The organism is Peribacillus sp. NPDC076916 (assembly GCF_050269675.1).
GTDB classification, from domain to species: domain Bacteria; phylum Bacillota; class Bacilli; order Bacillales; family DSM-1321; genus Peribacillus; species Peribacillus aracenensis.
Map to the genome: position 1 here is coordinate 388958 of NZ_JBNNIU010000003.1, position 57671 is coordinate 446628.

The 57671-nt window shown below is 41.5% G+C and carries 52 protein-coding genes, 1 pseudogene and 1 riboswitch (2 of these 54 running past the window's edge); of the genes and pseudogenes, 39 read left to right on the plus strand and 14 right to left on the minus strand.

The window, feature by feature from the left end; all coding sequences use genetic code 11:
• The 5 genes from ACQKFG_RS11445 to ACQKFG_RS11465 all read left to right on the plus strand — a co-directional run.
• Nucleotides 1-804 carry the 3' portion of an MATE family efflux transporter gene (locus ACQKFG_RS11445; RefSeq protein WP_427558983.1) on the plus strand. The gene continues 534 nt to the left of window position 1, outside the view, so the window shows 804 of its 1338 coding nt (coding positions 535-1338); its start codon lies off the left edge, out of view; its stop codon occupies nucleotides 802-804.
• The gene (locus ACQKFG_RS11450; RefSeq protein ID WP_228467497.1) at nucleotides 782-1600 is read left to right on the plus strand and encodes a nicotianamine synthase family protein; all 819 of its coding nucleotides are present in this window, start codon (nucleotides 782-784) and stop codon (nucleotides 1598-1600) included. The genes ACQKFG_RS11445 and ACQKFG_RS11450 overlap by 23 nt, the downstream gene beginning before the upstream one ends.
• Before the next feature lie 136 nt (nucleotides 1601-1736).
• A complete protein-coding gene (locus ACQKFG_RS11455; RefSeq protein WP_349727728.1) occupies nucleotides 1737-2141 on the plus strand; it encodes a DoxX family protein in 405 nt (134 codons plus the stop codon).
• A 4-nt stretch (nucleotides 2142-2145) separates the two neighbouring features.
• Nucleotides 2146-2994 (plus strand): VOC family protein, encoded by an 849-nt coding sequence (locus tag ACQKFG_RS11460; RefSeq protein ID WP_427558987.1) that lies wholly within the window; start codon nucleotides 2146-2148, stop codon nucleotides 2992-2994.
• A gap of 29 nt (nucleotides 2995-3023) precedes the next feature.
• On the plus strand, nucleotides 3024-3710 hold the full coding sequence (locus ACQKFG_RS11465) for an FMN-dependent NADH-azoreductase (RefSeq protein ID WP_192206216.1): 687 nt from the start codon (nucleotides 3024-3026) through the stop codon (nucleotides 3708-3710).
• A 73-nt stretch (nucleotides 3711-3783) separates the two neighbouring features.
• On the opposite strand, the gene ACQKFG_RS11470 is transcribed toward ACQKFG_RS11465, so the two are convergent.
• Nucleotides 3784-5196 (minus strand): sigma-54 interaction domain-containing protein, encoded by a 1413-nt coding sequence (locus ACQKFG_RS11470; protein WP_427558990.1) that lies wholly within the window; start codon nucleotides 5194-5196, stop codon nucleotides 3784-3786.
• Nucleotides 5197-5578: 382 nt separating this feature from the next.
• Here ACQKFG_RS11470 and pruA point away from each other — a divergent pair, with 382 nt between their 5' ends.
• The 9 genes and pseudogenes from pruA (at nucleotide 5579) to ACQKFG_RS11515 (ending at nucleotide 16866) form a co-directional block, all read left to right on the plus strand.
• Entirely contained in the window at nucleotides 5579-7126 is a 1548-nt protein-coding gene (gene pruA / locus ACQKFG_RS11475) for an L-glutamate gamma-semialdehyde dehydrogenase (protein WP_427558993.1), read from the plus strand.
• An 18-nt stretch (nucleotides 7127-7144) separates the two neighbouring features.
• Nucleotides 7145-8338, plus strand: a complete 1194-nt coding sequence (locus ACQKFG_RS11480) for an ornithine--oxo-acid transaminase (protein WP_192206213.1) — start codon at nucleotides 7145-7147, stop codon at nucleotides 8336-8338.
• A 22-nt stretch (nucleotides 8339-8360) separates the two neighbouring features.
• Nucleotides 8361-9626, plus strand: a complete 1266-nt coding sequence (locus ACQKFG_RS11485; RefSeq protein WP_427558997.1) for a Glu/Leu/Phe/Val family dehydrogenase — start codon at nucleotides 8361-8363, stop codon at nucleotides 9624-9626.
• 37 nt (nucleotides 9627-9663) lie between these two features.
• A complete protein-coding gene (locus ACQKFG_RS11490) occupies nucleotides 9664-9918 on the plus strand; it encodes a hypothetical protein (RefSeq protein ID WP_076364404.1) in 255 nt (84 codons plus the stop codon).
• Nucleotides 9919-10154: 236 nt separating this feature from the next.
• A complete protein-coding gene (locus tag ACQKFG_RS11495; protein ID WP_349728541.1) occupies nucleotides 10155-11519 on the plus strand; it encodes a sigma-54 interaction domain-containing protein in 1365 nt (454 codons plus the stop codon).
• 240 nt (nucleotides 11520-11759) lie between these two features.
• A complete protein-coding gene (brnQ, locus tag ACQKFG_RS11500; protein WP_427559000.1) occupies nucleotides 11760-13091 on the plus strand; it encodes a branched-chain amino acid transport system II carrier protein in 1332 nt (443 codons plus the stop codon).
• A gap of 77 nt (nucleotides 13092-13168) precedes the next feature.
• On the plus strand, nucleotides 13169-14794 hold the full coding sequence (locus ACQKFG_RS11505) for an amidohydrolase (RefSeq protein WP_427559003.1): 1626 nt from the start codon (nucleotides 13169-13171) through the stop codon (nucleotides 14792-14794).
• A gap of 287 nt (nucleotides 14795-15081) precedes the next feature.
• A pseudogene (locus tag ACQKFG_RS11510) lies at nucleotides 15082-15753 on the plus strand (M20 metallopeptidase family protein).
• Nucleotides 15754-16185: 432 nt separating this feature from the next.
• Entirely contained in the window at nucleotides 16186-16866 is a 681-nt protein-coding gene (locus ACQKFG_RS11515; protein WP_342614358.1) for a DUF975 family protein, read from the plus strand.
• Nucleotides 16867-17290: 424 nt separating this feature from the next.
• Here the strand turns inward: ACQKFG_RS11515 and ACQKFG_RS11520 are convergent, their stop codons facing one another.
• Nucleotides 17291-18850: a PucR family transcriptional regulator gene (locus ACQKFG_RS11520; protein WP_427559006.1), complete on the minus strand. Its 1560-nt coding sequence runs from the start codon at nucleotides 18848-18850 to the stop codon at nucleotides 17291-17293.
• Nucleotides 18851-19009: 159 nt separating this feature from the next.
• On the opposite strand from ACQKFG_RS11520, the gene ACQKFG_RS11525 reads away from it, so the two are divergent.
• The 18 genes from ACQKFG_RS11525 to ACQKFG_RS11610 all read left to right on the plus strand — a co-directional run bounded on the left by ACQKFG_RS11525 (nucleotide 19010) and on the right by ACQKFG_RS11610 (nucleotide 39710).
• Nucleotides 19010-20377, plus strand: a complete 1368-nt coding sequence (locus ACQKFG_RS11525) for an aspartate aminotransferase family protein (protein ID WP_353872354.1) — start codon at nucleotides 19010-19012, stop codon at nucleotides 20375-20377.
• Nucleotides 20358-21056: a CoA transferase subunit A gene (locus tag ACQKFG_RS11530; RefSeq protein ID WP_192206209.1), complete on the plus strand. Its 699-nt coding sequence runs from the start codon at nucleotides 20358-20360 to the stop codon at nucleotides 21054-21056. Before ACQKFG_RS11525 ends, ACQKFG_RS11530 begins: the two co-directional genes overlap by 20 nt.
• Entirely contained in the window at nucleotides 21041-21706 is a 666-nt protein-coding gene (locus ACQKFG_RS11535) for a 3-oxoacid CoA-transferase subunit B (RefSeq protein ID WP_427559009.1), read from the plus strand. The genes ACQKFG_RS11530 and ACQKFG_RS11535 overlap by 16 nt, the downstream gene beginning before the upstream one ends.
• Before the next feature lie 5 nt (nucleotides 21707-21711).
• Complete coding sequence (locus tag ACQKFG_RS11540; protein WP_427559012.1) at nucleotides 21712-22890, plus strand: thiolase family protein; 1179 nt, start codon at nucleotides 21712-21714, stop codon at nucleotides 22888-22890.
• A 28-nt stretch (nucleotides 22891-22918) separates the two neighbouring features.
• The gene (locus tag ACQKFG_RS11545; RefSeq protein WP_349727739.1) at nucleotides 22919-24193 is read left to right on the plus strand and encodes a peptidase; all 1275 of its coding nucleotides are present in this window, start codon (nucleotides 22919-22921) and stop codon (nucleotides 24191-24193) included.
• A gap of 62 nt (nucleotides 24194-24255) precedes the next feature.
• Nucleotides 24256-25695: an amino acid permease gene (locus ACQKFG_RS11550; RefSeq protein WP_427559015.1), complete on the plus strand. Its 1440-nt coding sequence runs from the start codon at nucleotides 24256-24258 to the stop codon at nucleotides 25693-25695.
• 291 nt (nucleotides 25696-25986) lie between these two features.
• On the plus strand, nucleotides 25987-26169 hold the full coding sequence (locus tag ACQKFG_RS11555) for a hypothetical protein (protein ID WP_427559018.1): 183 nt from the start codon (nucleotides 25987-25989) through the stop codon (nucleotides 26167-26169).
• Nucleotides 26166-26315, plus strand: a complete 150-nt coding sequence (locus tag ACQKFG_RS11560) for a hypothetical protein (RefSeq protein WP_427559021.1) — start codon at nucleotides 26166-26168, stop codon at nucleotides 26313-26315. Before ACQKFG_RS11555 ends, ACQKFG_RS11560 begins: the two co-directional genes overlap by 4 nt.
• A gap of 476 nt (nucleotides 26316-26791) precedes the next feature.
• Nucleotides 26792-28030: a cytochrome P450 gene (locus ACQKFG_RS11565; RefSeq protein ID WP_427559707.1), complete on the plus strand. Its 1239-nt coding sequence runs from the start codon at nucleotides 26792-26794 to the stop codon at nucleotides 28028-28030.
• A gap of 502 nt (nucleotides 28031-28532) precedes the next feature.
• Entirely contained in the window at nucleotides 28533-29183 is a 651-nt protein-coding gene (locus tag ACQKFG_RS11570; RefSeq protein WP_342614352.1) for a phosphatase PAP2 family protein, read from the plus strand.
• Nucleotides 29184-29266: 83 nt separating this feature from the next.
• Nucleotides 29267-29878, plus strand: coding sequence for a DedA family protein (locus tag ACQKFG_RS11575; protein ID WP_342614351.1), 612 nt, complete (start codon nucleotides 29267-29269; stop codon nucleotides 29876-29878).
• A gap of 180 nt (nucleotides 29879-30058) precedes the next feature.
• The gene (locus tag ACQKFG_RS11580; RefSeq protein ID WP_427559025.1) at nucleotides 30059-31696 is read left to right on the plus strand and encodes a spore germination protein; all 1638 of its coding nucleotides are present in this window, start codon (nucleotides 30059-30061) and stop codon (nucleotides 31694-31696) included.
• Nucleotides 31686-32909, plus strand: a complete 1224-nt coding sequence (locus ACQKFG_RS11585) for a Ger(x)C family spore germination protein (RefSeq protein WP_427559028.1) — start codon at nucleotides 31686-31688, stop codon at nucleotides 32907-32909. The genes ACQKFG_RS11580 and ACQKFG_RS11585 overlap by 11 nt, the downstream gene beginning before the upstream one ends.
• 21 nt (nucleotides 32910-32930) lie before the next feature.
• Nucleotides 32931-34040 carry a GerAB/ArcD/ProY family transporter gene (locus tag ACQKFG_RS11590; RefSeq protein WP_427559031.1) on the plus strand — a complete coding sequence of 370 codons (1110 nt, stop codon included), beginning with the start codon at nucleotides 32931-32933 and terminating at the stop codon, nucleotides 34038-34040.
• A gap of 427 nt (nucleotides 34041-34467) precedes the next feature.
• Nucleotides 34468-37677: an SNF2 helicase associated domain-containing protein gene (locus ACQKFG_RS11595; protein ID WP_427559034.1), complete on the plus strand. Its 3210-nt coding sequence runs from the start codon at nucleotides 34468-34470 to the stop codon at nucleotides 37675-37677.
• A 454-nt stretch (nucleotides 37678-38131) separates the two neighbouring features.
• Nucleotides 38132-38614 carry a DUF2975 domain-containing protein gene (locus ACQKFG_RS11600; RefSeq protein ID WP_427559037.1) on the plus strand — a complete coding sequence of 161 codons (483 nt, stop codon included), beginning with the start codon at nucleotides 38132-38134 and terminating at the stop codon, nucleotides 38612-38614.
• A 10-nt stretch (nucleotides 38615-38624) separates the two neighbouring features.
• The gene (locus tag ACQKFG_RS11605; protein ID WP_063232556.1) at nucleotides 38625-38846 is read left to right on the plus strand and encodes a helix-turn-helix domain-containing protein; all 222 of its coding nucleotides are present in this window, start codon (nucleotides 38625-38627) and stop codon (nucleotides 38844-38846) included.
• Between the two features lie 72 nt (nucleotides 38847-38918).
• A complete protein-coding gene (locus tag ACQKFG_RS11610; protein ID WP_427559040.1) occupies nucleotides 38919-39710 on the plus strand; it encodes a DUF817 domain-containing protein in 792 nt (263 codons plus the stop codon).
• Between the two features lie 162 nt (nucleotides 39711-39872).
• Here the strand turns inward: ACQKFG_RS11610 and ACQKFG_RS11615 are convergent, their stop codons facing one another.
• The 3 genes from ACQKFG_RS11615 to ACQKFG_RS11625 all read right to left on the minus strand — a co-directional run bounded on the left by ACQKFG_RS11615 (nucleotide 39873) and on the right by ACQKFG_RS11625 (nucleotide 41816).
• On the minus strand, nucleotides 39873-40187 hold the full coding sequence (locus ACQKFG_RS11615) for a DMT family transporter (protein ID WP_192206196.1): 315 nt from the start codon (nucleotides 40185-40187) through the stop codon (nucleotides 39873-39875).
• On the minus strand, nucleotides 40187-40528 hold the full coding sequence (locus ACQKFG_RS11620; protein ID WP_063232562.1) for a DMT family transporter: 342 nt from the start codon (nucleotides 40526-40528) through the stop codon (nucleotides 40187-40189). The genes ACQKFG_RS11615 and ACQKFG_RS11620 overlap by 1 nt, the downstream gene beginning before the upstream one ends.
• Before the next feature lie 72 nt (nucleotides 40529-40600).
• A riboswitch (guanidine-I (ykkC/yxkD leader) is annotated at nucleotides 40601-40700 on the minus strand.
• A gap of 144 nt (nucleotides 40701-40844) precedes the next feature.
• Nucleotides 40845-41816, minus strand: a complete 972-nt coding sequence (locus ACQKFG_RS11625; RefSeq protein WP_427559044.1) for a DMT family transporter — start codon at nucleotides 41814-41816, stop codon at nucleotides 40845-40847.
• A 501-nt stretch (nucleotides 41817-42317) separates the two neighbouring features.
• On the opposite strand from ACQKFG_RS11625, the gene ACQKFG_RS11630 reads away from it, so the two are divergent.
• Nucleotides 42318-42602: an AbrB/MazE/SpoVT family DNA-binding domain-containing protein gene (locus tag ACQKFG_RS11630; RefSeq protein ID WP_053536026.1), complete on the plus strand. Its 285-nt coding sequence runs from the start codon at nucleotides 42318-42320 to the stop codon at nucleotides 42600-42602.
• Between the two features lie 60 nt (nucleotides 42603-42662).
• Here ACQKFG_RS11630 and ACQKFG_RS11635 read toward each other — a convergent pair whose 3' ends face one another.
• The 4 genes from ACQKFG_RS11635 to ACQKFG_RS11650 all read right to left on the minus strand — a co-directional run bounded on the left by ACQKFG_RS11635 (nucleotide 42663) and on the right by ACQKFG_RS11650 (nucleotide 47152).
• A complete protein-coding gene (locus ACQKFG_RS11635; protein ID WP_427559047.1) occupies nucleotides 42663-43100 on the minus strand; it encodes a GNAT family N-acetyltransferase in 438 nt (145 codons plus the stop codon).
• 246 nt (nucleotides 43101-43346) lie between these two features.
• Nucleotides 43347-44492 carry a Ger(x)C family spore germination protein gene (locus ACQKFG_RS11640; protein ID WP_349727748.1) on the minus strand — a complete coding sequence of 382 codons (1146 nt, stop codon included), beginning with the start codon at nucleotides 44490-44492 and terminating at the stop codon, nucleotides 43347-43349.
• A gap of 4 nt (nucleotides 44493-44496) precedes the next feature.
• Complete coding sequence (locus tag ACQKFG_RS11645) at nucleotides 44497-45981, minus strand: spore germination protein (RefSeq protein ID WP_349727749.1); 1485 nt, start codon at nucleotides 45979-45981, stop codon at nucleotides 44497-44499.
• Nucleotides 45956-47152, minus strand: coding sequence for an endospore germination permease (locus tag ACQKFG_RS11650; RefSeq protein WP_427559051.1), 1197 nt, complete (start codon nucleotides 47150-47152; stop codon nucleotides 45956-45958). The genes ACQKFG_RS11645 and ACQKFG_RS11650 overlap by 26 nt, the downstream gene beginning before the upstream one ends.
• Nucleotides 47153-47304: 152 nt before the next feature.
• Here ACQKFG_RS11650 and ACQKFG_RS11655 point away from each other — a divergent pair, with 152 nt between their 5' ends.
• Genes ACQKFG_RS11655 through ACQKFG_RS11665 form a run of 3 tightly spaced genes read left to right on the plus strand, consistent with a single transcriptional unit; the run spans nucleotide 47305 to nucleotide 48866 of the window.
• The gene (locus ACQKFG_RS11655) at nucleotides 47305-47823 is read left to right on the plus strand and encodes a YfiT family bacillithiol transferase (RefSeq protein WP_353872344.1); all 519 of its coding nucleotides are present in this window, start codon (nucleotides 47305-47307) and stop codon (nucleotides 47821-47823) included.
• A gap of 33 nt (nucleotides 47824-47856) precedes the next feature.
• A complete protein-coding gene (locus ACQKFG_RS11660; RefSeq protein ID WP_427559055.1) occupies nucleotides 47857-48366 on the plus strand; it encodes a GNAT family N-acetyltransferase in 510 nt (169 codons plus the stop codon).
• Nucleotides 48367-48380: 14 nt separating this feature from the next.
• Nucleotides 48381-48866 (plus strand): SRPBCC family protein, encoded by a 486-nt coding sequence (locus tag ACQKFG_RS11665; protein ID WP_349727753.1) that lies wholly within the window; start codon nucleotides 48381-48383, stop codon nucleotides 48864-48866.
• Nucleotides 48867-49653: 787 nt separating this feature from the next.
• On the opposite strand, the gene ACQKFG_RS11670 is transcribed toward ACQKFG_RS11665, so the two are convergent.
• Entirely contained in the window at nucleotides 49654-50049 is a 396-nt protein-coding gene (locus tag ACQKFG_RS11670; RefSeq protein WP_192206190.1) for a winged helix-turn-helix transcriptional regulator, read from the minus strand.
• Between the two features lie 136 nt (nucleotides 50050-50185).
• Here ACQKFG_RS11670 and ACQKFG_RS11675 point away from each other — a divergent pair, with 136 nt between their 5' ends.
• Both ACQKFG_RS11675 and ACQKFG_RS11680 read left to right on the plus strand, forming a co-directional pair.
• Nucleotides 50186-50704, plus strand: coding sequence for a DJ-1/PfpI family protein (locus ACQKFG_RS11675; protein WP_342614341.1), 519 nt, complete (start codon nucleotides 50186-50188; stop codon nucleotides 50702-50704).
• A 333-nt stretch (nucleotides 50705-51037) separates the two neighbouring features.
• Complete coding sequence (locus tag ACQKFG_RS11680) at nucleotides 51038-53119, plus strand: methyl-accepting chemotaxis protein (RefSeq protein ID WP_427559060.1); 2082 nt, start codon at nucleotides 51038-51040, stop codon at nucleotides 53117-53119.
• 391 nt (nucleotides 53120-53510) lie between these two features.
• Here ACQKFG_RS11680 and ACQKFG_RS11685 read toward each other — a convergent pair whose 3' ends face one another.
• Nucleotides 53511-53792, minus strand: a complete 282-nt coding sequence (locus ACQKFG_RS11685; protein ID WP_228467622.1) for an iron-sulfur cluster biosynthesis family protein — start codon at nucleotides 53790-53792, stop codon at nucleotides 53511-53513.
• 390 nt (nucleotides 53793-54182) lie between these two features.
• On the opposite strand from ACQKFG_RS11685, the gene ACQKFG_RS11690 reads away from it, so the two are divergent.
• Entirely contained in the window at nucleotides 54183-55385 is a 1203-nt protein-coding gene (locus ACQKFG_RS11690; RefSeq protein ID WP_427559063.1) for an NlpC/P60 family protein, read from the plus strand.
• Between the two features lie 5 nt (nucleotides 55386-55390).
• On the opposite strand, the gene ACQKFG_RS11695 is transcribed toward ACQKFG_RS11690, so the two are convergent.
• The 3 genes from ACQKFG_RS11695 to ACQKFG_RS11705 all read right to left on the minus strand — a co-directional run.
• On the minus strand, nucleotides 55391-56020 hold the full coding sequence (locus ACQKFG_RS11695) for a poly-gamma-glutamate hydrolase family protein (RefSeq protein ID WP_192206185.1): 630 nt from the start codon (nucleotides 56018-56020) through the stop codon (nucleotides 55391-55393).
• Between the two features lie 85 nt (nucleotides 56021-56105).
• Nucleotides 56106-56255, minus strand: coding sequence for a CapE family protein (locus tag ACQKFG_RS11700; protein ID WP_192208356.1), 150 nt, complete (start codon nucleotides 56253-56255; stop codon nucleotides 56106-56108).
• Between the two features lie 69 nt (nucleotides 56256-56324).
• A protein-coding gene (locus ACQKFG_RS11705; RefSeq protein ID WP_427559067.1) for a gamma-glutamyltransferase family protein crosses the window boundary here: on the minus strand, nucleotides 56325-57671 show its 3' portion. It continues 237 nt past the right edge of the window; the window shows 1347 of its 1584 coding nt (coding positions 238-1584); its start codon lies off the right edge, out of view; its stop codon occupies nucleotides 56325-56327.

Here is a 57671-nt window from a genome sequence, read left to right on the forward strand (position 1 = left end):
GCATGGGGTGTGCAAGGGGTAGCGATAGCGACTCTTTTTTCGGAAGTGACGGCCTTCTTCATTGGACTGATCATTATTGTGAAAGCGTCGCTGCATCGAATGGAAATGCCACCTTTGAAAGAGATGTTCGATCCTTCATCCATTAAGAAAATGATGTCGGTGAATCGGGATTTATTCATCAGGACGCTTTGCCTGTTGGCCGTTTTTAATATTTTCACGGCAATGGGTGCCTCATATGGAACGGAGATATTGGCGGCGAATGCAGTACTCATCCAAATTCACTATCTGATGGCTTACTTCTTTGACGGGCTCGCAAATGCTTCAAGCATTCTTGTGGGAAAAGCGATTGGTGCGGGAGATAAGCCCTTATATAAGAAGACCCTGATCCTTTCGTTGCAGTGGGGTGTTCTGTTCTCCCTGATGATTGCTGTCAGTTATTATTTATGCGGTGATACCATCCTATCACTTTTCACACGGATGCCAAGTGTCATTGATCTGGCTAACATTTATGAGATCTGGCTTATTTTATTCCCTCTATCTGCTAGTGTAGGCATCGTTTTCTACGGTGTTTTTACTGGGGCAACAGAAGCTGCCCCTATTCGTAACTCGATGATCTATTCCTTGATTGCCTTCTTGATAACACTTTATATTTTTGTACCGGCATATCAAAACCATGCATTATGGCTGGCCTTTACTGTATTCAGCCTAGGACGCTCGGTATTTTTGGCTTTTTATATACCACGGTTAAGCAAAAAATTATTTCCTAATAGGAGTGTGCGCCTTGAAAACGATCAAATGGTCTAGAAACCAGGAAAAAATCATTCATACATATATGGATACTTATAAAATTTTACTAAAAGAAGATGATTTATCACCAAATAACGAAATCATCAATCGCGTTTTAACCGAACTGGTTTCGATGATTTCGATACCGTTGGATCAGCATGTGGCAGAAGAAATTCTCAACCATGATGAAATCCGGTCGATTCGGGATACGATGCTTGAAAAGCTGACGATTGCTGAAACATTGATGGAGAATCATTATGCAAAATTATTTGTTGGCAGTGTGAACACCCTGGATGACTTCCGTTCTTTCATTTATTGGGATAACTACAAAGAACTGATTCAAACGGAGATCAGTGAATTGAAAAAGGTGAAAAATGGTATTCAATCATTCGCATTTGTAGGGACGGGTCCTCTGCCATTAAGTCCATTGCTGCTTCAACGGGAGTTGGGTGCGAAAATGACATGTCTCGATATAGATGAACAAGCCCATTCACTTGGCAGGCGCATCGTCCACGAACTGGATGTCGAAGGGAATTCAGACTATATCTTGATTGATGGCGCCCTTCATGACTACACGGAGTTCGATCTTGTATGGATTGCCAGCCTGGTTCCCAATAAAGAAGAAATACTGGAACGAATATTTCGGACGAACCCTGGCGCAACCGTCGCAATAAGGTCGGTTGACGGCATTCATCGATTATTATATGAGCCAGTTGATGCGACAAAGTTCAGTAAAGTGGCATGTGAGGAAGTCGGAAGAACGATTGCGGATTCTTTCATCATCAATTCAACCATTTATTACACATTTAAATAGTGACATCATGGAACGAGTTGCTCCGGCAATTCGTTTTCTTTTGGGAAAAAGATATTCCTATAAACTTACTTGACATTACAAACTTATTAAAATATAATAACTTACATAAAGTAACTAACAAAAGGAGAATTCATACATGAATAAAAATGATGCAGGTCAATTTTTTTTAAGGGTGATTTTAGGTCTTACTTTTTTCATTCACGGTGTTTCAAAGTTTCAAGGGGGCATAGGGAATACGGCTGGATTTTTCGATAGTCTTGGCATTCCTGGCTTCATGGCATACATCGTTGCAATAATCGAATTGATTGGTGGAATTGCGGTTATACTGGGTTTGGGAACACGAATCGTTTCCGTCCTATTTGCGGTCATTATGGCGGGGGCGATCTTCACGGCAAAATTACCTGCCGGCTTTCTTGGAAACGGGCAAGCGGCAGGCTATGAACTGGACTTGGCGCTGCTGGCCATGTCTGTCTATCTAGTGTGTGCAAACCGTACGGTTCTTTCTTTGGATCATGTGATTTTCAATAAAAAAGGGAAGTGATAATATGGATAAAAATTTTCATCAAAAACCAATTACTTTTGTTGGCGAAGTCAGTATAAATGTATTGGATTTGAATAAGGCCATTGTGTTTTATCAAGAAATCATCGGTCTTCAAGTATTGAAGAAATCCAACCGGCTAGCTGTTTTAACGACAGACGGAAAAACCCCGTTGCTGACACTTGAGCAGCCTGTGGATGTGATTCCGAAAGAAGGGCGGACTACGGGCTTATATCACTTTGCCCTTTTACTGCCAAGCCGTGCCGACTTATCGATTTTTTTACGCCATTTACTTCAAACGAAATATCCATTTGGAGCGGCGGATCATGAAGTGAGTGAAGCGCTGTACATTACCGATCCGGATGGCAATGGCATTGAAGTATACTCTGACAGGCCATCCACTGATTGGAGATGGGCCAGTGGGGAAGTCGCTATGGGCACGGATCCGTTGGATGGGAATGACCTTCTGGAAGAAGGCGATGGTGAGTGGAGCAAACTTCCTGCGGGTACTTTAATGGGGCATATACATCTGCATGTAGCGGATTTACGTAAAACGGAGGAGTTTTACATGCAGGGTCTTGGGTTTACCGTTGTGAATCGATATGGAGGAGCGCTCTTTACTTCAACCGGCGGATATCATCATCATATCGGGCTGAACACTTGGAATGGCGTGGGCGCTCCTGCTCCAAAGGAAAATAGTGTGGGACTGAACTGGTATACTCTTGTTTTTGCAGATGAAGATGCGAGAAACAAAGTAACGGAGCAATTACAAGGAATTGGGGCTGTCGTAACGGAAAAAGAAGGGTTTTTCGCTGTAACAGATCCATCTGGCAATGAGATTCATTTAGTCGTCTAATTTAAAAGCAGAAAGCAAGGGTGAGGATAATGGGATTCTTAAGTAAATTATTTGGAAATAAAGAAACCGCGGCAGGGGAGAATGGAGAAATGACAAAAGTATTATTCGTTAAAGTGAATGATCGTCCAGCAGATCAGGCAATCAGCTCGAAAATGTATGATACATTCTTAAAAGCATATAAAGAGACACACCTTACAGATGAAGTGACCGAGCTGGATTTATTTAAAGAAGAACTTCCGTACTATGGAAATACGGCGATAACCGGGTTGTATAAACGCAACCAAGGTCTTGAACTGACATCCGAAGAGGAAAAGGCGGCAGAACTGGTTGACCAATATTTAAATCAATTCCTGTCCATGGATAAAGTGGTATTCGCTTTCCCTCTATGGAACTCAACGGTTCCTGCACCGCTAATCACATACCTTTCCTATTTGGCACAAGCCGGTAAAATGTTCAATTATACGGCGGAAGGTCCTGTCGGGTATGCTGGTGATAAAAAAGTCATGCTATTGAATGCCCGCGGTTCTGATTATGCATTGGAAGGAATGGCTTCTGCTGAAATGGCCGTGAATTTAGTGAAAAATATCATTGGTCTATGGGGAATCAACAATCCGGAGGTCGTGGTCATTGAAGGCCATAATCAGTATCCGGACCGGACACAAGAAATCATCGCGGATGGTTTGGAAAACGTTACAAAAGCGGCTGAAACATTCTGATTACAAGTCGAATGAATAGCAGGCAAAGAAGGCCCTCCATCTTAATGGGGGCCTTTTTTGTGCGGGAATGATGTTATTTGACCTGATACTTTTTCAAGCGGTATTGAAGGCTTTGGCGGCTTATATTCAATGCCTTGGCAGCTTGGGAGATATTCATGCTATGTTCTTTCAAGATTTTCTCCAAATATTGCTTTTCAGTATTGGCAATATAATCATCAAGAGATAAGGTCGACTCCTGTAAATCTCCATTTGCATGATTCTCTTTTCTTTCGGGATGAATGTCTTCCAAATGGGCTTTCTTCCTAAATAGCGTCGGAAGGTGGGTGATGGCAATCTTTGTATCGCCAGGTTCCATTAAATTCATGGCCCCCTCAATGATATGTTCAAGTTCCCTTACGTTCCCGGGCCAGTCGTAATCATAAAAAAGCGAGTAGACCTCTTCACTGATCCCTTCAATATTCAATTCGAACAGCGCATTGAATTTCTCGATGAAGGATTGCGCCAGCAAGGGAATATCCTCTTTTCGTTCACGAAGAGGCGGGATGAATAACGAAACGACACTTAATCGATAATATAAATCCTTTCGTAAATGATCATTTGCAATGGCATCTATTGGATCTTCATTTATCGTTGCTATGACCCGTACGTCAATTTTTTTATCTTTTGTATCCCCAACGCGGCGAATCGTCCTTTCTTGAAGGGCCCTTAATAATTTCGCCTGCATATTCGGATTTAAGGAATTGATTTCATCAAGAAGGATGGTCCCGCCTTGTGCCTGTTCGAATAAACCTGGCCTTTCAATCGATCCGGTGAAGGCCCCTTTCTTGGTACCAAAAAGAATTCCTTCAATAAGACTATCTGGCAGGGCAGCACAGTTTTGGCTGATGAAAGGATGTGTCGAACGGCTGCTGCCATTATGGATGCTTTGGGCAAAGAGTTCTTTTCCCGTTCCCGTCTCCCCGACAATGAGGATGGAGGATGCCGTCCTGGTCGAACGCTTGCTTTTTTCAATGACTTCCAAGAAATTCTCACTCGTTCCGATGATGCTGTCAAACGTATATTTCGTATCGCCTTTATTCAGGATATTATCTTTAATGATTCTTTCAAGATTCGTTATATCCTTTGCCACTTCAATGGCTCCGATGATATTTTGATTCTGGTCCAAAATCGGAAATGTATTATTGATTGTTGTAATTTCCTGTCCGAGATTATTGAAGTAGGTCTGCTTCGAGTTTTCGGTTTTCCTTCCAGAATGAAGCGCCCGTATTAATGTGCTCTCCGTTTCTTCCTTGAATTTAAAGATCTCGTGAATCTTTTTCCCTAATACCTCTTCCGAATCCATGCCTTCTATTTCAGCCATTTTCTTGTTATATATAATGGTCCGCCCTTTTATATCGATTATATGTAACCCGATATCGATTACGTCCACTAGTGAGTGGAGGATGGTTTGGAAACCTTCTATTTTAATGATTTGATCTAAATGCATGAATGCCTCCCGTTTTTCTTCTTTTCTTAGAGCTATTGTAGAGGAATTGTAGCAAAGGCGCAAATAAAATTTGCACAGCAAGAATATTTTGCATTGAAGTGCAAAAATATTTTGCGGAAAAAGTGAAAAAACGCTGTTTTTTATGGTTTTTCTAGTTGGCATGAATTTTGCATTAATAAAAAGTGTAAGGTTTAAGCGACAAAAAAAGGGATTAGAGCAAAAAATAATGGCATACTATGTCAGTTTTGCCCCAAAAGTGCTGAATTTCATTGCATTTTAAAAGTAAATACATTATTTTTTCAAAAAAATGAAAAGTTGGCACGGAACTTGCTTTATTAATAAGCGAGAAGTAAAAACATAAACTTTAGGGAGATGAGCCATAATGGTCCAACCATATAAACACGAACCATTTACTAATTTTAAAATCGAAGAAAACAAAAAAGCTTTTCAAGCGGCATTGAATGATGTAGCTAATGATTTAGGGAAGAAATATCCGCTGATCATTAATGGTGAAAAAGTGTTTACTGATGAAGTCATTACCTCTGTAAACCCAGCAAATAAAGAAGAAGTTATCGGAACCGTATCCAAAGCGAATAAGGATCTTGCTGAGCAAGCGATGCAAGCGGCAGATAAGACATTCCAAACTTGGAGAAAAACGAACGCGGAAGTGCGTGCGAATATTTTATTCAGGGCTGCAGCCACCGTTCGGAGAAGAAAACATTATTTCTCGGCACTATTGGTTAAAGAAGCAGGGAAGCCTTGGAATGAGGCGGATGCAGATACAGCGGAAGCGATCGACTTCATGGAATACTATGCACGTCAAATGCTGAAGCTTAAAGACGGCATGCCAGTGGAAAGCCGTCCGATTGAACATAATGGTTTCAATTATATCCCACTTGGTGTCGGAGTCATCATCTCACCTTGGAACTTCCCGTTTGCGATCATGGCAGGCATGACGACGGCTGCTCTTGTTTCAGGAAATACAGTCTTATTGAAACCGGCCAGTACAACACCGGTCATTGCAGCTAAATTCATCGAAGTGTTGGAAGAAGCGGGCTTGCCTGCCGGAGTCGTGAACTTCATTCCAGGAAGCGGTGCCGAAGTGGGCGATTATTTGGTAGATCATCCTCGTACACGTTTCATCAGCTTTACTGGATCTCGTGATGTTGGAATCCGCATTTATGAGCGTGCTGCAAAAGTTCAGGAAGGCCAAATTTGGTTAAAACGTGTCATCGCTGAAATGGGCGGTAAAGATACGATCGTTGTTGATAAAGAAGCAGATCTGGAATTGGCGGCACAATCAATCGTCGCTTCTGCATTCGGATTCTCCGGTCAAAAATGTTCTGCTTGTTCACGTGCCGTCATAGTGGAAGATGTATATGACCAAGTCTTGAATCGTGCCATTGAATTAACGAAAGAAAAAACAATCGGGGAACCAACGGATGTAAGCAACTTCATGGGTCCGGTCATCGATCAAGCCGCTTACGACAAAGTCATGAGCTACGTTGAAATCGGTAAAGAAGAAGGGAAAATTGTTGCAGGGGGAGAAGGAGACAATTCAAAAGGTTTCTTCATCCAGCCAACTATCATTGCCGATGTGGATGAGAACGCACGCGTCATGAAAGAAGAGATTTTCGGACCAGTGGTTGCATTCTGTAAGGCTAAAGATTTCAATCATGCAATCGAGATTGCCAATAACACGGATTATGGATTAACGGGTGCAGTCATCTCGAACAATATCGAACATATCGAACAAGCGCGTGAGGATTTCCACGTAGGTAACTTGTATTTCAATCGCGGCTGTACTGGTGCCATTGTAGGATACCAGCCATTTGGCGGATTCAATATGTCAGGTACAGATTCAAAAGCGGGCGGTCCTGATTATTTAGTTCTTCATCTTCAAGGAAAAACAACATCTGAAACGCTATAAATTTTAGGGGGAATCAACATGACAACAGTAACGGAAAAATTAATCGAGCAAACAGAACAATATGGTGCAAACAATTATAATCCACTTCCAATCGTCATCGCGAAGGCAGAAGGAGTTTGGGTGGAAGATCCTGAAGGCAACAAATATATGGATATGCTAAGTGCCTATTCAGCAGTGAACCAAGGCCACAGGCATCCGAAAATCATCGACGAATTAAAAAAACAAGCTGATCGCGTAACATTAACGTCCCGTGCATTCCATAGTGATAAATTGGGACCATGGTATGAAATGGTTTCCCGCATTACGCAAAAAGACATGGCACTGCCTATGAATACGGGTGCTGAAGCCGTTGAAACGGCAATCAAGGCTGTTAGACGCTGGGGTTATGATGTTAAGGGAATCGCAGAAAACCAAGCTGAAATCATTGCTTGTGTCGGTAACTTCCATGGCCGTACAATGGCAGCGGTGTCCTTATCATCCGATGAGGAATATAGAAGGGGCTTCGGACCGATGCTGCCAGGGATCAAGCTTATCCCTTACGGCGATCTTGAAGCATTGAAAGAAGCGATTACACCGCAAACGGCTGGATTCTTAATCGAACCGATTCAAGGTGAAGCGGGAATCATCATACCGCCACAAGGATTCTTAAAAGAAGCTTACGACTTATGTAAAGAAAATAATGTCCTATTCGTTTCTGATGAAATTCAGTCAGGACTTGGACGTTCAGGAAAAATGTTCGCCTCTGACTGGGATGGAGTAGTTCCGGACATGTACATTTTAGGTAAAGCGCTGGGCGGCGGGGTTTTCCCAATCTCTTGCGTAGCTGCAAACCGTGAAATCCTTGGCGTATTCAATCCTGGTTCACATGGTTCTACATTCGGCGGCAATCCATTGGCATGTGCGGTTTCCATCGCTTCATTGGAAGTTCTTGAAGAAGAGAAGCTTGCGGAACGTTCATTGGAGCTTGGACAATACTTTATGGATAGTTTAAAAGAAATCAAGAATCCAATGATTAAAGATATCCGCGGCAGAGGCTTATTCATCGGAGTCGAATTAACGGAAGCCGCAAGACCTTATTGTGAGCAGCTTAAAGAAGAAAAACTGCTATGTAAAGAAACACATGATACAGTTATCCGTTTTGCTCCGCCATTAGTGATTACAAAAGAAGACTTGGATTGGGCAATCGAACGCATTAAAAGAGTTTTATCCTAATATACCTATGAGGTGAATTCCATTGAGTACAACTGTCAAAGAAGAAAAAGAAACTGCCAGCTTGCTTGATTCAACACAGGTCGTAATCAAGGAGGCGCTTGATAAGCTTGGCTATTCTGAAGAAGTGTTCGAGCTATTGAAGGAACCTCTCCGGATGCTGACCGTCCGGATTCCGATTAAGATGGATGACAATACGACGAAGATTTTCACTGGATACCGTGCCCAGCACAACGATGCTGTCGGTCCGACGAAAGGCGGAATCCGTTTTCATCCCGAAGTCGATGAGGAAGAAGTCAAGGCACTTTCAATGTGGATGAGTTTGAAATGCGGAATCGTGAATCTGCCATATGGCGGAGGAAAAGGCGGCATCATCTGTGATCCGCGCCAAATGTCCATCGGTGAATTGGAAAGGCTTAGCCGTGGATACGTTCGGGCAATCAGCCAAATAGTGGGGCCGACAAAAGATATTCCGGCCCCGGATGTTTATACGAATTCACAAATCATGGCATGGATGATGGACGAGTACAGTAGAATAAGAGAACACGATTCTCCTGGTTTCATTACAGGTAAGCCACTGGTACTGGGCGGTTCACACGGTAGGGAAAAGGCGACTGCACAAGGTGTCACAATCTGTATCGAGGAAGCGGCAAAGCGTAAGGGCATAGAGTTGAAAGGTGCACGCATCATCGTCCAAGGGTTTGGGAATGCAGGAAGCTTTTTGGCCAAATTCATGCATGATGCAGGTGCGAAAGTGATTGGTATATCGGACGCATATGGTGCCATTTATAACCAGGATGGTCTGGATATCGATTACTTACTTGATAAAAGGGATAGCTTTGGAACGGTAACGACACTATTCGATAATACAATCACCAATCAGGAACTTCTGGAACAAGATTGTGATATTTTAGTGCCTGCTGCCATCTCCAATCAAATCACCAAAGAAAATGCACATCTTATCAAAGCCCCAATTGTCGTGGAAGCAGCGAATGGACCTACCACTTTGGAGGCAACCAAGATCTTGACGGAACGCAATGTGCTTCTCGTACCTGATGTATTGGCAAGTTCGGGCGGTGTGACAGTTTCTTACTTTGAATGGGTTCAAAATAATCAAGGTTATTATTGGGAAGATGCTGAAGTCCAAACCAAATTAAAAGAGTTATTGGTCAATTCATTTAATCAAGTTTATGAAATGTCCGCGACAAGAAAAGTGGATATGAGGCTGGCAGCGTATATGGTGGGTGTCAGAAAAATGGCAGAAGCCTCCATATTCCGTGGCTGGGTATAAGCTTTAGTCAAATAATGGAGAGTGGAGGAGTGATTCCGTGTTAAAACCGATTCATACCATCGAGTGTGCTCAGGATGGGACCGTCGAACAAGTTTACGTTCAAAAGAATTCCTATGTTTATGAATGGGAGAGGCTCTTTTTAGTGAAAACGGAGGATGGGAAATTGATTGATGTTTCAATAGGTGCCAGTGGTCACATTACTGAAATTAATGTTTCGGCAGGGGATCCTATTAATAGAAAGCTTCCTTTAGCTTTGCTCCAAGACGATTTTGTTATAACTGGCTCTGATTGATCATAGGAAAAGAGGGTGTTCCAAAGGCGGAAGCGATTTCTGCTTTGGGATGCTCTTTTTTGTTGTGATCATTTAAATGGTAATCATAAAGCCAGGAAAAAGTTTGAAAAGAAAAAACGCCCTGTTTCATGATAAAATATCAGAATGATTGGAAAATGCACGAAGCAGGCTACAACCGATCTGCGGTATTGTCAGGGTTGAATATGTAAAGTTGAGAGGAGGCGGGAAGGGTGAATATGGATGTGGATATATTCAGGCGATTATCCGATTTTGATAATGTTTTGGTCGTAGATGATAAAGGGATGATCATTTTTTATGATATGGCAGATTTAAATGTCCTTAAAGAGCTTGGGATAAGGCCGGAAGAATTCATGGGGAAGAGTGTCACTTCCTTTTATAAAAACATCACGAACGAAAACAGTACGCTCATGAATGTGTTAAGGACGGGAAAACCGTTATGTAATATAAAACAAGAGATGATCACGAAAACGGGAGAGGTCATCGAAACGATCAATTCCACATTTCCGATAGCCGAAAACGGTAAAATCATTGGGGCCGTGGAATTCTCTAAGCGTTTCTTTTCCAAGGATGCCATCCAACATTTGGACAAATATTCGAGCCATAAAATTTTCAGGAGAAATAATACCGTTTATACGATCGATGATATCATCACGGTTAACCCTAAAATGGAAAGCATTAAAGATAAACTTGGAAGAATTGCGCTAACGACCTCAAATGTGTTGATCGTTGGGGAAACGGGCACAGGAAAAGAACTTATCGCCCAGGCGATCCATAATTTAAGCGATCGATTTGGAAAGCCCTTCATTTCACTTAACTGCAGTGCAGTTCCTGCTAGTTTATGGGAAAGCACTTTGTTTGGTACGAATAAAGGGAGCTTCACCGGGTCGGAAGATATGCCGGGTCTATTCGAACAGGCCGAAGGGGGAACTTTATTTCTGGATGAAATCAATTCCTTGGATATTGATCTTCAGGTGAAGCTTCTGAAAGCGATTGAAGAGAAAACGATCAGGAGACTGGGCGGAAAGAAAAATATCCGCTTGGACATTAGGGTGATTTCAGCAACGAATGAGGTACCGGATATTTTACTGGCGGAGAAACGGCTGCGGGAAGATTTATTCTATAGAATAGGTGTCGTACAGATTGACTTGCCAAGCTTAATGGAAAGAAAAGAGGATATAGAAGTCCTTGTTGACCATTATCTGAATTTTTACAACAATACCATGAATATTTATATAGACGGTGTTCAGGATGAAGTGCTCCAATGCTTCAAAAGATATCCATGGCCAGGGAATATCAGGGAATTGAAAAATGCGGTCGAGACGGCATATAATCATGTCCAGTCAAGTAGAATCACCCTTGATGATATTCCTGGAAGAATCAGAGATTATACGGAGACTCCAATGGCTGAAGACAACAATCTTAATGTGGATTCCTTAAAGGATGCGGTTCAGCAATATGAAAAAGAGATCATTGTTCGTCAATTGAAAAACACGAATGGGAAAATTGCGGAATCTGCCAGACAGCTTGGCATCTCCAAACAATTATTGAAATATAAAATGGAGAAACATAAATTGCGGTAAAATTTTTTTTACGCTAGGGGGAAAAATTTCACCACTTCATAATGGATTTTGATAATCGAAGGGTCACCATTCTATACGCTAAATAGAATCGTGGCCCTTTTTGCCTTGTATGTAGCGTCATAGGTCAGTATGGATAAAAACTATTAAAATATTATTAAGATTGGCACGGTATTTGCTTATTACTAGGATAGGCGTATGAAAAGAGGCTTCATTGAGTGATAAAAAAATAGAGGTGAATGGATGAATACAAACAAGATAGTACGTGACAGCCTTATTTTTGGTTTTGCTTTATTTGCCGTATTTTTTGGGGCTGGCAACCTGATTTTTCCTCCGTCGATCGGACTTGCATCAGGTTCGGATTGGCTTGTGGCGCTGGTTGGCTTCATTCTTACGGGAATCGTACTCCCTATACTGGGAGTTGTGGCGGTCCTGAATTCAAAAGGGAAATTTGAAGAACTGACAAGGCCGATAAGCCCCTGGTTTTATAAGGTATTCAATCTGGTCGTCATGATAGGGATTGCGATGCTCGTCACTGTACCCCGGACGGCCGCTACGACTCATGAGATGGGGGTTCATACATTATTCCCGAATGTACCATCTTTCGTGACGATGATCATTTTCTTTGGATTGAATTTTTATTTTGCCAGCGATCGATCCAATCTCATTGATAAAGTCGGACAAGTGCTAACGCCTGCACTGTTCACGATTCTTCTTTTTATCGTCATCAAAGGAACATTCGATCCATTGGGGGCGCCTGTAAATACGGAAATTCAAAATCCGTTCGGTCACTCTTTTTTTAGTGCTTATCAGACGGGTGACGTATTCACGGGCCTTCTTTGTGCCTCGGTTTTCATTGGTTCGATTGCGGCAAAAGGCTATGCCGAACCTTCCAAAATGAAGAAAGTTGTCATGAATGGAACCATAGTGGCTGGTTTGGGATTGTTCATCATATACGGGGGGCTTCTGTATATCGGTGCTACAGGAAGCGGTTTATTCCCTGCTGATATGGAGAGTGCGCATCTGGTGACGGGCCTGGTTTATAATCTGCTTGGAGATTACGGCACGATTGCATTGGCCATAGCGGTCTCATTAGCGTGCCTTACCACCTCGATTGGAATAACCGCTTCGATAGCGGACTTCCTTAGCGGGTTGACGAAGCAAAAAGTGATTTACCGTAATTGGGTGATCGTCGTTTGCGCCACTGGAGTGTTGATGGGTCTAATGGGTGTCGAAAAGATCATCGACTATTCCGTACCATTATTCATGGGAATTTACCCAGTTTCGATTGTGGTTGTCTTACTTGGCGTTTTCCGCAAATACATACCAAACGCGGGAGCCTATAAGGGGGCGGTCCTGGCAACTTTCATCATCAGTTTATTAGAAACATTGGAAAGCATCGGCCTCCATATGGGATTCATGAATGATTTCATTTCCATCATTCCATTCAGTTCGTATGGGTTTGCATGGCTCATTCCGGCGGTACTTGGATTCGTGGCAGGAACGTTCATCCACGGAAAACAGGCTCAGGAAATTCCTTCTAGCCCCATGAATGGCGAAAACCATTCATCTTAAATGCTGAGAAAGGGCATAAGTTTAAAAATAGTAATAAATGGGTGAAATTGATTTTACTTATTAAGGAGAGGGAAAGTATGAATGCGAATAAACGAAATATGAATTTTATTTATATAAACGGAAAAATATTTACAGCGAACCCGAAACAACTTTATGCGAGTGCCATGGTTGTTCGTAATGGGCGCATCGAGTGGGTTGGAGAACAGTCAGAGACAGATGGAATGAATGGGGAACGGATCGATCTTCTAGGGCGGCGGGTACTTCCCGGACTAATTGATGCACATCTGCATCCGCTATTTTTAGCTAAGGCAGCCAAGCAAATTCCATGTATGCCCCCTGTCGTTGAATCGATTGAGGATTTGATCAAGGCCGTTCGTGAACAGTGTGAATCCCATAATTCAGGGGATTGGATTGAAAGCTGGGGATATGATGAAGGGAAATTGACGGAAGGAAGGTCCCCTTCACGCTACGATTTGGATAGGGCGACAACGGACATTCCTGTTGTCATAACCCGGACCTGCGGCCATATTATCGTCGTCAACAGCAAGGCATTGGAATTGGCCGGGATCACGAAGGACACGCCAAATCCAGCAGGGGGGGAGATTGACAGGGATTCAGAAGGGGAGCCGACAGGGATATTACGGGAAAATGCAAAAGAATTGGTCAATAAAGTGATGCCGGTTCAAACATTTGAAGAAGAAACAGATACTCTGGCCGAACTGAGCCCCAAATTATTATCACACGGGATCACGGCAATCACTGAACTCCTGGCAAGGACCAAGCCGATCGATTACTTGGATATGTATAGGGCAGCAAGCGAAAAGGGCCTAAAGCAACGCACAGTTTTATACTATATTTGGGAAGATATGAAGAACGATATGATCCTGGATAAAGGTAAAACAAACAGAGAAAGCCAGAATCATATAGGTGGGGTTAAGTTATTCTCGGATGGCAGCGTGTCGGGTCAAACGGCGTGGGTCGATCCGCCGTTTTTAGGAGAAGAAAAGAACCATGGCATACAGATGACATCAGAGGCAGAGTTGTTAAGTGCAGCTGAGGCAGCCAGGAAAAACAATATTCAATTGGTCATACATGCAATGGGGGAGCAAGCGATCGATTTGATCGTGAATACCTTTTACGGAAAAACGGGATGGATCACGGATGGTCCATCGATAAGGATCGAACATGCAGCCATGCCTACAAAGCAAGCACTTCAGCGGGCAGCTGAAACGGGTATCGCTTTTGTTCCCCAACCAATCTTCTTATATGCCGAAATCGAAAGCTACCTTAATAATCTGGGTGCAGATCGCACAAGGCGAACCTACCCCATCCAATCCATGTTAGAAGCAGGCATTAAACTGGCATTCTCTTCCGATGCACCTGCAACGGCATGGGTCGATCCGGTCAATCCGTTCGTTGGAATCAAGGCAGCCGTAACTCGCGTTGCCTATGACGGTACTGACACAGGTAAGGATCAGCGTGTAGATGTGCCTACCGCGATTACACTATATACAAGGGCCGCCCAGGAGATAACGAGAATCCCGGATGTCGGGCAGCTCACTCCGGGCTATCATGCAGATTTCATTGTGCTCGACCAAGATATTTTGGCGATCAGACCGGAGGAAATCGATAGGATTACAGTGGAAGAAACCTATATGGGCGGTTCTTTGGTTTATCAAAAAGAAACGACGATAACTAAATAGGAAAATAGGGACGAAAAGGGGCAGGTTTCCTTTTCGTCCCTTTCCCTTTCTTGGTACGGATGTTCAATAGTAGTAAAAAAAATTTTACGCTAGAGGGTGAAAATTTTTACACTTTCATGCGAGGAAGCCTTGGAAGCGATGTTGCCGTTTGAGTGTCTAAGGCGCAAAGGGTTTGCTGAAATCCAATTTTTCAAGAAGCCGGATGGTTAATTGCAGAAGATCAATTATTGGTACACAACTTGCTGATTTACTGGATGGATAGATTCATATTTGAGGAGGAAATGGTCATGCAAAGTTTGAAGTTATATCCGGAATTAAAAAGTGTAAGAGAAGATGTGATTGCTTGGCGACGTCATCTTCACCAGCATCCGGAATTATCCTATCAAGAAGAGAAGACATCGCAATTCGTATATGAGACACCCTGTTGTCATTTGGAAACCTGGAAGTTACACGTCCGACAAAATACAGTGTAATGGCCCGCTTGCTTGGTACACAGCCTGGAAAAACATTAGGCATCCGTGCAGATATGGATGCACTGCCGATCGAGGAAGAGAACTCTTTCGATTTTAAATCCAAAACACCAGGTGTCATGCATGCTTGCGGTCATGATGGTCATACGGCGATGCTTCTTGGACGAAAATCCTTTCCGGAATGAATTCAACTATGTAACAGGATATCGGCCAGTCATAAATGACAATGAAGTCACCAAGCTCATTGAAGAAACTGTCCGTGAAGTTTATGGGGAACATTCTGTCGACCATCAAAAACCGACGATGGGGGCTGAGGACTTTTCGGCTTTCCAACAGAAAGCACCTAGCAATTATTTCTTGATAGGAGCTGGGAATAAGGAAAAGGGAATCACCAATCCCCACCATCATCCGCGTTTTACTTTTGACGAAGATGCCATGGAGTACGGTGTTAACATTTTTATCCATGCTGTTCGAAAAATCTTACGATAGAATTAAATGAGCGCCCGGCCTATCTGGGAGAAGGAAAAAAGAACTAGATTAACGAAAGGACGTTTTACCAATATAAATACAAGCGCCTTCGCGAAACCATACCCTCTTAACAGGGTATGGTTTCGCGAAGGTATTTTAATTTAGAAGCGCATAATGCCTTATTCCCCTTCATAAACTGTTATGGAACAAACAAGCCAGTAGACCAAGGGTATGAAAGGAGTTGATCATGGCTGCCCGAAATCGGTTCAACCGTTTGACTCTATCCATGTGTGCTTTCTAGGAATTTAAGCCCACGACCAGAAATATTATGTTAAAATACAACAGGAGATTTATACATCAAATAAATAGTGGTTTTTCTGAATCCATCCTTATTTACAATAAAAAGGAATATTCAGAATTCCGCCATTTAAAAAAGGGGAGTTAAAACAGAGTATGAGAATCTCAGAATTAAAGAAGAAAGCCCTTCAGTCGTTGGGAGGTAAATGGGGAGTAACTATTTCGCTTATGTTGCTCTTGTTCTTGATCAACCTTATTTTACCTTTAATTGTCGAAGTGATTGGAAGCGGTGGGTTTTCACAATGGTTCATGCAGGAAGAAACACCATTATGGACGGATATCTTCAGCATGGTCTTTTCCATTGCCCTAATCCCGCTTACCATTTCGACCACTTGGTTCTACCTGAATTTGGTTAGGGAAGGAAACCCTGATATTCCAGAAGTATTCGCCATCTATAAAGATGGAAAAACTTCTTTCAAGCTTATTGGGGCATCCATCTTACAAGCAATTTTCATTTTTTTATGGTCATTATTATTAATCATTCCAGGTATCATCAAAGCTATCGCCTATTCGCAGCAGTTTTTCTTATTGAAGGATCATCCTGAATACACGGTGCTTGAAGCCATTACAGAGAGCAGAAAAAGAATGAAGGGCTTGAAATGGAAGTATTTCCTTATGCACCTAAGCTTCATCGGGTGGGGCATCCTTTGCATGTTCACGGTGGGAATTGGTTTACTATGGTTGATTCCTTATGCAGGAACAACAATGGCTGCATTCTATAACGAATTAATCGTGCCTCAAGGAGATATTGACGACGATCAACAAATAGAGGGATAAAAGATCAACCGATAGCCAATGGCTATCGGTTTGAATTTGTAGTCAAAAGGGGCATTACCTAAAACTTCAAAGCAATGTTGATTGGAACGTAAGGCACCGAGGTGGCTCCCGGATCGCCCGCGGAAAGCGAGTGCCTGGAGTGGCTATCGCCGACAGCTTGGAACATCATACTCTTTATGGGCTTAAAGATCCTTACCGTTTTTTAAAGGGCTGGATCAGGCCAAAAGAGGCTAGATGCTAAGCATCAATCCATTCATTTCCGGCAACCGATCACTCCCGTTTTTAAAAACGGTGAGTGTGTACATAAGAATTACTATTTGATTTGCAGACAATTATAGAAGGGTTTTAGTGAGTTAATAGGTAAACTATTTGAATCAAATGTATATTCCCCAAGAAGGTGAAAGGTTGTTAAATCCGTTTCACCTTACTTAATTTGAAGGTATTTTAATAACTTATATGCCAAAATAGCTAAGTATAACTTTATGCCATTATCATAATTGTTTAGGTCTAATCCAGTTTTTTTCTGTATCTGTTCTAACCTGTATTTCAGTGTATGGCGATGAATATATAGCTCGCTTGCTGTTTCTTTAATACTTTGATTGAAAAAAAGATAAGCTTCAAGTGTAGTAATGAGGTCTATACCTTTTGAATCAAGTAGATTTCCAATGTATTTTTGGTAAAACTCTTCTAAATCTACCCCTGATTCTTTCATTTCAATGAGTAATTGATATACGCCAAAATCGTTATAATGGACTATGGATTTTGGTTTAAATAGAATTTGGGAAAATCGTGCTGCTTGCTCAGATTCAGCAGCACTTTTGTGTAATTGATAAACGTCGGCAGTTGTTTTACCAATACCTATAGCTATTTGTTCATTTGATAATGTCGAATTCCAATTATTTAAGAGGTTCTCAGCTAACTCTAAAATATTTAATCCAGGTTTTGCTTCCGCCAAAATAATGACACTATCGGATTTTGTCCTCATGAGGAAGGGGATTTTTGACTTTCCCATGGTGTATTGAATAATTTCGGTTAACTCATTGTATTTTTCCTTTATTTTCTCCTCTTTCAATAATGGAAAATAAATGTATATGATACTTTGTGGATTTGTAAGGTCTACTCCCAGTTTACGTCCTCTCTCGATCATATCTTTATTATTTGGGATTATAGGATTTAATACTTCTTCGAGGAAGTCACTAGTTAACCTCAATTGTGTTTCCTCTACTGCTTTCCTCCGCAAAAATTCAATCGCAAATACAGTAGTGGCATGCTCAATTGCAATTGAATCCAATTCATCCGATAACCTTTTTTCCTTTATAATGAGTAGACTTCCATAGGTATTTTTATTAGCTATAATAGGTTGACTATTAATTTTGTAGTTATCCATTTGTTTTTCATATAGATTTTTTAAATTGTTAATATCAATGAAGTCATGTTTTATGTAGGAACTTATTATTTCATCTTTTGCTATAAGGATTACACTTGCATCAATTATTTCATGAAGGGTTTTTGTAATGGGGTCAAATCCGTGTTGTTCTAATACAAGCCGTGTAAAATCCTGATGGATTCGTAGTGAATATTCAAATGTTTGGCTTTGTTTGTTAACAATTTGTACCAGTAGTTCTTTTGTAATCATAGAAAAGTTTATGTTTGCTGGAATTTCAATTAAAGGTAAGGCATATTCATCTGCGATGGTAATAAATGATTTTGGAATTTCCTTTAAATAAAATCCTGTATATATAGCTATTCCAGAAAGTTTTCCGATGGATAAAAGCTTTTCGAATTCCTTACGTTTCTTCGTATTTTCTCCTAATCCGAATCCTGTTGTGATCAAAAACTCTCCATCCTGTAAACGATAGATATCTTCAATTACCTCCACAATAGTTACCCATTTGATCCAATTTTGTAACCCCTTTTTTCCAGCCTTTAATTTTGTTTGTTTCATGATAGGCAGTTGCAAAGCTTCAGAAATCCGAATAGCCATAGATAGCCCCCTAATGATTTAACTTCGTTTATCCTATCATCCATTATACGCGGTGTATAATGGAACATCTATTTTTTCATACGTTTGTCAAATTGTTATCTGTCAGAAATTTTAATAAAGTTTTAATATACTCTTATAATTCCGAGGGAGATGTAATGGATGAAGGAACGAGATTATTTAATTAAACCGGTATTAGGACAGCAATATCCAATAGCTGCATCTGCAAAAGGCATATATATATATGATCAGGGCGGTAAGAAATATATTGATGGGTCGTCTGGAGCTGTAACGGTAAGTATTGGACACGGTGTACAGGAGATTATTAAAGAAACCCTTGCACAGGCAGAAAAAATTTCATTCTCTTATAGATCACAATTTACCAATGAACCGGCTGAAAAACTAGCAGAAAAATTGAGTCAATTGGCTCCAGGAGATCTTAATTGGTCATTCTTTGTAAATAGTGGTTCAGAAGCGACCGAGACAGCGATGAAGATTGCTATACAATATTGGCAAGAAAAAGGGCAACCGCAAAAGGATCGCATTATATCTAGGTGGACTAGTTATCATGGCATTACAATGGGAGCATTATCCATGTCAGGACATATATTAAGAAGACAGAGGTTTGCAGCGATGTTAGCTGATTATCCTTCAGTATCTGCCCCTTACACTTATCGTCGACCTGATCATTTAACTGAAGAAGAATTTGGTCTTCTTTGTGCTCAAGAACTTGAAATGGAGATTAGTCGTATTGGGGAAGAACGTGTTGCTGCATTTATTGCCGAGCCAATTATAGGTGCATCTGGGGGGGCTATCACTCCACCAGCTAATTACTATCAAAAAATCAAGGAGATTTGTGAGCGTTGTAACGTCCTATTTATTGCAGATGAGGTAATGACCGGAATTGGCCGTACTGGGAAGATGTTTGCAATAGAACATTGGAATGTTACTCCAGACCTTATTACTCTAGGAAAGGGAATGAGTTCAGGGTATACCCCAATGGCAGCTACTCTAGTCAGTGATAAAGTCATGGAACCTATATTAAATGGATCTAAGTCCATTATAGGAGGTCATACTTATAGTGCCAATCCTCAATCTGCAGCAGTTGCACTAAAGGTTATTAAATACGTTGAGGAACATCAATTGGTAGAAAAGGCAGAAGAACAAGGGATATATCTTATGAGTAAATTGAAAGCGCTTTTAAAGTCTTGCGAAATGATTGGGGACGTAAGGGGAAAGGGCCTTTTAATTGGAATGGAGTTTGTAGCCGACCGTGAAAAGAAAAACCCGTATCCACCTGAATTAAATGTAACAAATAGGGTAATTAAACAAGCCTTTGAAAAAGGGTTACTTGTTTACCCAGCGTCAGGAGCCATTAATGGAATGGGGGATGCTATTATCATTTCGCCACCTTTGGTTATTACAAAAGATGAAATTGATAGTTTAGTAGATATTTTAGAAGAAGCAATTATTGAAGTGCAATGTGAACTCAACATGGAGGGCAAGATCAATGCTACTATCCAAGTCTAAACAAGGAAAGGTAAGTACTTTAGAGGCTGCCCTTCAAAGAATTTCCGACGGATGCTCCTTAATGTACGGAGGATTTGGTGGCATTGGTACTCCCCCTACCATTGTAGAAGGGATATTGAATAAAGGATGTAAACATTTAAGTTTAATAGGTAATGACGCAGGTTTCCCGGACGTTGGGGTTGGGAGGTTGATTAGTTCAGGAAGAGTGAAGAAACTAATTACTTCTCATATTGGCTCCAACCCAATAGCCGGTCAATTAATGAACAAGGGGGAAATGGACGTAACATTTTCTCCACAAGGAACGTTGATTGAACGTATTCGAGCCGGTGGTATGGGATTAGGCGGTATTTTATCCGATGTGGGATTAGCCACGGTTGTTGAGGAAGGGAAGACACATATTACTGTAAATGGACAGGAATATTTGATTGAAACAGCATTAACTGCTGATGTATCTATAATTCATGCTTCAAAGGCTGATTATCTTGGAAATCTCGTATTTGATAAAAGCGCACGTAATTTTAACCCTTTAGTTGCCATGGCGGGGGATTTTACGATAGTTGAAGCAGATGAGATTGTTCAAGTTGGTGAACTTGATCCAGAATCGATTATAACCCCTGGAATCTTTGTGGATATGGTAATTCCAAGTGAAGGAGTGAATTGGAAATGGGTTTGGGAGTAGAAGATCGCCATCGTATCGCTAAACGTGCTGCCAAAGAAATAGAAAATGGAATGATTGTTAATCTAGGAATAGGCATTCCTACATTAATTGCTGATTATATCCCATCGGATATTTCTGTCCAATTCCATGCCGAAAATGGAGTGTTGGGCACTGGTCCGACACCAAACAGGAGTGATATTAATCCTAATTTATGTAATGCCGGTGGTCATCCCTGTTCTGTGGTTCAAGGAGCCTCCTTTTTTGACAGTGCTACTGCATTTGGCATGATCCGGCGAGGCCGTTTAGATGTTACCATTTTAGGAGCCCTTGAAGTAAGCGAAGAAGGCGACCTGGCAAATTGGATAGTTCCTGGAAAACTTGTCCCTGGTATGGGTGGGGCGATGGAGTTGGCTCAAAAGTCTAAAAAGGTAATTGTATTGATGAACCATACAAACAAACAAGGTAAATCGAAAATACTGAAGGAATGTAAACTACCACTTACCGCCAAAGGTTGTGTTAGTTTGATCATCACTGAAATGGCTGTGATCGAGGTAACGCCACAAGGATTAGAGTTAAAAGAAGTTATGGAGCCTTACACGGTGGAAGATGTAATTAAACATACAGATGCACAATTGAAAGTACTTAAAACTACAGGAAAAGTTGAGGAGTGAATGAAATGGAAGATGCCGTCATCGTATCAGGAGTTCGTACTGGAGTAGGTGCATTTGGAAAGTCCCTTAAAAGTGTTTCCGCAACTGAAATGGGAAGACAAATATTGGAGGGATTAATGGGGAAGACCACTCTTACCAAAGCGGATGTAAATGAAGTAATATTTGGACATGGTTATGTACATGGGGGAGGATTGAATTCAGCTAGAATATCATCGCAATTAGCTGGATTCCCAACGAGTGTTCCAGGTCATGTAGTAATCAAGGCATGTGGTTCAAGTTTGAAAGCAATTACTAACGCGGCCTTAACGATTAAGGCCGGTCAAGAAGAAGTGGTAATTGCAGGTGGGGTAGAGAATATGAGTCAGGTCCCATATTTAGTTAAAAACAGATGGGGGACAAAGTTTGGGAATGTAGAAATGGAAGATGCCCTATTAACTGATGGTTTAATTTGTTCATTGGAAAATGAACATATGGGAATGACGGCAGAACGCTTAACGCAAATTTACGGTATCTCCCGAGAGGAACAAGATAAATTTGCCTTTGATAGCCATAAAAAGGCAGTTCAGGCTATTGAAAATCAGTATCTTAAAGATGAAATTCTCCCTATTCAGGTCACCGGTACGAAAGGAGCTTTCCTATTCAGGACAGATGAGTCTGTACGCTCGGATATTCAGCTAGAAAAATTAATCAATCTTCCACCTGTTTTTAAATCGGATGGGTCAATCACTGCTGGGAATGCGTGCCCTATGAACGATGGAGCAGCAGCAGTTTTAATGATGTCAAAAAAGAAAGCTATACAAAAAGGTATTAAACCTTTGTTAAAAGTGAAAGCATTTTCCAGTGCTGGTGTTGAACCAGGCATTATGGGGATTGGACCTGTTCCAGCAACAAAAAAAGCACTGGAATTGGCCGGGTTAACTTTAGATGATATTGGTTTGATTGAGCTTAATGAAGCCTTTGCTGCACAGGCATTAGCTGTTATTAAAGAACTAGAGTTAGACTATTCAAAAGTAAATGTTAATGGTGGAGCTATTGCATTGGGGCATCCAGTTGGAGCAACTGGTGCTAAGCTAACTGTTAGTCTAATGAATGAAATGTTACGTACCAAAACAAAGTATGGAATGGTGACGCTATGTATGGCCGGAGGAATGGGGCTTACCGTCATATATGAAAACCTAACATAATAACCACATTAAAGCGAGGTGAACTGTATTGCAATTAATCAAGGAACAAATTCAAACATGGTTAAAAGAGCATTATGAAGAAGGTACAGAATTATTACAACGACTTGTACAATCTCCTAGTATTTCTAAAAATGAGGCAAAAGCGCAATCAATAATCACTGAAGTATTATCGAATATGGGGTTAAAGGTGGATGCCTGGGAGCCATGTGGAAAAGAATTAACCGAAAGTCCCTACTTTTGCTCGTCAAGGGATGATTTTACAGGAAGTCCTAATGTTGTAGGTGTTCTACCCGGAACAGGCGGTGGCCGTTCCATAATCTTAAACGGACATATTGATGTTGTCCCTGAGGGTGATCATGAACAATGGACAGATGATCCATATAGTGGAGCGATTAAGGAAGGAAAAATGTACGGTCGTGGTGTTACGGATATGAAAGGTGGGCTAGTTTCATTTATTTTAGCCTTACAAGCCATTCTGCAACTCGATATTAAGCTTAGAGGCGACGTTATTTTTCAAAGTGTTATAGAAGAAGAGAGTGGTGGAACAGGGACTTTATCTACTATTCTAAAAGGCTATAAAGCTGATGCTGCACTAATCACTGAACCCACTAATATGAGAGTTTTCCCTAAACAGCAAGGATCCATGTGGTTTAGGATCTTTGTCAAAGGACGGTCAGCCCACGGGGGAACACGATATGAGGGAGTAAGCGCTTTTGATAAAGCAATGGTACTAGCGGAGCAAATCAGGGCTTTGGAGTTTAACCGGAATCAACGTATTAATGATCCATTATACGAGCAGACCCCTATCCCCATTCCTATTAATATCGGAGTTGTTTCAGGAGGAAACTGGCCATCTTCAGTACCTGATTTGCTGAAAATAGAGGGAAGAATGGGTATAGCACCTAACGAGAAGATAGAAGATGCACAACGTGAAATGAAGGAATGTCTACAACAACTATCAGTCCTGGACCCATGGTTTAAGGAAAATCCGCCTGTCTTAGAATGGTTTGGTGCTCGATGGCTACCAGGGGAAATCGATCTTGAACATGATTTGATGAATACGTTAGTTCATCAATATAGAGAAACTACTGGTGAAGAACCCGTGATAGAGGCCTCTCCTTGGGGAACTGACGGGGGATTACTTACAGAAGTAGGGAAAATTCCAACGGTGGTTTTTGGACCAGGGACAACGGAAATGGCACACTTCCCAGATGAGTATATTGAATTGGATAAAGTTTTTAAATCTGCAGAAATTATTGCATTAACTATAATTCAGTGGTGTAGTATCAAGGGAAATATCTGAATTAAAAGAAAATGAAAAAATTAGTTCAGCATAAAACGGCTGATTTAATTTAGGAGGGTATTATGGCTGAATTAGATAATGAACAAGGCCTCAAAAGGGTAATGAAAAGTCGCCATTTATTCATGATTGCTTTAGGTGGTGTAATCGGTGCAGGTTTTTTCAACGCTTCAGGTTTTACGATTAGTCAGGCAGGCCCTATAGGCGCAGTTTTAGCCTATATGATGGGCGGACTTATTATGTATTTAGTTATGCTGTGCTTAGGGGAATTGACAGTGGAAATGCCAGTATCCGGATCTTTCCAAGCTTATGCGACTAAATACATACATCCATCGACAGGCTTTACAGTTGGGTGGATTTATTGGATTGGTTGGTCTTCTACCGTAGCCTATGAAATTATCATTATAGGTTCGCTGATGCAAAGGTGGTTCCCTGATATTTCTCCATGGATCTGGTCGTTAATTGCAGGAATTGTACTATTTTCTGTAAATGCCCTTTCTGCACGCAGTTTTGCTGAAACAGAATTCTGGTTTGCGAGTATCAAGGTAATCGCTATAATCTCTTTTATCTTTATTGGGTTAGCCGTCATTTTTGGTATTGTACCAATTGAGGGTGAACCAGCTGATCCTTATTTTACACACTTAACAGAATTTGGCTTCTTTCCTAATGGAATATTTGCAGTAGTTATTGCTATGATGGCTGTTAATTATTCATTAGGCGGTACGGAACTTATAGGAATTGCTTCTGGTGAAAGTGAAAATCCCGAGATGACGATCCCTAAGGCCATAAATCAAACTGCTTACCGAATAATATTATTCTTTGTTTTGTCAATAATTATCGTTGTTTCTATAGTTCCATGGCAACAAATCCAGCCAGATGCCAGCCCGTTTGTTACAGCACTAGATAACATCGGTATACCATATGCAGCCGATATTATGAATTTTGTCATTATTACCTCATTACTATCTGTTGCTAACTCTGGTCTTTATACTACAACTAGGATGTTATACTCTCTTTCTAGTTCTAAGATGGCACCAAGATCCTTTCAAAAGTTAACCAAAAAAGGTGTGCCTTTACTTGCTTTAACGGCTAGTATGGGAATCTCATGTGTGTCCATTCTTGTTTCAAAAGTAGCGGCTGAAACTATTTATACCTGGATCCTTTCTGTAGCAGGAATGGCATCCATGTTGGCTTGGATGAGTATTGCGGCATCTCAGTATTTTTTCCGCAGACGATATGTAGCTGAAGGAGGAAAAGTTAGTGATCTGAAATTTCGGACCCCACTTTACCCTTTAGTTCCTATCTTGGCATTTGTCTTTAATCTAGTTGTATTAATAAGTTTAGTATTTGACGAAGGAACTAAATTGACTATTTATATTGGTGTTCCAGTAGCCATTGCCTTTCATTTGATATATATTTTATTTTTGCAAAAACGCGGAAAGAAAGATGTGGGTTCATCGGTTCAAGAAGATTATGAAAAGGTGCGTTTAATTAATAAAAGTTAAAAGTGAACGATAAATAACAGTTAATATAGCTCAAGTTCAAACAAGTTTCTTCTATATATAAACGGCAAAATTGAAGATCATTGAACCGTACTGCTCAAGAACTGTTGGGTTTGTTTGGCATAAAAGCTGGTCATGAAATGATATTAAAAAGAGCTACATTCAATATACGAATGAATTTTTGGAACATAAAAAAGTGACAGTTAATTCTCTATTCCCCTTAAAAAGGTTAAATTGATCATTTTTCCTGGTGTATAATAGAATATTGAGAATGCCATTTAGGGGGATTACATAGTGAGTAGTGGTTTTAATATTGCGGATATGATATACCAATTGTTTTGCCTTGTATTTCTAATCCTGGTCATCGTTGGGACCGTATCTCTTTTCCGTTCCATGAAGCAACGTAAAACCAGACTGGATATCATGGAAAAGAAAATGGATGATTTACAGGAACTGATTAAAAGGGGTAAAAATTGACGGCAGCATCGTTCATACTGCAGGCAAACTCGAAGAAAAGCGGGTTTGCCTGCAGTTTTTTTTATTCGAAAAAAGTTCCAGTTGAATTCGGAAATCCGCTCGCTTTCCGCTACTGCCTGCCAAGCCTCAGCAAAGCAAGCATCTAGCAGGTCTCGGCTAGCCAGTTATTCGGCCAGTAAGGGTTTAACAAACTGGACAGCTGTATGCGCGGCCGTTCTCTATGCAGTGGAGGCATTCCGGTTCAAACTCCGGCAATTATAAAAATAATCTATATTGAAATAACTTAGTGAAAAGCACTGTCTCCGAATTTGAAAAAGAGGATTGGATTTTGAGCATCAATGGAGAGACATAAAAAAATAGAAAAAGAAAGTGAATTGTAAAAAATAAGCAGTTTTACATATAGGTGTTGGGATAGTGGTGCAAATTTCATGTACGGCTGTTGGTATGGAAGATGCATGGTTTGTTGCGGTGTTTTACCCTATAATGGAATAGATGTGTATTTAAGGATTCCATGAAAAAGTCTATCAGGAATGCTCGACCCTATAACAAATCGGCGGAGATGGAGAAAGCTGAACATCCGATCCTTTTGTTAGGTAACTTTTGAGAAGTGGGAGGAGTCGGTATCATGAAAGAAGTTATTGCAGTAAAAGAAATTACTAGGTTTAAAACACGGACGGAGGAATTTAGTCCGTACGCTTGGTGTAAACAGATGCTAGAAAATGACCCCGTAAGTTATCACGAAGGAACGGATACGTGGAATGTTTTTAAATATGAAGATGTGAAGCGGGTTCTCAGTGATTATAAACATTTTTCAAGTGTTCGGAAACGGACTACCATTTCGGTTGGAACGGATAGTGATGAAGGTTCTGTGCCTGAAAAGATCCAAATCACTGAAGCTGATCCACCTGAGCATAGAAAACGCCGTTCACTGCTTGCCGCAGCATTCACACCTAGAAGTCTTCAAAACTGGGAACCTCGCATTCAGGAGATTGCTGATGAACTGATCGGAGAAATGGATGAGGACACGGAAATCGATATTGTGCAATCATTGGCGAGTCCGCTTCCGATCATTGTCATGTCGGATTTGATGGGCGTTCCCTCGAAAGATCGTTTATTGTTTAAGAAATGGGTGGATATCTTATTCCTTCCGTTTGATAAAGAAAAAGAAGAAGAAGTAAATGAATTGAAGCAAGTGGCAGCAAAAGAATACTATCAGTATTTGTATCCGATTGTTGTGCAAAAACGATTGAACCCGGCGGATGATATCATTTCAGATCTATTGAAGTCTGAAGTGGATGGGGAAATGTTTACGGATGATGAGGTTGTCCGGACGACCATGCTGATTTTAGGAGCGGGGGTCGAGACAACAAGTCATTTACTGGCCAATAGCTTTTATTCGCTGCTATACGATGACAAAGAGGTTTATCGAGAGTTACATGAAAACCTGGATCTGGTTCAGCAGGCGGTCGAAGAAATGCTCCGTTTCCGATTCAATCTTATTAAATTGGATCGCACCGTAAAGGAAGATAACAATCTATTGGGAGTGGAATTGAAAGAAGGGAATAACGTTGTTGTTTGGATGAGTGCAGCCAATTTGGACGAAGAGATGTTTGAAGATCCCTTCACCCTTAATATCCACCGCCCTAATAATAAGAAACATCTTACCTTCGGAAATGGCCCTCATTTCTGCCTGGGAGCGCCGTTGGCCAGACTGGAAGCAAAGATTGCGCTAACTGCATTCCTGAAGAAATTCAAGCATATTGAAGCGGTGCCATCATTTCAGCTAGAAGAGAATCTTACCGATTCAGCGACCGGGCAAACTTTGACATCACTGCCGCTTAGGGCGTTCCCTACAGTTTAAGAAACGAAAAAACCTTGTGCACTAGCCTGCATAAGGTTTTTTTCTTTGGCTCTTTTCGTAAAGATTGTTGTTTTTAAAAAACTAAACGATTTAAGGTTGGTTGGAGCGCAAGTGAGAGACTCCTGCGGGAGCAGCGGGACAGGTGAAACCCCACAGGCGTTTACGCCGAGGAGGCTCACCGCCAGCCCCGCGGAAAGCGAGCATCTGGTGGGGAATTCAACCAACCGCTTTACTTGGTAAATAGCAACAAAGTATGCGAAAACAGCCTTTTCTTTTTAGCAGGGACGCATGGCATACATGTTCCTGCCACTTCCTGAAACGGTCGACAGGAAATGTTATAGTAACCTGAAGTTGAGGTGACAATGACGAATAGAGTAGTATGATAAAGTAACGAATTAGGTTGACTGGCGATCAAGCATTTACGTTAACCTTTCAATGAAGAAGATATGGTAAAATGGAAATTTCCAAATGAAACGGTTTTAAAAAGTGAAAGGATGTTATTATGAAATTAAAGCAGCAATTAACCATTGCCTTTATAATAAGTGTACTTTCTTTGATCGGGTTCAGTTTCATGGCATTTACCATAAGTGCAAATGAATACCTGAAATTTGATCAAGATGTGATTTCCTTGGTGCAAGGAATGGAATCTCCCCCGCTGACGGACATCATGAAGTTCTTTACCTACATAGGTTCAACCCGTTCCATAATCATCCTTTCCTTGGTCATTTTGTTTTTCTTATATAGGGTTTTGAAGCATCGTTTGGAACTAGTCCTATTCACTGCAGTCATGATTGGTTCACCTCTTCTCAATTTGATGGTTAAGCTATTCTTTCAACGCGCCCGGCCCGATCTACATCGGCTCATCGAAATAGGGGGGTACAGTTTCCCCAGTGGACATGCCATGAATGCATTCTCTTTATACGGTATTCTCACGTTTCTGCTATGGCGTCACATTACCGCTAGGTGGGCGAGGATTCTATTGATTCTATTCAGCATGATGATGATCCTCTCGATCGGTATAAGCCGAATATATTTAGGGGTCCATTATCCTAGTGATATCATTGCCGGATATTTGGCAGGTGGTTGTTGGATTGCGATTTCCATTTGGTTTTTCCAAAGGTATCAAGACCGGCGGAAGAACAAAGGTCGTTAATAAAGGGAGCAAGGTTATAGCAGGATAAGCAGACGGCAGGTAACAGGTCAGCTGTTGATTCAAGAAAGTTAGGAGCGTATTAAATGGAAAACTGGATTACGGAATTCATGAATGATTTTGGGTATATGGGAATCTTTCTATTGATAGCATTGGAAAATATTTTCCCGCCGATCCCGTCTGAGGTCATTCTTACTTTTGGCGGTTTCATGACGACTACAGCGAACATGACGATCATGGGCGTCGTGATCGCATCGACTATAGGGTCAGTGGCAGGGGCAGTAGTCCTTTATGGAATTGGTTTACTTCTAGATGTGAAGGTCATTGAAAAGTTCGTGGAAAGGTGGGGCCATATTCTTAGATTAACAGTACCGGACGTCCATAAGGCGAATTCATGGTTTGACAAGTACGGGGCATGGACCGTGTTTTTCTGCAGATTGGTTCCGCTGATCAGAAGCCTGATTTCGATTCCGGCAGGCATGTCCCATATGAGCTTTTGGCTCTTTCTGCTTTACACAACAGCCGGAACACTGATTTGGAACATCATTTTAGTGAATATCGGGGCAGCTGTTGGATCTTCGTGGGAAGATATTGTAGGGTATATGGACATTTATTCTAACATCGTTTATGCGATATTGGCCTTGCTATTCATTATTTTCGTTGTTTTGATTTTAAGAAGGAATAAAGGCAAAGTATAATTTCAGTTTAGTTGATTGGGCCGTTAGAGTCGGCACCTTCATTACATAACCGAAAATGAACACCAAAGGCTGTCATTGCGACAGCCTTTTTCTTATGGAAGGAAGGCGGCTGAACTCAGAATAAAGGGGAAGTGCTTTGGACAAAATGAGTGAAACGAAAAAGGAATGAGGTTCGGTGCTATGGCTTCTTTTTTCAAACAAAAGAGACAAGTGAAGCAACGTGAAAAGAAAAAGGAAGATGACAATCAATCCAAAAGCCAAACGCCTGATTATATTGAAAGTTCCATTTCTGCCAATCTGGAAATCGTGAAGAAAAAGACGGGAAACAGTCCGGACATCATTATCCGAACGTTGAAAATCGGTCAAAATCCGGAGATGAAAACAACGATCTTGTATGTGCAAGGTCTGGTTGATAATCCAAGCGTTACGGACTTTTTAATTGATTCAATCATGAAAAATCCTCATCTATCAGAAAAAATGCTTCCACAACAAGCATTGGATATAATTTCTGAAGACGTGGTTTCCCTCGGTGGTGTAGAAACCGTCAAGGATTGGGAAAAATTGTTTTTGTCCTTATTATCAGGGGACAGCATCATTTTGGTTGATGGAATAAACATCGCCCTGGTTGCCAGTACAAGAGGGGGAGAAAAGCGCTCGATTCAGGAGCCAAGCACGCATTTGACTGTCCGGGGATCAAGAGAAGGGTTTACGGAATCGAATGGAACGAACATCGCCATGTTACGCCGGATCATCAATACCCCGGATTTATGGATAGAGTCGATGAAAATTGGCACGGTGACAAAAACGGACGTTTCCATCATGTATATAAACGGAATTGTCAAAGAAGGGATCGTCGAGGAGGTCAAGAAGCGCTTAAATCGAATTAACATCGATAGCATTCTTGAATCAGGATATATTGAACAATTGATAGAAGACCAGGTCATGACCCCATTCCCAACCCTTAACCATACAGAAAGACCGGATATGGTCGCAGGAAATCTTCTGGAAGGAAGAGTGGCGATATTCGTTAATGGAACGCCTTTCGTCTTGGTGGCCCCAGCAATATTTGTACAGTTTTTTCAATCGGTCGAAGACTACTATAATCGCTTCGACATTGCTTCTGCCACACGTTTTTTACGGATCATCGTTTTCATTATTTCTATAGTCGGGCCAGCTGTCTATGTTGCAGCCACGACTTTTCATCAGGAAATGATCCCAACGAAGTTGCTGGTCATTGTAGCGGCCCAAAGGGAAACGGTTCCTTTGCCTGCCGTCATTGAAGCGCTTCTCATGGAAATGACCTTTGAAATATTACGGGAAGCAAGTCTTCGGATGCCAAAGGCTGTTGGTTCGACCATGTCCATTGTCGGAGCATTGGTCATCGGGCAGGCGGCTGTCCAGGCTGGTATCGTATCGCCGGCAATGGTCATCATCGTATCGATCACGGCGATTGCCAGTTTTGCAACCCCTTCTTACTCCATAGCGATTTCTGCCCGAATTGTGCGGTTCGGATTCATCATTTGTGCCGGCACTTTAGGCTTTTATGGGATGATTTTAGCCTTTATCGCCCTTATTGTTCATTTATGCAGCTTGCGTTCACTTGGAGTTCCTTATATGACACCGCTCGCCCCTCTGAATCCGGAAGGGTTGGGCGACACATTCTTCAGAAGACCTATGTGGGCATTCAAGGAAAGGCCAAAATTATTATCCAACGAAAATAACCTGATACGGGAAGGCGATAATCAAAGACCCCTGCCTCCTGAATCACGTGGAATGAAAACGTCTGACGAGAAAAAAGGTGAAGGCAATGAATCGTAAAAAGCTAATTCTGTTCTTGATGGTGATTTGTACTACATTCACCTCAGGCTGTTGGGATAAAAAAGAGTTAAACGAAATGGCCATCGTCTCGGCAGTTGGACTCGATAGAAATAAGGAAGGAAAGTTAGTGGGAACGTTCCAAATCATTAATCCAAGCAATGTAGCGGGAGCTCTACAGGGCGGCGGCGGAACAAATCCACCGATATCCATTTATAGGGCCACCGGAGATACTGTGCTTGAACTGGATAGTTTCGCTTCAACTAAAATCTCGCGGGATATGTATTTTGCCCATGCCAACCTCGTTGTCATCGGTGAGGAACTAGCAAAAGAGGAGGGCCTCAACGATATTTTCGACGCATTTGAGCGCTCACCGGAATTCCGGGCAACTACGAGGATTGTGATTGCCCGGGGTGTGAAAGCAAGAGATATTGTCGAAACGTTAACCGCAATCGATAAGGTATCTGCTGAGAAAATCATTAGGACGATTGAAATCACTGAAAAAATTCAGGGGGGAAATATTAGCATCAATCTCCAAGAAGTGATCAAAAATCTGCTTAGTACCGGGAAAGAACCGTTAATAAGTGGCTTTACCGTGAAAGGAAACACAGGTAAAGAAGATAAAATGGAGAATACCATGTCCTCGGATATTGAGGCAAACCCTAATGCAGCAGGGATAGGTGTTTTTAAAGATGGAAAATTGATTGACTGGCTGGATGGCAATAAGGCAATAGGGTCAATGTGGGTATTGGATAGGATCAAAAGTACCCAGTTAAATATTGATTGGGAGGGTAAAAAAGACGCAGTCACCTATCAGGTGATTCGTCAAAAAACCAACGTTTCGGTGAAAATGGAAAATGGAAAACCTAAGGTATTTATAAAGGTCCGTGCAGAAGGAGATATCCGGGAGGTGAATGTTCCTTTGAATCTAACAGATACGCATGTTCTGATAGATATTGAAAAGAAGTTAGCCAAGAAATTAAAGAAGGAGATGGAAGATGCGGTCGTTCGGGCACAAAAAAATAAAGCCGATATTTTTGGATTTGGTGAAATCATGCACGAATCCCACCCTAAAGAATGGAAGAAAATCGAAAAAAACTGGGACGATGTTTCTTTTCCTGAACTGGAAGTAGATGTGCAGGCAGAAACTTTCATTCGCCGTACCGGATTACGTAATAAGCCGTATCTTTCGAATTTAAAAAAGAGTGATCAATGATGGAAAGGAAGTGGCATCCTCTTGGAAAAGGCAAAAATCAGCGCTTACCAGCTGTTCGTCCTTATTTTCCTGTTTGAACTGGGCAGTGCACTTTTGGTTCCGCTTGCAGGTGAAGCCAAGCAGGCTGCTTGGCTAGTGATCCTTATTGCGATGATAGGCGGATTTTTATTATTTTTCGTTTATTATGGCCTTTTTCAATACTACCCTGAGCAGCTGTTAACAGAGTTTGTAAAACATATATTGGGAAATTTTCTAGGCAGGATCGTAGCTTTTCTATACATCCTTTATTTGATCTATCTTGCTGCAAGGTGTCTGAGGGATTTCGGAGATACACTGCTTACTTTTGCCTATCCTCATATTCCGTTATTTTTTGCGAACGCTGTATTCATTTCAGTCGTGGTGTATACGGTCCGTAAAGGGATAGAAGTATTGGCGAGGACGGGGGAACTATTCTTTGTCTTGGAGAATTTACTTTTAATGACCTTCATATTTCTGATTATTGCTTCAGGCATGATCCATTTAAACAACTTAAAACCCATTTTTGAAATCAGCGGGACAGAGATGATGAAAATGGGTTTGACTAAAACCGTATTCTTTCCATTTGGCGAGGTCATTGTCTTTTTAATGATCTTTCCTTATATGAAAGAACCTCAGCGACTGAAAAAAATCGGGATAGGAAGCTTGGCGGCAAGCGGTATTTTTCTCGCGATAATAATGGCTGTGAATATTGCTGTACTTGGTGTGGACCTTACAACACGTTCACAATACCCTCTTCTTACCCTCATTCAGTCCATAGAGGTCGCTGGCTTTCTTGAACGTCTCGATGTGTACTTCTTGTTTTTGTTGATGATTGGCGGGTTCATCAAGGTAAGTGTATTAACTTATGTAGCGGTAACGGGTACGGCGAATGTTTTCAATGTTAAACAGCCCTCCAGACTTGCATACCCTGTTGGCATGGTCATTTTATTGATTTCGATTATTATGGCAAGCAGCTATACGGAACATATCTATGAAGGGCTAGATGTCGTACCAAATTACATCCATCTGCCATTTCAGGTGATCATCCCGTTGCTTCTCTTGATCATTGCCTTTTTTAAGAATCGAAAAAAAGGAAGACAAGCACCAAAATAAGTTCCTAAAAGGTGGAATTGATGAGAAATGAAACTCTTTGGTATTACAGTTTTGATCCTAGCCCCTTTAGTGATCATAACCTTAGGTATGGATATATTAATGGGATTTGATTTGGATAATTCAATGAAGCATGCCTTTAACCCATTTTTGGTAAAGGACCCTGCAGAATTTATCCTTTTTCTCATTCTTCTTGTATTCCTTTTGTTCAGCTTCTTTTATCGAAAAAAAAAGAAAGGCAACACGAAAGGACAACAATGACTGCAAATTCCCGGTGCTGAAATAGAGATGAACTCTGAATGTGGGAGTTTGTCTTTTTGCTTTTTTACAACCTCGTAAACCCATTTCATAGTATGATGATAAAATGAGCTTATTTTTCAGCGGAATGTAAAATCACTAAAACAAAAAACCTCGGAAGGAGGGCGGCAATTTGGATATCAAATTGAATCAAAAAATCATAAAAGACATGTGCGGGGCCGTCTCCTTCAAAAGAGGGGAAGCTTTTCATCGTGCCAATAAAGTGACATTTGAAAGTTATCTGCCTGATGGTTGTGAAGCAACGGTTAAAGGAAAGGAAAACTTCCATGTCACGATTGAAGTGGATGCTGTCGGGGGCCTCCGGACGAAATGCAGCTGTCCTACGCTAGCTTCCTTCCAAAGGGATTGCCAGCATATTGCAGCCGTCCTGCTGTCGGTTTACGACCATCAGCGAGATGGGACGATTCCTGAGGGCCTAAATGCAGACAGCTCTGATGCTTCAGCCAATAAGAAGTTGTCAGAAGGCTTGCTGACCCTTTTCAATAATCAGCCTGTACGCAAAAGCGGTCATCAGCGCCACTTTGAAAAAAGAAAGATGCTTGAAGCGGAATTTACATGTAAACCGGTATGGATGGGAACGGATCAATATATGTTAGGACTGGAAATGAAAATCGGTTCTTTCAATGTGGCGAATGTCCGGGATTTCCTGAAGCGAGTTAAAGAAGGAAAGCCTGCCCAAGTGTCCCTTTCATTTATATATGACCCGGTGCTGCATTGTTTTCAGAATGAAAATGATTCTGTGCTTCAGGAGCTCATTACAGTGTTATCGGATGAAAAAGTCTATGTTGACGCCCTGACGGATAAATCTGAATACACATTGGACAATCACTTATTACTTTTGCCTCCATCTTCTTTTCGAAGGCTTGTCCCCATCCTTGAAGTGGCTCCATCGGTGAAGCTTGCCTATGGCGGCCTTACATTCAATGGCTTTCGTGTATCAAGCGGACCGCTTCCTTTACAGTTTGACTTTACCGAAAGCGAGGCCAAAGGTTATCAACTGATTATTAAAAGGCTGCACGAGATGATCGTCATGAATGCATACACATTGGTTCTATTTGAAGGGAAATTGGTTCAGCTCGAAAATGAGGATTTCCAACGCCTTTTAGAGTTAAAGCAAATGATGGAGGATTCGGGGATGAATCAAATTCCAATCCATCATGACCAGCTGGAATTATTCATGGACAAAGTGGTACCAGGTTTGAAAAGACTCGGTAAAGTCCATGTAGCAAGATCCATCACTGAATTGTTCTTGAAGATACCGCTGGTTGCGAAGCTATACTTGGATCGTGTGAAAAACAGGCTGCTTGCGGGACTGGAATTCCAATATGGGAATATCGTGATCAACCCTTTGGAAAAACAGGAATCCAAGGTGATAAGGGATGTAGAGAAGGAGGCGGAGATACTAAAGCTGATGGAGGATAGCCAGTTTGCCAAGACGGACGGCGGCTATTTCTTGCATAACGAAGAGTTGGAGTATGAGTTTTTGTACCACATCGTTCCGAAACTCCAGAAGCTGGTGCAAATCTATGCCACGACCGCTGTAAGAAACCGAATTTCCCGTGGGAATGCTGCACCGCGCATTACGGTGAAAATTAAAAAGGAACGTACTAATTGGCTCGAATTCAAATTTGAAATGGATGATATCCCAGATAAACAAATACGTGAGGTATTAGCAGCGCTTGAAGAAAAAAGGAAATACTATCGTTTAAGGAATGGGTCGCTGCTTTCCCTTGAAACAAGGGAATACGAGGAAATCAATCGGTTTCTTCATGCACTGCCCGTACAGGAGGAAGACTGGGAAAGCAGGCTGAACATGCCAATCGTAAAAGGGCTGCAGCTCCTTGATTCCGTTAATGACAGCCAGACATTCACAATGGAAGAATCCTTCCGGAAGTTTTTGGATAACATCAGGAATCCGGGCGCCTTGGAGTTCGAGGTGCCAAATAGTCTGGACCCGATTTTGCGCGAGTATCAAAAAAACGGCTACAAATGGATGAAAATACTTGCCCAATACGGTTTTGGCGGGATTCTTGCTGATGATATGGGTTTGGGAAAAACATTGCAAAGCATCACGTTCATTTTATCCGAGCTTCCTGACATCCGTAAGAACAGGGTTCCGGCGCTTATTGTCTGCCCATCATCATTGACCTACAATTGGCTGAGTGAATTCACAAAATTCGCTCCTGATATCCAAGCCGTCGTCGTGGATGGCGACAAGACGGAAAGGACGAAGCAGCTGAAGGAAGTGGGTGACGTGGATGTAGTGATCACCTCTTATCCATTGCTCCGGAAAGACATCGCGTCGTTTGAAAAAGAGGACTTCCATACAGTGTTCTTTGATGAAGCACAGGCCTTTAAGAACCCAGTGACACAAACGGCACGAGCGGCCAAGAAGATAAAGGCGGCACATCGCTTCGCATTGACTGGTACGCCCATCGAGAATTCACTAGAAGAGCTCTGGTCGCTTTTCCACGTCGTATTCCCTGAACTATTCATGGGATTAAAGGAGTACAGCAACCTCTCAAGGAAGCAGATATCCCGCAGGATCCGCCCATTTTTACTGCGGAGAATGAAAGAGGACGTACTTGCGGAACTACCGGAAAAAATCGAGTCCCTGGAATCGATGGAACTGCTCCCTGATCAGAAGAAACTGTACGGCGCCTATTTGGCGAAGCTGCGGCATGATACGCTGAAACACCTGGACAAGGACACCCTCAGGAAAAATCGGATCAGGATCCTCGCAGGCTTGACCCGGCTTCGGCAAATATGCTGTCACCCCGCCTTGTTTGTGGACGGATATAAAGGCAGTTCAGCAAAATATGAGCAACTGATGCAAATTGTCGAGGAATCGAAGCATTCTGGAAGACGGGTGCTGATTTTCTCGCAATTTACAAAAATGCTTCAAATTATCGGCAGGGATCTGGCCATGAAAGGACAACCCTTTTTCTACCTGGATGGGCAAACTCCATCAAAGGAACGTGTGGAAATCTGCAATCGGTTTAATGCGGGAGAACGGGATATATTCCTCATTTCATTGAAAGCGGGCGGTACGGGTCTCAATCTGACGGGTGCCGATACAGTCATTCTATATGACCTTTGGTGGAATCCGGCAGTTGAAGAACAAGCTGCGGACCGTGCCCATCGAATGGGGCAGAAGAATGAGGTTCAGGTCATCAAACTTATTGCCCGCGGCACAATCGAAGAAAAAATGAATGAACTTCAAGAGAAAAAGAGACACCTAATTGAAGAAATCATCGACCCTGGGGACAAGTCGCCGCCTGCCCTTACAGAAGAGGATATCAGGGAAATCCTGATGATATAAGGAGGGGAATGCGGTTACGCAGCTTATTAACAGACAGGAACAATTTATGAATTGAATAGTCTAGTCATGAGCATTTCTTTATATTGAGGAATGCTTTTTTTCTTTGGCTCTTTTCGTAAAGATTGTTGTTTTTAAAACAAAACGATTTAAGGTTGATTGGAGCGCAAGTGCGAGACTCCTGCGGGAGCAGCGGGACAGGTGAGACCCCACAGGCGTTTACGCCGAGGAGGCTCACCGCCCGCCCCGCGGAAAGCGAGCATCTGGAAGGGGAAATCAACCACACCGCTTTACTTGGTAAATAGCAACAACGTATGCTAAAACAGCCTTTTCTTTTTTAAAAAGAAAAGGATATTTAGGTAACAATAATAATATAATATAAAACAACAATATTTTATTGTAAATCGATAAATCATATGATAAATTAAATGGACAATAAATAAGTGGGGTGCTTTTTATGAAACTAGGGACAACACTCTTTTTAAAGATAGCTGTCTTTCTTATTGGACTGCCTGTTCTTGCTTTGTGCATCTTTTTTGTGCCTGAGATAGCGAACTTTGCAGCAGAATTATATCCGGATATGACTTATTTGAAATATCTCGTTTTAATCGATTTGTATGCATCGGTGATACCATTTTACTTTGCTCTATACCAAGCCTTTAAACTTTTAAGTTATATTGACAAGAACAAAGCTTTCTCGGAATTATCTGTAAGAGCTTTAAAGACAATAAAAAATTGTGCAATCACAATCAGTGGCTTGTATGTGGTAGGCATGCCGCTCTTTTATCTCATAGCGGAAATGGATGACGCCCCAGGTATCATATTGATCGGAATGGTCGTTATTTTTGCTTCAATGGTGATTGCAGTCTTTGCTGCTGTCCTTCAAAGGCTTTTACAAGAAGCCATCGATATAAAATCAGAAAATGACTTAATAGTCTGAGGTGAATAACTTGGCGATTATAATCAATATTGATGTGATGCTGGCTAAAAGGAAAATGAGTGTTACAGAACTTTCCGAGAGGGTTGGAATAACGATGGCCAATCTTTCCATATTGAAAAACGGTAAGGCAAAAGCGATTCGATTAACAACTTTAGAGGCGATTTGTAAGGCTTTAGAATGTCAACCCGGAGATATATTAGAATACCGAAATGATGAAGACACCCAAGATTGAAAAAGTGGAAGAACAAGAAAGACTTCAGCAAAGGGGAGTCACTTAACCATTAAAAAAATGGAGGCACCAATCATGAGAGCACTGAAACAACTCGTTCGTTTTGGTTGGGAGCAGGTTTTATCATGCTTGTTCCCTGCCGTTATTTTTGCCTCTTTGGCTATTACAAAATTCATACCGCTTCCCTTCCTGCCGCGGTATGACTGGCTGCTCATCATCTGCCTTCTGATGCAGTGGTGGATGGTGCGTTCCGGGCTTGAAACAAAGGATGAGCTGAAGGTCATCACACTGTTCCACCTTATTGGACTTGCTCTTGAACTTTTCAAGGTACATATGGGCTCCTGGACTTATCCAGAGGAAGGCTATTTCAAAATTTTTGGAGTGCCGCTGTATAGCGGATTCATGTACGCAAGTGTAGCGAGTTATCTTTGCCAGGCGTGGAGGAGGTTAAAGGTTGAACTGGTCAAGTGGCCACCGTTTTTGGCCGTTGTATCTCTTGCTGCTGCGATTTATTTGAATTTTTTCACCCACCATTATTGGATTGATATTCGTTGGTGGTTATCTGGACTTGTCATCATCGTCTTTTGGCGATCATGGGTCACATACGAGGTTGGCGGAACTCATTATCGTATGCCAATCGCACTTTCATTCGTTCTCATCGGATTTTTTATATGGATAGCCGAAAATATCGCAACGTTCTTTGGAGCTTGGGAATATCCAAACCAAACCGATGCATGGAGTCTCGTTCATCTAGGAAAGGTAAGTTCATGGCTCTTATTAGTGATTGTTAGCTTTCTTATAGTAGCGACGCTAAAACAGGTTAAGGGGAAAGATTCCACTAAGATGGATGCAAGTCAATTTTTATAAAAAGAAATTCGGCCTTCGCATGAAAAACAAATTAGGTGAAAAGACGGCACATAATGAACATATATGTGCCGTCTCTGATTTTCTAAATCTTTTATAAAGAATTGCGGTGTCCTATTCCTTTTTTTCTTCTGAATTTCCACGAAAAACGACCAGCACTCATTGCTATGAAACAAGTTTTAATCCCACTGCTGCGCCAAGGACCATGGCTATAAAAATGACCCTTCGCCAATCTTTGGATTCCCCGTAGAGGAGCATCCCGATTATCGCTCCGCCCGATGCGCCGATCCCTGTCCAGATAGCATAGGCCGTCCCCATCGGCAAGGTTTTCATGGCAAAAGCAAGAAATAGGAAACTTGCTCCGAATCCGATGAATAACAGCAGCAAGGATTGCCAATTACGGTCTTTGTGCAATTTATTTATCATCGCAACCCCAAACATTTCAAATAGCCCCGCTAAGATTAAAGAGACCCAAGCCATTAAGATTCATCCCCTTTCTCAGCCTTATCATCAGTCACCAATTTCAAGCCGATCACTCCTGATAATAAGAGGAGGATCAATAGCGTTTTGCTCAGCTTGAAGGATTCCCCAAAGAAAATGATTTCGGAAAAAACGGTCCCGGCCGTCCCCATACCGACAAAAACGGCATATACCGTTCCGACAGGAAGCTTCCTGCCAGCCATTATCATCAAATAAAAACTGATGATGATCGAAATGACCGTTCCAGACCAAGTCCAAAAGTCATCTGCATGTTTTAAGCCAATCACCCAAAATACTTCAAAAAAAGCTGCAATGAATACTTTAATCCAGTTTGTGCTCATGAAATACCGCACCTCCGATATTATTCTTTACCAAAAAAACAAAAAAAGCCCAAGAGATAACCGTTAAACAGTTTCTCCCAGGCTTTTATCCTTCCGTGGCACAGCATGCTGTGAGTTTTCTCTCGGACCAGACCAGCAATAGACGCACTGCGGAACCCTAGAAAACCTTTGACATATGCAATTACCTTTCATTATACATACTTCTTGAACTTACACAAGATAAAAGTTTAATGAAAAAAATGGATGGTGAGCTTTTTGCCGCAATAAAAAATTGAAAAAGCCCCGATAAGATTCGGGGCTCTTTTTGACTTGCTATTTAGGCACTCACTATCCGTTTCCGTGATGCACCTACTTTTTTATGTGATACATAGCTATGCAGGATCATTCCTATGATGACGATAAAGATGCCGAACCACGATAACAGAGAAGGAATCGGTAAAGATAGGAATAGTAATTCGCCAGCCAGTGCAAAAAGGACCTCCATCGATTGTGTAGCTTCAACGGAAGCTAATTTCTGCATATTTCCGCTTACCAAATCGGTCGCCTTGAAAAAAAGGACCGTGGCGATGACTCCAGAAAATAGTGCCACCAATAGGGATTGGAAACTTTGCATCTTCGTCGGCGCCCCTACTGTAAAGAAACCGTACAATGAAAGCAGAAACCAGAATGGCAGACTAGCCAAAGTCATTCCCAATACCCGCTGATATGCATCCAGACGTCCTTCGGATACTTCCATCATTTTGCGATTTCCCAAAGGGTATGCAAACGAGGCGATGACGATCGGAATCACTCCCAGCCAAAGATTGGCCATTGAAATGTGCTTGGTATGTTCCAGCTGCATCAGGATGATTCCAAGCAGGATGATCATGGACATGAGGAGGCCTTTCACAGATACCTTTCCTCTTTGCCTTTCGAGCCCATCTTTCGTTTGGACATTCTCGAAAAACAGCGGCGCAAGTAATGCACCCGAAATGATCGTGATTTGCCAAGTGCCGGCAATTAGCCATCCTGGTGAGTAGGCGGATGCAAAGCATAAAGGAGCATAAAATAACCCAAAACCGACAAAACTCCATAGCAGCCAAGGACCCGGCTTTTCTCTCATCACTCGTAAAAGGGGAAGCAGATTTTTTCTGCTTAACACGATACATAACAGAAAAGGCACCATAAAGATATAACGCAGCGAAGCACTCCATATCCAACTTCCGCCAGATAACTCCATTGCCTGATTTAAAACAAACGTAAATGCAAAAAAGAAAGCGGAACAAATACCTAATATAATCGGACGCAAGTGACTCACCTCAATCTGTTTTATGAGTCAGTAAGACTCTGGAAGCATGGCAATCGTTTCGTCTTTCTAAACGACTTTCAAGAAATATCCACTGTGTCAAAAGTGGAATGAATTTTCGGAATATTATAAGCGATCAAGTTAAATTGTCCTTCAAAAGCAATAGAAAATCAACAGGATTCTTTGAAGCTAGTGAAATTCCTTCTCCATGATTCGACATGGAACGAAAGAAATGGCTTTTGGAGTTAAATGAAGACGTTTCTATTTTAATATTTAAATTAACAAAATGTACCATTGAGACAAGCGAGAAACATTGTTATGTAGCGGATTATGAAGGGATTACTAATATTTTATATAAAAATCATATAGAGGCAGATAATATATGAAGATACGAGAATTGACGAATATGGTAGGGAGTGGTATCTTTATAAAAGTGCAAATAATGTCGAATGGTGACGAAATATTAAATGCAACATTCGCAAAAAAGTTAGTGGGGTAAATTAAATGAAATCTACAGGTATTGTACGTAAAGTTGACGAATTAGGACGGGTAGTCATTCCAATTGAACTGCGCCGAACATTAGGAATTAATGAGAAAGACGCTCTGGAGATTTATGTAGAACAAGAGCGCATCATCCTTCAAAAATATAAACCAAACATGACTTGCCAAGTTACAGGTGAGGTTTCCGATGACAATATGAAACTTGCTGATGGTAAATTAATACTTAGCCCTGAAGGTGCCGAACTTCTAATTAAAGAAATTCAAGCCAGCATGGAAACTGCTAAATAATTAATATACTAGATATATAGCATCCAAGTGTAGGGAAGGTTTTCCCTACACTTTTTTATATTAAATGGTGAAATAATAAAAATGGTTCGTTTCACGGACGAAACCAATTTTTTCATAAAGTCTTTGTGCGTTTACATTATCCTTGCCTGTCTCCAGTGAAACCCCTTTGGCACCTGCTTCGCGTGCAAACATGATGGCCGCGTTCAACAACTCCTCGCCAAAACCCTTTTTGCGGGCGGACTCCTTCACGAATAAATCATTCAAAACCCATGACCGCATCATACTCACAGATGAAAAAGAAGGATATAATTGTACAAAACCAATAGGATTTCCTTCATCATAGGCCAAAAAAACCACAGACTCCCCATTTGTCAGCCTTTCCCTTAAAAACTCCCTTGCACGACGAGGATCGGATGCTTGCTCATAAAACACTCTGTATAAATCAAAAAGTTCGGTCAGTGATTCCAGCTCATGTAATGTAGCCTTCTGTATGCTCATAAATGGACCTCCAATTGTTAGAATACTCTAAATTTATCATTTAATCATGCTTCCCGACAAATTCAAAGCCACATTTTCCGGCGCCAAAAATCAGGATGGAGCCCAAAAAGGCACCATCCTGATTTTATTTCATCATGAAGCGGGCAATAAACCAAAGTTGGGCAGTAAACTCATGGATGATAGCTCGTGAGTTTGGAGCAAATACTCGTGAAAAAGGGCCATTAAAATCACAAACTTATTCCTTCATTATTCGAGTGGTTTAGCTTCTAAACCGCCTGTATTAAGGATGTGAACCTTAACGTTTATATCATGTAGTGAATCCTTATCTAAGTAATCCTTCGGCTCAATTATATGATTCTTTTGCCAGTATTTTGTCTCTTTGATATAAAGGATTTTGCCTAAGCTTAAAGGGTCTGCGTTCTTTTGAATCCCTTTCATGAATGTGGATTGGATTTCTTTTTTTATTTGGCTTTCGAATTTTCGTTTTATTTTATCGATATCCATTTGGGTATCAAGCCCCAGAATTTTACCAGATACGTCCACGTCAATATCGAATTTGTACTTTCCATCCTTGAGAACGGGCTTTACTTGATAATGCGGATGGGAGAAAGATGCATAGATGTCTTGCTTATTCATGTTAATGTTTACGGGAGTTTTGTTGGTCCTTTTAGTGAGCCAGCGTATGCCGCTCAGTTCCTTTTCAGAGAACCAGGGCTGGGATACTTTATAATAAATGGAAAATGCACCATCCATATAGATGCTTTTTCTTTTTTTATCTTTTTCTTTCCATACTGTATCGTTCCAGGAAATGGAGGGCAGGATGGTCGTTGATGCTTTTTCCCGCTGATTGGAATAATACTTTTGGACCGTAATGGGCTCGATGTACGATCGATTACGATAGGCATCTTCCGGTAGATATAAGGTCGTGTATAAAGGTGATAAATTAAAATAACCGTTAATGGAGAAAAGCTCATCTATGGAACTTTTTGTGGCAAAGATATTGGCTGAGTACCTAAGTAATTGATTTCTGTATATAAAATCCACTATTTCCGTACTTTGCTGCTTCAATACATTTTCACTGATGACAAATGTGGAAACATGCCCGATATAGAGGGACTGTTGAGTATTCTGCATTAGTTTATTAACAGCGATTGAGATGGAACGCCCTTTTTCTTTCCCTATATATACGGGCGGAGCTTGAGTGGGCTTTGCCTCTGTTTTAGCTACCGCAGCGAAGTCCACAAGTTGCGTATATACAATGTATTCCCCATCTTTGAAATCTATCCCGATGGCCGTTATATAGTGGAAGTCCTGGATCGTTTTTTCATCCCAGCAGCCAGAAAGTAAAAGGAATAGAGGGATGGTCAATAATATTTTGCAGATGCGGAACATGACTCTACTGCCCCTTTCTGGTTTTATCATTAGCGGCCAAGGATCGTTTGCTCAGGGAATTCCATGGCCTCATTATGAATGAATCCAGTAGTTTAGGGAATATTGGCGGGTTCATTCCGCCAATATATGAAATCCCGAATGAATCAAGCCTGGATAGTAAAGTGACAATGGTAAGGAAACCGATTATCGTACCGTAGATTCCATAAATACAGCTTAGTAACAGCACAAACATACGCAGAATCGTTACGGCCCCTGTTAAAGACTGGTTTACAAGAGTATAAGATGCGACAGAGGTTACGGCAGTAACCACAAGCATGGTTTGTGAGGTCAGTCCTGCCCTTATCGCGGCATCACCGACAATGAGGCCGCCTACAACAGCAACTGTCTGTCCAACCGCTTTAGGTAACCTGACTCCGGATTCCCGAAATAATTCAAATAAAAGGAGCATGAGAATGAATTCCATGGTGGCGGATAAGGGAAGTCCAAGCCTTGAAAGGGTGATGGTGGCCAATAACGGGAATGGCACCTGTTCAATGTTGAAGGCGGAAATGGATATCCAAAACCCGGGCAATAATACGGTAATGCCAAGCCCCATTAAGCGAAGAAGTCGCTCAAGGCTTACAAATAGATAAGGAAGATTCGAATCTTCTGCTGTTTTTATTTGTAATAATAATGTAGAAGGAGCCACGATTATTGTGGGCATTCCGTCCACGATTAGAATGAATCTTCCTTGGTTGAGTGCTTCCACTGCAAAGTCGGGGCGACTTGTATAATGAGTGAGTGGAAAGATACTAAATTTACCGTTTGTGATCAATTCCTCCAATTGTTGGCTGCTCACCAATATATCAATATCCAGGGAGTTTATCTTGGACCTCACATTTTTGACCAGTTCTTTATCAATGATGTCATCCATGTACATTAGTGCGACTTTCGTTTGACTGCGCCTGCCGACAATAAAGTCTTCATAGGCAAGCGATTTTGTTTTTAGCCGCTTTCTGATTAAAGCGGTATTCATGGATAAATCCTCGACAAATCCATCTCTTGGTCCTCTTACAGAGACCTCGAAGGAAGACTCCTCAGGCTGCCTGTTCGGAACATTGGACAAATTTATTGAAAATAACTTTTGGGTTGATGGAATGAATAATAAGGCATTCCCGGAGAAAATCAGCTGCTGGACGCTATTGAATTCACTATCAATCGTTACTTTAGTCAAATCTATCAATGGTTTTAGCTTGTTGATTGCCTCTTCTTCATCGATTCTCTCATCCAATTCCATCATTTTGTTTAATTTTTCCAAAATACCCTCATTCAGTAAACTGATATCGGCCATACCCGCGCAATAAAATATAAGGACAGGAATGGGTCTTTCGGTTTCTCCGATATATATCGTGTCAAACATGATATCCGAGCTTGAACTGAATAACTCCCGAAATGTCCCCTCCTTTAATTCAGGCAGGGTTGCTTCATTTTTGGATCGTTTCATTCTCATGTCGTTTCCCCTCCTTAGATCTAATGAACGTGCCGATAAACAAAAAGGCGGACAAAAGTAACAGGAAATAAAAAGCGCCAGGATAATAAAAAGTTTGGGTCACATGCAAAAACTCGAAATTACTGAATGGTACGATGGAGATGATGACCATGAGAAAACCGACAGCGAAAAGAATTCCGACCTTCATTTTTTCCGTTTTCCTATTTAAGATTTCCGTTATTAAGAATAATCCCAGTGAAACACGGATATAGGCACCAGCAAGCCATTGATAAATGGAAAAGAAATCTGTATGTTCAATATATTTTCCAATAGTCAGCAACCGCCACTGTTCATAGGCAGGGTACCTCATGGCTTCGGCTAAGGTCGGTCCGAATTCGGCAATTGCAGCTGTTAATGGGCCCATAAGTAGAAACAATAAACCGAGGCATATGAAAACTAATACTTTCCAACTAATCTTATCCGTAAGCTTTTCTTGGAAAAAAATGATTAAAATCAGTTCGGCAAGACCATAACCAGAATACTGCAAGGACTTAACACCATGAAAATAGCCATTCTCGAAAAGGGGAAGGAGGTGGCTATAGTCTTTTGTCGGTATATTTCCGGTCGCAACGAAAATGCCAAGAATGACGACAATGGGCAATAATACAGAAGAGCAAATGGCGATGGAGCGCATACCTGAATGGGCAAGAAAGATGCATAGCAGTGTAAACGGAATGATAATCGCTAAACTTGGGGTTTCAAAAAGGAAGCTTGTCGTGATCCAATCAATCGTTTCCTTGGTGGTGGCCAATACAAGACTGATCAGATAAATCGCGATAAAGAATAAAACGATATTTTTAATAGGATTACCAAATCTATTTTCAAGCCAATTTGTCAGGGATTGATTATTCATATTCTTGATTATCCTCGATAATATGTAGACCCAAACCGGTATCAATCCAATAGTCAGGATAGAAAAAAACCAAGAATCCCTTCCGCCGGTGGATAGTAGGAAAGGGATCAACATAACGTGATTAAGAAGGCCGATTGATAAAAAGAAGATGCTAAGAGTTTGTATCGAACTGATTTTCTTCAAGATGATCCTATCCCCATTTCCTTTGTTTAAAGTTTGGGATGATGCAAATGCCATTCTTTTGTTATGGTTGCTAAATGTGGAAATAGTATACGTCATAATGATTGGATTAATATTCCTGAGGAATTAATGAAAGAGTGTGCAGGCTTGCAAAACAAAGAATGGCCGGTAAAAAGGATTTGTCTCAATAAATAAAGAATATAGAATATATACTGGATGCTGTTTTTATTGAACATCAAGGGGGAAGGAAGATGGATTTAAGATACCCGGTTGGAACGTTTCAGTTTGACGGGGAAATTACTAGTGATGTGGCCGAGGGGTGGATCAACGAGATTGAAGCTTTGCCTCGGATGCTGCGGGAAGCGGTATGTAACATGGATGACGAAAGGCTTGATACGGCTTATCGGTCTGGAGGATGGACGGTCCGGCAGGTGGTGCATCATATTGCCGATAGCCATATGAATGCGTATATTCGCTTCAAATGGGCCCTTACGGAAGAACGTCCGGTCATTAAACCGTACGAAGAGGCGCAATGGGCAGTGCTGCCTGATTATGATTTGCCGATTGAAGTCTCTCTATCACTAATCGAAAGTGTACATATCCGGATGTGCAAACTTTTATCCGGTCTCCATGCAGACGATATGGGCCGAACATTCATCCATCCTGATTCAGGAGAGGTGACGGTCGGTGAAAATATAGGCATTTATGCATGGCACGGACGCCATCATCTGGCTCATATTACTTCTTTATCAAAGCGCCAGGGATGGTGAATATGATAGTACACCTGAAAGGTTGTGATTACTGTGAATGCTGAGTTGAAAATCGAACAATTAACATCACTCCGCGCCCACATTAATGAACTTTCGGTTCTTTTGATGCAGGTGGTGGAAGATGGCGCGTCCATTGGTTTTTTACCACCCATGAAACGGTCTGAGGCCATTGATTACTGGGATGGAGCCTTAAATCCTGATGTGATTCTGTTTGTCGCTAAAATACAGGGTGAGATTGTCGGGAGCGTACAGTTACATGTATGTTCAAAGCAAAACGGCAGCCATCGTGCGGAAATCGCAAAATTAATGACACATACTGGTTATAGGCGAAATGGAATAGGACGTTCACTCATGCTGGAGGCTGAGAAGAAGGCCAAGCAGGAGGGACGGACATTATTGGTCCTGGATACAAGGGAGGGAGATCCTTCTAACGCCCTGTATACTTCATTGGGATATATTCAGGCAGGCAGGATCCCTGATTATGCGAAATCTGCAAATGGTGAATACGATCCAACCATTTTTTATTATAAAAAAACGAATTGAATGGGGGGAATTATATGCAAGCTGTAATCGAAAAACAGGGTAATGGGATTATTGCAAGATTCGACCGCCTGCTCAATCATTCGGTCGAAAAGGTATGGAGTGCTTTGACGGAGAATGATAAGGTGGAAAGGTGGATGTCCAACCTGGAAATGAAGGACCTTCGAAAAGGCGGGACCATCAAATTCAATTTCAATGATGGGTCAGGGGAATCTTTTGATATGAAAATTAGGGATTTTCGGGAATCTGCCGTTTTAGATTTTGATTGGGGTGACGGCTGGGTTCGTTTCGAGGTATCCCCTGAAAAGGATGGATGCTCATTGGTATTGAAAGAATCCATCACGCCGGTTAATGATCATACATCAAAGGATTTGGCAGGCTGGCATGTTTGCCTCGAAATGTTGAGTGATTTACTGGATGGTCATCATCAGGACTTCCCGATGGACGAATGGGAAAAATGGCATAAGGAATATACGGCCGCCGTCGAACGACTTGATGGATGAATGGAATGCAGGTGAATAAATAAAACCGAAGTGATGTTATGACTGTAATTTTTTAGAAAAGGGTTTTGCCATCCAGTTGACTTTAAAATAGAAGAATGATCAAGGGGAAATACATTACCTATCCAAGGAGGTCATTTGGATGCGTGAGGGTTGATTCTCCATTATGACCAAACCTAAACACAGGCAGATAGCCTGTGTTTTTTTAGGGCATTAAGAAAAAAATATTGAAATAGAATAACGTGTTTGAGAGATGAAATCATTAATCAAGTAAAGGACAATTGGAAAAAGAATATCACACTTTTTCTAGGCAGTCAGACCATATTAGATTATCCTTAAAGTTTTTTTACTGAAACCCTCAATGGATGGAAGAAATTTGCGACACTCCTGCCGAATAACTGGCTAGCCGAGACCCCACAGACACTTGCGTCGAGGAGGCTTGGCAGACAGTCGGCGGAAAGGGAGCTAATTTCTGAAATCAACTGGGGATCGAATTGTCTACAAACTAGGCCTGCATATTCGGTCTAAAGATGTAAGGGGGAGTCGTGTTCCATCAAATCTAAAAACAAGGCTCTTTTTGTTAAGATTGTTGTGTTGTTTTTAAAACGAGACTATTTAAGGTTGATTGGAGTGGAAGTGCGAGACTCCTGCGGGAGCAGCGGGACAGGTGAGACCCCACAGGCGTTTACGCCGAGGAGGCTCACCGCCCGCCCCGCGGAAAGCGAGTGCCCTTTGTTCCAATCAACGTTTAAATTGTCCAACTGACTTTGTTTTTCGGGACACGAATGCATTATTTTTTCGTATCATTTTCACTGACATGCATTTCTTGTTTAATTTCATTCATTCTGTTTTTCCCCCACTCATACATCATTTCAACGATTGGCAGTAAGGTCATTCCAAGGTCAGTCATGGAATATTCGACTTTGGGAGGGATCTCGGGATATACCTCCCGATGGACGACTCCGTCTTCCATAAGTTCACGTAATTGATTCGTTAAGATTTTATGGGATATTTTTGGGAAAAGCCTTTGAAGATCACTGAATCGGTGTGGGCCTTCAACACCTAAATGCCATAGAATGACGATTTTCCATTTACCGCTGAATATGGATAAAGTAAGCTCTTTTTCGCAATTATAATAGCCGTTTAAGATCTTTTCTTTGATTTCATCTCTTAATGTTTCTGACATGGACAACAACTCCTTTTTAATTTTGCCAGTAACCTTTAGGTAACCTCCGCACATAAAAGTGCATTCTTCACATCGTCGATTACCAACGTTACAATTTGAGTAGTCATCAGACAATTCAATGCAGGAGGCAATATATATGAGTAAAAAAGCATTACTAATTATACCACCAGAACGTTTTAATGAAGATGAATTATTTCAGCCGAAAGAAGTTTTGGAAAATGCAGGAGTGGCAGTAACGATAGCCAGTACGAAAACAGGTGAAATAAATGGGGACGATCAAGGCAAGGCGGTAGCTGAGGTAATCTTTTCTGATGTTTCGGCCAGTGATTATGATGCAGTTGCAGTAATTGGGGGATCAGGTACGAACGATCATCTATGGGGCAACCAAGAATTGCAAAGCTTTTTGAAACAGGCGCATGAGCAAAAAGTTCTTGTAACGGGAATTTGTGCAGGTTCTGTTACTGTAGCGAAAACGGGCTTACTTTCTGGCCGCAAAGCTGCTTGTTACCCAGTTGATGTTCAAATTGACGAATTGAAAGCCAATTCCGTTGAATATGCAAAACAGCATGTCGTTGCGCATGATGATATCATCACAGGTGATGGTCCGGATGGTGCAAAAGAATTCGGAGAAAGCTTAGCCGCAGCGTTACGCTAACTCTATTATAACCCTTATGAAACCCTTGGATTCTATTCAATCCAAGGGTTTTTTAATTTTTTTTGTACATATCCAGTGACAGGAATAGTGGGTTTTTAGGCAGATTAAGGCGAAAGGATTATTTTTGAATAAAAAATTATGTATTTAGACCTATCTTTTTTATCCTTGATTGGCAATTGACAAGGGTTGATTAGGTATATAGTATGTTAATGTGGAAAAATAAAGTAAGTGGTCGTAAATAAGGAAGGATCCATTTTGAGCATAGATTGAATCTTTGTTTTCACACAGGTAAGCAAGCGCATTTGCAGGTCAAATAAAAGGGGGAAATTATTAATGGGAAGATCATCGATTGATAAGAAAGAAAAGGTAAAGAGAAGGATATCGCTCCGGATAAAATGGTTATTATTTATATGCACCTCCGTTTTTCTCGCTATAGTCGTATCCGTTTCGATAATGGGGGTGAAAGTGACCTCCATTTTTAAAGAAGATAGTATATCCATAAACAAAAGCTCGGCACAAAATGCGGCGTCACAAATCAATTTAAGCATGGCTACATATGAAAATTCGCTAGAGCAATTATCACAGCTGGTTTCGAATCAGATCAAGAATGGTGATTCAATCAAGGATATCCAAAAAACGATAGAGGCATTTCAAAAGAATAATGAAGATCTGATTTCCGTTTATTATATGGATGGAAAGGATGGATCCTTGTATGCATCGCCCAAAATGGATTTCAATCAGGATGCAAGGGAAACTAAGACCTATACGCAGCTGACCGAAAGACCAGAAACGAAATGGATGGATGTGTATAAGGATGGAGTTTCAGGGATGATCATGACTTCCGTTGTCACGCCCGTTTTATCGGACGGAAAAATGGCAGGGGCCCTTGGTTATGATATCGACCTTACGACAATCGGGAAAATGAGGTCAACCATTGAAAAAGATTCTACTAGCAATCTGGTGATCTTGGATTCACAAGGTTTTATCGTGAGTTCATTCATGAAGGGTATGGACGGGAAGAATATGAATCCTGAAAAAAGCGGCATGGAAGAAGGGGTGGAGGATTTCATTGCGGATACTGACCGATTCAATTCAGAGTTCAAGTGGGTGGCCGACATGTATAATGGGGGCGTCAAGGCGAATCAAGCCTTGACATTGGATGGTGAAGATTATACAGGTGAATTGAGTACGGTCCCTGAAGTGAACTGGAAGGTGCTGGCGCTCACTCCAGACAGAATACTGCAATCAAAGCTTGATGACATTAATAGAATCATCGTGATTTCAGGTATTTTAGGTCTTTTACTAGGGATGGTATGTGCTCTTTATCTAGCAGGAAAGTTAACGAAAATCATGGCCGACTTCCAAAGAATCATAGAAAAGACGGCAAGCGGGGATTTAGTGACCGAATTTGCCGTTAAATCCAATGATGAGATCGGGGACTTAAGCAAAAGCTATAACTCGATGCTGGGGAAATTAAGGGGCTTGGTTGCCAAGGTAAACGGCAATGCGGAATCGGTGACAAATGCCAATGCCGGCTTAAGCCAAATAGCTGCTGAAAATAGTGCGGCCATTACAGATGTATCACGTGCGATAGAAGAGATTGCAGCGGGTGCATCGAATCAATCTGAACAGGTGGAGCATGGTGCGAGCACGATCCAGGTACTTGGTGGAGAAATCGATGGGTTATCAAAAAAATCGAGGGAGACACAATCTGTATTGGAGCTTGCATCCGAAAATATAGAGTCAGGGAAACAACAGGTAAGTGGTTTGGAAACATCCTACCTTAAACTTGAAATGGCGTTCGCTGCAGTCACCAGCATGAGCTTAAGACTTGTGGAAAAATCAAAAACCATTTCCGATGTCACGAATGCCATTTCGAAAATATCGGAACAAACCAATTTGTTATCATTGAATGCATCGATAGAAGCTGCAAGGGCGGGTGAGTCCGGCAAAGGGTTTGCTGTTGTGGCGAATGAAGTACGGAGTTTGGCTGATGATTCAAAAGAAGCTACAAAAAACATTCAAGCCATCATTCAAAGCATTCTGTCAGATACGGAGGAATTGCTGAAAACGACCAATGAAACGAATCAAATCAGTAAGGATCAAAAAAATGCCGTAAACACGGTAAGTGAAGCCATGAAAGAGCTGGAGGATTCCGTCGTGATGATATCCAATTCGATTCGGGAAGAAACAAGATCCATTGAAAGCATCAATCAACAAAAAGAAATGGTAATTAAAGTGATAGAAGAAATCACAGCCGTATCTCAGCAAACGACGGCTTCATCAGAAGAAATTGCCTCTTCGATGGAAGAACAAGCCGCTGCATCCAATGAACTCGCTCAATATACACAGCAGCTTACCCAGTTAATAACTGATTTGGAGCACACGCTCGGGGAATTCCACATAAAGAAGTAGAGGAATGGAAAACTAAGCATTGCAAAAGGGGAGGCCGCTAAGTGGTCTCCCCTTTTTGGTTGCATTCTGTGCAGGGACTGAACACTGATTCGTTGTACGGGACTGATTCTAAGTACAAAATTACAATTTAGAAGGGCGGGTCAAGTATCCACGCTTTTTTTTTATAGGGGAATAATATATAGGAATCGGACAAGTAGTAGGGTTTTTTGTTGTCATGCCACTAACGACGATAGTGACATTGCTCCACCTAGTAATACAGCCGCATCACTCATTACTATCTCTCCATATTCGTAAAACATGGTGTCCATAAAGGGCGGAAAAACAGTGTACATGTCATAGTTTCATAGAAACGAGGGGAAGGCCATTTAAGCTTTCTCCTTATTTTCTTCTGCTAGATGATAGGTGATACCAACGGATTCGGGTTCCTGATCAAAAATCCATCGCCTTCGTAATCAATTTCCGTTTGATCTGTAAAATGGGAGTCCGATGGGGCGAGCAACATTTTTATATCATGTAAAACGAGTATTTCCTCGTGATCCTTTTTAGAGATTGCCAAGCTTAATGTATAGTTCATCTGGTTACAGCAAGGTCTGTTTATGCCAAACCTTAAATACGTTTCCCCTCCCAAACTATGCTGCATATCTTTAATTGCCTGTCGGGCTTTCTCTGTCATTCTTATCAAAAATATTCACTCCTATATCGTGATCCACTTCATAAATAAGGCAAGCCGTTATGCACGTCATGACCGGGATTCCTTTCATTTAACATTACCCATTCTGCATAAAAAAATAAAGTCCTCTAGGGATTCTTCGATTTCCCACTTATCTTGGGTGGGGTGAAATTTTACAGCGCTGATTCATTCTTAGAGTGTTTTATAGAATCCGCCTGATGATTTTTTTGTAAAGGTAGGCTAAAAGTTTCATTTTCCTTGCCGATAATATCGTTATGATAGGCAATAAGGCATATATAGTTGGGTGGATTATAGGATAGAAGATTCATATGATGGTATTTGCTTGAACAGTGTAAATTTAAAAATATTTCAGAGTATAAAGGAAGGGTTAAAATGTTTAATGGAAAATTAAGCTGCATGATACTTACATTGGTATTCATGGTTAGTTTCACTTTTTTACCTGGCTTAAAGGCCGAGGCGGCAGATCCTGTGCATACTGTAATCTCTGGTGAAACGGTAGAATCGATTGCCAGGACATATGATATATCGGCTGAGCAATTAATGAAAACGAATGGTTTACCGGATGATAAGTTATTTGAGGGCCAAAAGTTGACAATCATTCAAACGGCGTATATTCCTTCCATCTATCAATGGTCGGAGAGAGGAAAAAAAATTGCGAGATATGCGAAATCTTTTATAGGGTTTAAAAAGACAGCTGGTGAGGAGACGCCTGAAAAAGGGTTTGATTCAAGCGGGTTGATTCATTGGGTGCTTTCCCAGCAAAATGTGCCGGTTGACCGTTTGACAGTAGATGGTTTTTATAAGCAAGGGATGGATACAGCCACTCCGAAAACCGGGGATATTATATTCTTTCTGGAAAAAGACAGCTTAAAGGTCGTGACTGCGGGTATTTATGTCGGCAAAAACCAATTTGTCAATTCTGGATATGGCGCAGAAACAGTTCAGGTGAGATCCACTACAGAAGGTTACTTTGCCAAATACCAAGTGGCATACAAAACATACACGCCAAAAGGAGAGCATATCGTCCAAACGGGAGAAACGCTTAAGAGTATATCGGAGAATTACAGCATTTCCATGAATACGATCAAAAGCCGTAACGCGTTAAGAACTGATGAGTTGATGCAAGGGCAGTATCTTCAACTTTACAGCAACCCGTTATATCCGTTTTATGTAGACCAGGAAGCTGCATATGATAAAGCATATGATGTCATCAAGTATGCATACACTTTACGCGGATTCCCCTATGTTTTCGGGGGAGACGATCCAATGACCGGAATGGATTGCAGCGGCTTCATTTATTGGGTCATGAAGGAGCAGGGTCTTACAGTAAAACGGGGCTCCGCAGAGGATTACTTCTCATTGCTGCCTAAAATCGAAAATCCAAAGGCGGGGGATTTAGTATTTTTTAGCAACACAGGAACAAGGCTAGGTGTGACCCATGTAGGCATATATCTAGGTGATGGCCGTTTTCTCAATACAACGGAAAACGCAGGCGTTCATATCTCCAACCTTTCGTCAGGTTATTTTGCACAGAAATTCGAAAGCTTCGGTCAAGTTGCAAGCCTGATGGACTAAGAAAGTCATTCAACCTGTTTATATTCAAGAGTCGCTTTTTCAATGGCAGTAACGAACCGTTTAAAAAGATCACATGGATTGACCCTGTTCTTACTGGTAAAGTCATCACCTTTGAAAAAGCTTTTTCTAAGCTTTGTGGAAAGTTCCAATTGCACGCCTGCACCCGTCTTGGATGAATTGGTGATGTTGTTTCCTTTCATGCCTGAAAGGTGCTGCGGTGCATGATCAGTTTGAAATCCAGCTTTGCTGAGGTATTGCTGAATGAGGTTCTTATAGGGTTCGTTCCTTCCGCCGATGTAAACCAGCGCATTATGTACGTCGTAGTGGCCATGGATCGAAAGGGTGGTCTGAGCGTTTGCTGCCATTGAAACGCCGAACGGTTCATTGAACAAGCAGGATGTTATATGGAGGACCTGGTTACCCCTTAGTTTAAGGCCTTCGAAAAGATAGGTGCTTGCATAAAGTCTCTCTCCAAGTGCGGCTGCAATCTCGCTGGTTCCAGGTTCGATGTTCCCGCCGTGTATGGCCAGAATTGCGATATCAGGATTCCTGTGATGAACGATGATGCGGTAATCGAGTTCTTCTTGTTCATTTTGCTGCAGTTCAATAAAATCGGTATAGCTATTTTCATTCATGGTTATCCTCCGTATCTTGTAGGTAATTAATCTTCCATATCCGTTGAAGGCAAAAATAAAAAAAGCGGGGATGCCCCAGCTTTTTTTATTTTTCGATAGTCGTATATTGTTCTATTTTCTGTTGCTCTTCGGGTGTTAACGTCTCTGTCCGTTTAAATGTATTCATTGTCACAAGCAGGGCAGCTATTAGAAAGACGGGTATAGCCCAGCTTGTTATTTTTTTTACGATATTCATATTCTAAGTCCCCTTATACATCGCTAAAATTCATATGATATTTAGAAAAGGAGGGACTGGATTGCCCTGTTATTGCTGGGCTTTCCAGCTTCCATTTCTTCTTTTATCTCCAGCTCCGGATACTTGTCCATTTCTCTCGTTTTTAACGAGTACTTGAACCCCGCCATAATACATGGGGGAGATCTTCTGGATGACTTCATATCCTGAATTTTCCAAGTCTGTTGTTATTTCATTCGAAAGCCTGGCTTCCGTATAAATCTTATTTCCATCATAGACGAACCGATTACGGTCGATGATATCCTGAAATGAGCCTTCATTCTCTGTATATGAATAAAGGACTTGCATCAATACTTGAGGAATTCTATCGCCGCCTGGTGAGCCGATACCGATCGATTCCTGCCCTGGTTTCTTGAGAATGGTAGGTGCGGTGAAAGTTCTTGACCGTTTATATGCCTCTTGAGCGTTCAAGCCGGACCGGAAATTTTTCAATTGATCGTTAAGGAAAAATCCATTCGTATAATCACCAGATCCGAAAAAGTTACTGAGCGTATTTGTGGCGGAAACGACAGTACCATACTTGTCCATGATCACAAAATGTGTCGTACTTTCATGTTCTTCGGAACCATTCGATTCTTTACCTTTCCATTTTTCACTTTTGATCTTATTTTTTAGATTGTCCAAGTGAATGGGGGAGAGCAATTTTTCCGCCTTAGAGTGACTTATTCCATCCCCAATATTGGCGGATCGGTCTTGATAAGCAGTATCTGTGATGCCCCCCAATACCTTCATATAAGTTGATTTGCTAGGAGAATCACTGAGGTTCATTTCCTCGGCGAGCTTTAGCATTTCAAGAACGGTAATCCCGGAAAAGGGCGGAGGGGCGGTAAAAGCATCATAACCGGCAAATGTTCCTTGGACTGGCTTACGTTCTTTCACCTCATAGCGCTTTAAATCCATCCTGTCGATATCTGTTTCTCTTTTAATATCCCGTGCGATTTCCCCTTTATAAAAACCATCAGGACCTTCCTTTTGAATCTGCTTCAATGTTCTAGCAAGTCTTTCTTGAACAAGGGTTTTGCCTGGTTCAATGGCATCGCCATCAGGATAAAAAAGTGAAGTCGCATCGGAAGATATCCTCGGCTGAGCTGCTTCTAAGCGTGATGATAACATTTCGTTGACTTCAAATCCGCCTTCAGCCAAATCTATCGCCGGCTGGAGAAGGTCTGCCATTGGTACGCTCCCATACTTATCACTTATAACCTGCATGCCGGCCACTAAGCCAGGAATCCCTGCATTGTGTCTTGAACTTGGGTCTTCCGGGGAGGATTCACGATAATCGATAAAATTGGGATCGCCGGATTTCGGTGCAATCAGCATACCGCCGCCGCCACCCACGCCAGATCCAAAAGGTTCAAC

Coding starts and splice junctions, on each gene's coding strand:
- ACQKFG_RS11455 (WP_349727728.1), top strand. CDS start 1,737: ATGAATAAAAATGATGCAGGTCAATTTTTTTTAAGGGTGATTTTAGGT.
- ACQKFG_RS11460 (WP_427558987.1), top strand. CDS start 2,146: ATGGATAAAAATTTTCATCAAAAACCAATTACTTTTGTTGGCGAAGTC.
- ACQKFG_RS11465 (WP_192206216.1), top strand. CDS start 3,024: ATGGGATTCTTAAGTAAATTATTTGGAAATAAAGAAACCGCGGCAGGG.
- ACQKFG_RS11470 (WP_427558990.1), bottom strand. CDS start 5,196: ATGCATTTAGATCAAATCATTAAAATAGAAGGTTTCCAAACCATCCTC.
- pruA (WP_427558993.1), top strand. CDS start 5,579: ATGGTCCAACCATATAAACACGAACCATTTACTAATTTTAAAATCGAA.
- ACQKFG_RS11480 (WP_192206213.1), top strand. CDS start 7,145: ATGACAACAGTAACGGAAAAATTAATCGAGCAAACAGAACAATATGGT.
- ACQKFG_RS11495 (WP_349728541.1), top strand. CDS start 10,155: ATGGATGTGGATATATTCAGGCGATTATCCGATTTTGATAATGTTTTG.
- brnQ (WP_427559000.1), top strand. CDS start 11,760: ATGAATACAAACAAGATAGTACGTGACAGCCTTATTTTTGGTTTTGCT.
- ACQKFG_RS11505 (WP_427559003.1), top strand. CDS start 13,169: ATGAATGCGAATAAACGAAATATGAATTTTATTTATATAAACGGAAAA.
- ACQKFG_RS11515 (WP_342614358.1), top strand. CDS start 16,186: ATGAGAATCTCAGAATTAAAGAAGAAAGCCCTTCAGTCGTTGGGAGGT.
- ACQKFG_RS11520 (WP_427559006.1), bottom strand. CDS start 18,850: ATGGCTATTCGGATTTCTGAAGCTTTGCAACTGCCTATCATGAAACAA.
- ACQKFG_RS11525 (WP_353872354.1), top strand. CDS start 19,010: ATGAAGGAACGAGATTATTTAATTAAACCGGTATTAGGACAGCAATAT.
- ACQKFG_RS11530 (WP_192206209.1), top strand. CDS start 20,358: ATGCTACTATCCAAGTCTAAACAAGGAAAGGTAAGTACTTTAGAGGCT.
- ACQKFG_RS11535 (WP_427559009.1), top strand. CDS start 21,041: ATGGGTTTGGGAGTAGAAGATCGCCATCGTATCGCTAAACGTGCTGCC.
- ACQKFG_RS11540 (WP_427559012.1), top strand. CDS start 21,712: ATGGAAGATGCCGTCATCGTATCAGGAGTTCGTACTGGAGTAGGTGCA.
- ACQKFG_RS11550 (WP_427559015.1), top strand. CDS start 24,256: ATGGCTGAATTAGATAATGAACAAGGCCTCAAAAGGGTAATGAAAAGT.
- ACQKFG_RS11570 (WP_342614352.1), top strand. CDS start 28,533: ATGAAATTAAAGCAGCAATTAACCATTGCCTTTATAATAAGTGTACTT.
- ACQKFG_RS11575 (WP_342614351.1), top strand. CDS start 29,267: ATGGAAAACTGGATTACGGAATTCATGAATGATTTTGGGTATATGGGA.
- ACQKFG_RS11580 (WP_427559025.1), top strand. CDS start 30,059: ATGGCTTCTTTTTTCAAACAAAAGAGACAAGTGAAGCAACGTGAAAAG.
- ACQKFG_RS11585 (WP_427559028.1), top strand. CDS start 31,686: ATGAATCGTAAAAAGCTAATTCTGTTCTTGATGGTGATTTGTACTACA.
- ACQKFG_RS11600 (WP_427559037.1), top strand. CDS start 38,132: ATGAAACTAGGGACAACACTCTTTTTAAAGATAGCTGTCTTTCTTATT.
- ACQKFG_RS11610 (WP_427559040.1), top strand. CDS start 38,919: ATGAGAGCACTGAAACAACTCGTTCGTTTTGGTTGGGAGCAGGTTTTA.
- ACQKFG_RS11615 (WP_192206196.1), bottom strand. CDS start 40,187: ATGGCTTGGGTCTCTTTAATCTTAGCGGGGCTATTTGAAATGTTTGGG.
- ACQKFG_RS11620 (WP_063232562.1), bottom strand. CDS start 40,528: ATGAGCACAAACTGGATTAAAGTATTCATTGCAGCTTTTTTTGAAGTA.
- ACQKFG_RS11630 (WP_053536026.1), top strand. CDS start 42,318: ATGAAATCTACAGGTATTGTACGTAAAGTTGACGAATTAGGACGGGTA.
- ACQKFG_RS11635 (WP_427559047.1), bottom strand. CDS start 43,100: ATGAGCATACAGAAGGCTACATTACATGAGCTGGAATCACTGACCGAA.
- ACQKFG_RS11640 (WP_349727748.1), bottom strand. CDS start 44,492: ATGTTCCGCATCTGCAAAATATTATTGACCATCCCTCTATTCCTTTTA.
- ACQKFG_RS11645 (WP_349727749.1), bottom strand. CDS start 45,981: ATGAGAATGAAACGATCCAAAAATGAAGCAACCCTGCCTGAATTAAAG.
- ACQKFG_RS11650 (WP_427559051.1), bottom strand. CDS start 47,152: ATGACGTATACTATTTCCACATTTAGCAACCATAACAAAAGAATGGCA.
- ACQKFG_RS11655 (WP_353872344.1), top strand. CDS start 47,305: ATGGATTTAAGATACCCGGTTGGAACGTTTCAGTTTGACGGGGAAATT.
- ACQKFG_RS11665 (WP_349727753.1), top strand. CDS start 48,381: ATGCAAGCTGTAATCGAAAAACAGGGTAATGGGATTATTGCAAGATTC.
- ACQKFG_RS11670 (WP_192206190.1), bottom strand. CDS start 50,049: ATGTCAGAAACATTAAGAGATGAAATCAAAGAAAAGATCTTAAACGGC.
- ACQKFG_RS11675 (WP_342614341.1), top strand. CDS start 50,186: ATGAGTAAAAAAGCATTACTAATTATACCACCAGAACGTTTTAATGAA.
- ACQKFG_RS11680 (WP_427559060.1), top strand. CDS start 51,038: ATGGGAAGATCATCGATTGATAAGAAAGAAAAGGTAAAGAGAAGGATA.
- ACQKFG_RS11685 (WP_228467622.1), bottom strand. CDS start 53,792: ATGACAGAGAAAGCCCGACAGGCAATTAAAGATATGCAGCATAGTTTG.
- ACQKFG_RS11690 (WP_427559063.1), top strand. CDS start 54,183: ATGTTTAATGGAAAATTAAGCTGCATGATACTTACATTGGTATTCATG.
- ACQKFG_RS11695 (WP_192206185.1), bottom strand. CDS start 56,020: ATGAATGAAAATAGCTATACCGATTTTATTGAACTGCAGCAAAATGAA.
- ACQKFG_RS11700 (WP_192208356.1), bottom strand. CDS start 56,255: ATGAATATCGTAAAAAAAATAACAAGCTGGGCTATACCCGTCTTTCTA.